General features: G+C 63.7%; 51 protein-coding genes and 1 pseudogene (2 of these 52 cut by a window edge). 15 read left to right on the top strand and 37 right to left on the bottom strand.

Annotation, left to right across the window (positions count from 1 at the left end; genetic code table 11):
• The 5 genes from DT069_RS02765 to DT069_RS02785 all read right to left on the bottom strand — a co-directional run.
• Nucleotides 1-800 carry the 5' portion of a zinc metalloprotease HtpX gene (locus tag DT069_RS02765; protein ID WP_119458715.1) on the bottom strand. 163 nt of this gene lie to the left of the window's left edge, so the window shows 800 of its 963 coding nt (coding positions 1-800); the start codon lies at nucleotides 798-800; its stop codon lies off the left edge, out of view.
• A gap of 210 nt (nucleotides 801-1,010) precedes the next feature.
• Nucleotides 1,011-2,573: a potassium/proton antiporter gene (locus DT069_RS02770; RefSeq protein ID WP_119458716.1), complete on the bottom strand. Its 1,563-nt coding sequence runs from the start codon at nucleotides 2,571-2,573 to the stop codon at nucleotides 1,011-1,013.
• A 161-nt stretch (nucleotides 2,574-2,734) separates the two neighbouring features.
• The gene (locus tag DT069_RS02775; RefSeq protein WP_119458717.1) at nucleotides 2,735-3,007 is read right to left on the bottom strand and encodes a hypothetical protein; all 273 of its coding nucleotides are present in this window, start codon (nucleotides 3,005-3,007) and stop codon (nucleotides 2,735-2,737) included.
• A gap of 654 nt (nucleotides 3,008-3,661) precedes the next feature.
• Nucleotides 3,662-4,102: an ABC transporter permease subunit gene (locus DT069_RS02780; RefSeq protein ID WP_119458718.1), complete on the bottom strand. Its 441-nt coding sequence runs from the start codon at nucleotides 4,100-4,102 to the stop codon at nucleotides 3,662-3,664.
• 470 nt (nucleotides 4,103-4,572) lie between these two features.
• The gene (locus DT069_RS02785) at nucleotides 4,573-7,131 is read right to left on the bottom strand and encodes an AI-2E family transporter (RefSeq protein WP_425449950.1); all 2,559 of its coding nucleotides are present in this window, start codon (nucleotides 7,129-7,131) and stop codon (nucleotides 4,573-4,575) included.
• A gap of 235 nt (nucleotides 7,132-7,366) precedes the next feature.
• Between DT069_RS02785 and DT069_RS02790 the strand changes: the two genes are divergently transcribed.
• Both DT069_RS02790 and DT069_RS02795 read left to right on the top strand, forming a co-directional pair.
• A complete protein-coding gene (locus DT069_RS02790) occupies nucleotides 7,367-8,449 on the top strand; it encodes an endonuclease/exonuclease/phosphatase family protein (protein ID WP_162912937.1) in 1,083 nt (360 codons plus the stop codon).
• Nucleotides 8,450-9,121: 672 nt separating this feature from the next.
• Complete coding sequence (locus DT069_RS02795) at nucleotides 9,122-10,498, top strand: PAS domain S-box protein (protein WP_162912938.1); 1,377 nt, start codon at nucleotides 9,122-9,124, stop codon at nucleotides 10,496-10,498.
• Nucleotides 10,499-10,599: 101 nt separating this feature from the next.
• On the opposite strand, the gene hypB is transcribed toward DT069_RS02795, so the two are convergent.
• The 15 genes from hypB to DT069_RS02870 all read right to left on the bottom strand — a co-directional run bounded on the left by hypB (nucleotide 10,600) and on the right by DT069_RS02870 (nucleotide 24,411).
• On the bottom strand, nucleotides 10,600-11,535 hold the full coding sequence (hypB, locus tag DT069_RS02800) for a hydrogenase nickel incorporation protein HypB (protein ID WP_425449951.1): 936 nt from the start codon (nucleotides 11,533-11,535) through the stop codon (nucleotides 10,600-10,602).
• Nucleotides 11,532-11,870: a hydrogenase maturation nickel metallochaperone HypA/HybF gene (locus tag DT069_RS02805; RefSeq protein WP_119458722.1), complete on the bottom strand. Its 339-nt coding sequence runs from the start codon at nucleotides 11,868-11,870 to the stop codon at nucleotides 11,532-11,534. The genes hypB and DT069_RS02805 overlap by 4 nt, the downstream gene beginning before the upstream one ends.
• Before the next feature lie 12 nt (nucleotides 11,871-11,882).
• Entirely contained in the window at nucleotides 11,883-12,950 is a 1,068-nt protein-coding gene (gene hypE / locus DT069_RS02810; protein WP_119458723.1) for a hydrogenase expression/formation protein HypE, read from the bottom strand.
• Nucleotides 12,947-14,077 (bottom strand): hydrogenase formation protein HypD, encoded by a 1,131-nt coding sequence (gene hypD, locus DT069_RS02815; RefSeq protein ID WP_119458724.1) that lies wholly within the window; start codon nucleotides 14,075-14,077, stop codon nucleotides 12,947-12,949. Before hypD ends, hypE begins: the two co-directional genes overlap by 4 nt.
• Complete coding sequence (locus tag DT069_RS02820; RefSeq protein ID WP_119458725.1) at nucleotides 14,074-14,766, bottom strand: D-sedoheptulose-7-phosphate isomerase; 693 nt, start codon at nucleotides 14,764-14,766, stop codon at nucleotides 14,074-14,076. The genes hypD and DT069_RS02820 overlap by 4 nt, the downstream gene beginning before the upstream one ends.
• A gap of 9 nt (nucleotides 14,767-14,775) precedes the next feature.
• Complete coding sequence (locus DT069_RS02825; protein WP_119458726.1) at nucleotides 14,776-15,057, bottom strand: HypC/HybG/HupF family hydrogenase formation chaperone; 282 nt, start codon at nucleotides 15,055-15,057, stop codon at nucleotides 14,776-14,778.
• A 14-nt stretch (nucleotides 15,058-15,071) separates the two neighbouring features.
• Nucleotides 15,072-17,567, bottom strand: coding sequence for a carbamoyltransferase HypF (gene hypF / locus DT069_RS02830; protein WP_425449952.1), 2,496 nt, complete (start codon nucleotides 17,565-17,567; stop codon nucleotides 15,072-15,074).
• Entirely contained in the window at nucleotides 17,477-18,670 is a 1,194-nt protein-coding gene (locus tag DT069_RS02835; RefSeq protein ID WP_119458728.1) for an NHL repeat-containing protein, read from the bottom strand. Before DT069_RS02835 ends, hypF begins: the two co-directional genes overlap by 91 nt.
• A 2-nt stretch (nucleotides 18,671-18,672) precedes the next feature.
• Nucleotides 18,673-19,536, bottom strand: coding sequence for a NifU family protein (locus DT069_RS02840; protein ID WP_119458729.1), 864 nt, complete (start codon nucleotides 19,534-19,536; stop codon nucleotides 18,673-18,675).
• 21 nt (nucleotides 19,537-19,557) lie between these two features.
• Nucleotides 19,558-20,613 carry a tetratricopeptide repeat protein gene (locus tag DT069_RS02845; protein ID WP_425449953.1) on the bottom strand — a complete coding sequence of 352 codons (1,056 nt, stop codon included), beginning with the start codon at nucleotides 20,611-20,613 and terminating at the stop codon, nucleotides 19,558-19,560.
• Between the two features lie 11 nt (nucleotides 20,614-20,624).
• Complete coding sequence (locus DT069_RS02850) at nucleotides 20,625-20,933, bottom strand: hypothetical protein (RefSeq protein ID WP_119458730.1); 309 nt, start codon at nucleotides 20,931-20,933, stop codon at nucleotides 20,625-20,627.
• Nucleotides 20,930-21,415: a hydrogenase maturation protease gene (locus DT069_RS02855; RefSeq protein WP_119458731.1), complete on the bottom strand. Its 486-nt coding sequence runs from the start codon at nucleotides 21,413-21,415 to the stop codon at nucleotides 20,930-20,932. The genes DT069_RS02850 and DT069_RS02855 overlap by 4 nt, the downstream gene beginning before the upstream one ends.
• A 74-nt stretch (nucleotides 21,416-21,489) precedes the next feature.
• Nucleotides 21,490-21,804 carry a hypothetical protein gene (locus DT069_RS02860; protein ID WP_119458732.1) on the bottom strand — a complete coding sequence of 105 codons (315 nt, stop codon included), beginning with the start codon at nucleotides 21,802-21,804 and terminating at the stop codon, nucleotides 21,490-21,492.
• Between the two features lie 18 nt (nucleotides 21,805-21,822).
• Entirely contained in the window at nucleotides 21,823-23,421 is a 1,599-nt protein-coding gene (locus DT069_RS02865; protein WP_119458733.1) for a nickel-dependent hydrogenase large subunit, read from the bottom strand.
• A gap of 27 nt (nucleotides 23,422-23,448) precedes the next feature.
• Complete coding sequence (locus tag DT069_RS02870) at nucleotides 23,449-24,411, bottom strand: NADH-quinone oxidoreductase subunit B family protein (protein ID WP_119458734.1); 963 nt, start codon at nucleotides 24,409-24,411, stop codon at nucleotides 23,449-23,451.
• Between the two features lie 176 nt (nucleotides 24,412-24,587).
• Here DT069_RS02870 and DT069_RS24510 point away from each other — a divergent pair, with 176 nt between their 5' ends.
• The 3 genes and pseudogenes from DT069_RS24510 to DT069_RS02885 all read left to right on the top strand — a co-directional run bounded on the left by DT069_RS24510 (nucleotide 24,588) and on the right by DT069_RS02885 (nucleotide 29,164).
• The gene (locus tag DT069_RS24510; protein ID WP_425449954.1) at nucleotides 24,588-24,998 is read left to right on the top strand and encodes a response regulator; all 411 of its coding nucleotides are present in this window, start codon (nucleotides 24,588-24,590) and stop codon (nucleotides 24,996-24,998) included.
• 6 nt (nucleotides 24,999-25,004) lie between these two features.
• A pseudogene (locus DT069_RS24860) lies at nucleotides 25,005-25,622 on the top strand (IS3 family transposase); the annotation flags it as partial.
• A gap of 1,241 nt (nucleotides 25,623-26,863) precedes the next feature.
• On the top strand, nucleotides 26,864-29,164 hold the full coding sequence (locus DT069_RS02885) for a histidine kinase dimerization/phosphoacceptor domain -containing protein (RefSeq protein WP_425449955.1): 2,301 nt from the start codon (nucleotides 26,864-26,866) through the stop codon (nucleotides 29,162-29,164).
• 295 nt (nucleotides 29,165-29,459) lie between these two features.
• On the opposite strand, the gene DT069_RS02890 is transcribed toward DT069_RS02885, so the two are convergent.
• On the bottom strand, nucleotides 29,460-30,749 hold the full coding sequence (locus DT069_RS02890; protein ID WP_162912941.1) for a pentapeptide repeat-containing protein: 1,290 nt from the start codon (nucleotides 30,747-30,749) through the stop codon (nucleotides 29,460-29,462).
• A 2,049-nt stretch (nucleotides 30,750-32,798) separates the two neighbouring features.
• Complete coding sequence (locus DT069_RS24520; RefSeq protein ID WP_162912942.1) at nucleotides 32,799-32,942, bottom strand: hypothetical protein; 144 nt, start codon at nucleotides 32,940-32,942, stop codon at nucleotides 32,799-32,801.
• A 209-nt stretch (nucleotides 32,943-33,151) separates the two neighbouring features.
• Between DT069_RS24520 and DT069_RS02895 the strand changes: the two genes are divergently transcribed.
• The 3 genes from DT069_RS02895 (at nucleotide 33,152) to DT069_RS02905 (ending at nucleotide 35,848) form a co-directional block, all read left to right on the top strand.
• Entirely contained in the window at nucleotides 33,152-34,312 is a 1,161-nt protein-coding gene (locus DT069_RS02895) for a baeRF3 domain-containing protein (RefSeq protein WP_119458739.1), read from the top strand.
• 108 nt (nucleotides 34,313-34,420) lie between these two features.
• Nucleotides 34,421-34,672 (top strand): hypothetical protein, encoded by a 252-nt coding sequence (locus DT069_RS02900; protein WP_162912943.1) that lies wholly within the window; start codon nucleotides 34,421-34,423, stop codon nucleotides 34,670-34,672.
• Between the two features lie 411 nt (nucleotides 34,673-35,083).
• Nucleotides 35,084-35,848 (top strand): SPOR domain-containing protein, encoded by a 765-nt coding sequence (locus tag DT069_RS02905; RefSeq protein WP_162912944.1) that lies wholly within the window; start codon nucleotides 35,084-35,086, stop codon nucleotides 35,846-35,848.
• A gap of 17 nt (nucleotides 35,849-35,865) precedes the next feature.
• On the opposite strand, the gene DT069_RS02910 is transcribed toward DT069_RS02905, so the two are convergent.
• Nucleotides 35,866-37,620 carry an ABC transporter ATP-binding protein gene (locus DT069_RS02910; protein ID WP_119458742.1) on the bottom strand — a complete coding sequence of 585 codons (1,755 nt, stop codon included), beginning with the start codon at nucleotides 37,618-37,620 and terminating at the stop codon, nucleotides 35,866-35,868.
• Nucleotides 37,621-37,994: 374 nt separating this feature from the next.
• Between DT069_RS02910 and DT069_RS02915 the strand changes: the two genes are divergently transcribed.
• Nucleotides 37,995-39,557, top strand: coding sequence for an ABC transporter substrate-binding protein (locus tag DT069_RS02915; RefSeq protein ID WP_119458743.1), 1,563 nt, complete (start codon nucleotides 37,995-37,997; stop codon nucleotides 39,555-39,557).
• A 47-nt stretch (nucleotides 39,558-39,604) separates the two neighbouring features.
• On the opposite strand, the gene DT069_RS02920 is transcribed toward DT069_RS02915, so the two are convergent.
• The 7 genes from DT069_RS02920 to DT069_RS02950 form a co-directional block, all read right to left on the bottom strand.
• A complete protein-coding gene (locus DT069_RS02920) occupies nucleotides 39,605-40,045 on the bottom strand; it encodes a DUF6285 domain-containing protein (RefSeq protein WP_119458888.1) in 441 nt (146 codons plus the stop codon).
• A complete protein-coding gene (locus DT069_RS02925; protein WP_162912945.1) occupies nucleotides 40,042-41,121 on the bottom strand; it encodes a phosphotransferase family protein in 1,080 nt (359 codons plus the stop codon). Before DT069_RS02925 ends, DT069_RS02920 begins: the two co-directional genes overlap by 4 nt.
• Nucleotides 41,112-42,311 (bottom strand): acyl-CoA dehydrogenase family protein, encoded by a 1,200-nt coding sequence (locus tag DT069_RS02930; RefSeq protein ID WP_119458744.1) that lies wholly within the window; start codon nucleotides 42,309-42,311, stop codon nucleotides 41,112-41,114. Before DT069_RS02930 ends, DT069_RS02925 begins: the two co-directional genes overlap by 10 nt.
• An 18-nt stretch (nucleotides 42,312-42,329) precedes the next feature.
• A complete protein-coding gene (locus DT069_RS02935) occupies nucleotides 42,330-43,097 on the bottom strand; it encodes an SDR family NAD(P)-dependent oxidoreductase (protein ID WP_425449956.1) in 768 nt (255 codons plus the stop codon).
• A gap of 19 nt (nucleotides 43,098-43,116) precedes the next feature.
• Nucleotides 43,117-43,401, bottom strand: a complete 285-nt coding sequence (locus DT069_RS02940) for a chorismate mutase (RefSeq protein ID WP_119458746.1) — start codon at nucleotides 43,399-43,401, stop codon at nucleotides 43,117-43,119.
• A gap of 106 nt (nucleotides 43,402-43,507) precedes the next feature.
• Nucleotides 43,508-43,822, bottom strand: coding sequence for a hypothetical protein (locus DT069_RS02945; protein ID WP_119458747.1), 315 nt, complete (start codon nucleotides 43,820-43,822; stop codon nucleotides 43,508-43,510).
• A 19-nt stretch (nucleotides 43,823-43,841) separates the two neighbouring features.
• Complete coding sequence (locus DT069_RS02950; protein ID WP_119458890.1) at nucleotides 43,842-45,542, bottom strand: acyl-CoA synthetase; 1,701 nt, start codon at nucleotides 45,540-45,542, stop codon at nucleotides 43,842-43,844.
• 135 nt (nucleotides 45,543-45,677) lie between these two features.
• Between DT069_RS02950 and DT069_RS02955 the strand changes: the two genes are divergently transcribed.
• The gene (locus tag DT069_RS02955; protein ID WP_119458748.1) at nucleotides 45,678-46,349 is read left to right on the top strand and encodes a DsbA family oxidoreductase; all 672 of its coding nucleotides are present in this window, start codon (nucleotides 45,678-45,680) and stop codon (nucleotides 46,347-46,349) included.
• 33 nt (nucleotides 46,350-46,382) lie between these two features.
• Here DT069_RS02955 and mfd read toward each other — a convergent pair whose 3' ends face one another.
• Both mfd and DT069_RS02965 read right to left on the bottom strand, forming a co-directional pair.
• The gene (gene mfd / locus DT069_RS02960; protein ID WP_119458749.1) at nucleotides 46,383-49,910 is read right to left on the bottom strand and encodes a transcription-repair coupling factor; all 3,528 of its coding nucleotides are present in this window, start codon (nucleotides 49,908-49,910) and stop codon (nucleotides 46,383-46,385) included.
• Complete coding sequence (locus DT069_RS02965; protein ID WP_119458750.1) at nucleotides 49,907-50,179, bottom strand: FAD assembly factor SdhE; 273 nt, start codon at nucleotides 50,177-50,179, stop codon at nucleotides 49,907-49,909. Before DT069_RS02965 ends, mfd begins: the two co-directional genes overlap by 4 nt.
• A gap of 86 nt (nucleotides 50,180-50,265) precedes the next feature.
• Between DT069_RS02965 and recG the strand changes: the two genes are divergently transcribed.
• Nucleotides 50,266-52,347 carry an ATP-dependent DNA helicase RecG gene (gene recG / locus DT069_RS02970; protein ID WP_119458751.1) on the top strand — a complete coding sequence of 694 codons (2,082 nt, stop codon included), beginning with the start codon at nucleotides 50,266-50,268 and terminating at the stop codon, nucleotides 52,345-52,347.
• Here recG and DT069_RS02975 read toward each other — a convergent pair whose 3' ends face one another.
• Complete coding sequence (locus tag DT069_RS02975) at nucleotides 52,348-53,130, bottom strand: DUF502 domain-containing protein (RefSeq protein ID WP_119458752.1); 783 nt, start codon at nucleotides 53,128-53,130, stop codon at nucleotides 52,348-52,350.
• Nucleotides 53,131-53,312: 182 nt separating this feature from the next.
• On the opposite strand from DT069_RS02975, the gene DT069_RS02980 reads away from it, so the two are divergent.
• A complete protein-coding gene (locus DT069_RS02980) occupies nucleotides 53,313-54,368 on the top strand; it encodes a type III polyketide synthase (RefSeq protein ID WP_119458753.1) in 1,056 nt (351 codons plus the stop codon).
• Nucleotides 54,365-54,889 (top strand): isoprenylcysteine carboxyl methyltransferase family protein, encoded by a 525-nt coding sequence (locus tag DT069_RS02985; RefSeq protein ID WP_119458754.1) that lies wholly within the window; start codon nucleotides 54,365-54,367, stop codon nucleotides 54,887-54,889. Before DT069_RS02980 ends, DT069_RS02985 begins: the two co-directional genes overlap by 4 nt.
• On the opposite strand, the gene DT069_RS02990 is transcribed toward DT069_RS02985, so the two are convergent.
• From DT069_RS02990 to DT069_RS03005, 4 genes are all read right to left on the bottom strand, one after another.
• Nucleotides 54,877-55,476 (bottom strand): CC0125/CC1285 family lipoprotein, encoded by a 600-nt coding sequence (locus tag DT069_RS02990; protein WP_119458755.1) that lies wholly within the window; start codon nucleotides 55,474-55,476, stop codon nucleotides 54,877-54,879. The two genes, DT069_RS02985 and DT069_RS02990, sit on opposite strands and share 13 nt — an antisense overlap.
• 98 nt (nucleotides 55,477-55,574) lie before the next feature.
• Nucleotides 55,575-56,054, bottom strand: coding sequence for a hypothetical protein (locus DT069_RS02995; protein ID WP_119458756.1), 480 nt, complete (start codon nucleotides 56,052-56,054; stop codon nucleotides 55,575-55,577).
• Between the two features lie 154 nt (nucleotides 56,055-56,208).
• Complete coding sequence (locus DT069_RS03000; RefSeq protein WP_119458757.1) at nucleotides 56,209-56,475, bottom strand: hypothetical protein; 267 nt, start codon at nucleotides 56,473-56,475, stop codon at nucleotides 56,209-56,211.
• A gap of 25 nt (nucleotides 56,476-56,500) precedes the next feature.
• Nucleotides 56,501-56,719, bottom strand: coding sequence for a dodecin (locus DT069_RS03005; RefSeq protein WP_119458758.1), 219 nt, complete (start codon nucleotides 56,717-56,719; stop codon nucleotides 56,501-56,503).
• A 261-nt stretch (nucleotides 56,720-56,980) separates the two neighbouring features.
• Between DT069_RS03005 and DT069_RS03010 the strand changes: the two genes are divergently transcribed.
• Both DT069_RS03010 and DT069_RS03015 read left to right on the top strand, forming a co-directional pair.
• Nucleotides 56,981-57,361 carry a response regulator gene (locus tag DT069_RS03010; RefSeq protein ID WP_119458759.1) on the top strand — a complete coding sequence of 127 codons (381 nt, stop codon included), beginning with the start codon at nucleotides 56,981-56,983 and terminating at the stop codon, nucleotides 57,359-57,361.
• Nucleotides 57,362-57,484: 123 nt separating this feature from the next.
• Nucleotides 57,485-57,671, top strand: partial view of a rhomboid family intramembrane serine protease gene (locus tag DT069_RS03015; RefSeq protein WP_119458760.1) — the 5' end (the start) only. The gene runs 521 nt beyond the window's last position; only the first 187 of its 708 coding nucleotides appear in the window; the start codon lies at nucleotides 57,485-57,487; its stop codon lies beyond the right edge, outside the window.

A 57,671-nucleotide genomic window follows, 5' to 3' on the forward strand; every position in this document is an offset into this window, starting at 1 on the left:
AGCGACGGATCGGGGACGCGGCGCCCCGGCAGAAGCAGGCGTTCCATCAGACCGCCCTGGAATCGCTCCAGTTTGGCGAGCGCGGCGGCCAAGCCGCGTGGGTCGCCGGTGATACCGGCGGCATCGATGTCCGCATCAAACTCTCGCGTGCGCGATAGCGCGAGTTGGAGGAGATTGCCGATCGTGGGGGCAATCATCAACAGGGCGACCAGCAGCCACGGCACCTGCACGGCGCTGGTGAGCAGGAGCGGCAAGCTCACCAGGAGAAGCATAATGCCAAAGATGGACATCATGCCCGTCAGCCGGCTGACCGCGTCGGCAAGGCCCATGATCCAGAGATCGTTGTTGCGGATGTGGCTCACCTCGTGGGCCAGCACACCGGCGAGCTCGCGCCTATTGAGGTAGCGCAGCAGCCCGTCCGTAACCGCGATGGCAGCCGCATCGCGGCTGCCCACCGCGAAAGCATTCAACATCGGGCTTGGAACATAATGGAGCTCGGGCGGTCGCTGCAGCCCGGCACGTTCGCTGATTCTGGCGAGCAGATCGAACAGGACCGGCAGCTCGTGAGGGCTGATCGGCCGGGCACCGTACAGGCGCAAGATCAGGCGGGGCGAGATGCTCTGACTTAAGGCCAGGCTGAGGCCGCTCGCCAGCGCGGCCCACAGAACCCCCTCGACACCCGCCACGATCCAGCCGCAAGCCGACAGAAGCGCGATCATGCCACCGAGCAGGACAGCCGACTGGGCGAGATTGCGCCGCCTGTGACGGCGGCGCTCCGCCTCGTTCAACGGTCGCGTCATTTTATCCTTCCTCACCTCCTGAAGCTCCGGCCCCCAGGCGGTATATAGCCCTCAACGACGCGTTGTCGCCGGTGCTCGCCAACGCTTTAGTGCAACGCGAGGTCGACGAGCGCTGGAGCCGGTAGACGCCGCAACTGAATGGCCGCGACCGGCTCGCCACCATCCGCGCGCCATACGGCACCGCCGAGCGAGCCGATTGGGGAAGCCCCATCAGCTAACCTCGGCATCATGTGACTGCGCGCTGCTTTGCACCGACAGCCCCGTGGCATCGAGGTGCCGCAGCCCGGCTCGCGGTCGAACCTCGGGCACAGCCACGTCGGAAGGCGCGCTCATGGAGAACAGATGGTCGAGCGTCGTCAGATTGGCGGTCGAGACGAGAACATAGACGTAGTCGCCCGCGGCAAGGGCGCCCGCTTCCGCCGGCAGAAGAATGCGATCGCCACGCAGGACGAGCGCGAACCTCGCCCCGTCTGGGAGAGTCTGTCCCTCGAGAATCGGCGCACCCTCGACCACCGGATAGCCGACCATTTCTTCCGGCAGGTCGATCGGCGGATCGAGATCGACGCGCCGCGGCTCTGCCGCCGCCGGGCGGACGAGCCCGAGCCAGCGAGCGATCGGTGTGGCAGTCCAGCCCTGCAGCAACAGCGAGATCAGCACGACGAAGAAGGCGACATTGAAGTAGGCCTCGCCCCGAGGAGCGCCTGCGAGGATCGGAAGCGAGGCCAGGAAGATCCCGATCGCACCGCGTAGGCCCATGGCCGACGTGAAGGCCCATTCCCGCCAATGAAAGCCGAAGGGTGCCAGACACAGCCAAACGGCAACGGGTCGCGCCAGCAGCATGAGGCTGCCGGCTACAGCAAGAGCCGGCACAAATTGGCCTATCAGGTGCGAGGGTGTGACGAGGAGCCCCAGGACGAGGAACATTGCCACCTGGGCGAACCAAGCCATCGCCTCATGGAAGATGATAATCCGCGTGCCCGCCGGCATCGGCCGATTGCCCACGACTAGGCCAGCGAGGTAGACCGCGAGAAAGCCGCTGCCGCCGAGGACCGCGGCGGTCCCGTAGAGGGCGACCGCACTCACGAGCGCGAAGGGCGGGAGCAAACCGTTCGGCAGCCTCAACCGGTTGAGCGCCCACGAGGTCACAAAGCCGCCGGCGACACCCACGGCCGTCCCGAGCACGGCTTGGAGAAGGAGGTCAAGCAGGAAAGTTTCGGGGCCGACCGGCTGTGCTGCCAGCAGCAGCTCGATCAATGCGAGAGTCAGGAACACGGCGATCGGATCGTTCGTCGCCGACTCGATCTCGAGCACGGCCTCGACCCTCCTTGCCACCCGTAGCCCATGCCCGCGTAAGAGGAAGAAAACAGCCGCGGCATCGGTCGATGCCACGGTCGCACCGAGCAGGAGGCCTTCGAGAATCGACAGGCCGAGGACAGCTGCCGCGATGAACCCGACGATCCCGGCCGTCGCCATGACGCCTGCGGTGGCGAGCAGGACCGATGGCCAGAGTGCCAGCCGGAAGGTGGCGAGCCGCGTCCGCAGCCCGCCATCGAACAGAATGACGACGAGCGCGAGGGAGCCGACGAGGAATGTCAGCCGGTGATCGGTCACGGCAAGTCCCAACCCCTCTCGCCCGGCCAGCATTCCGACAGCGAGAACCGCAATGAGGACTGGTGCGCCGATACGAAACGCCACCACGCTCGAGAGCATGCCGGCCAGCGTCAGGACGGCACCCAGAAGGATCAGGCTATTGATGAAGCCGATGCCCGCCATGGGCCGCTACTCCGGTGGCCTTGCATTCGCTTTGCTTCCAATGATTGGGTTGGCGCCACCGGCATAACGCTCACTGGTGGGCCGTCGACGGCGATGTGCGTCTTTATCGATAATGTTGCAAGATGGCGATCGCTGGTGGTTCCGGAACAGTGAATCTGGCGTCAGGATCTCCGGGAGCGGCGGGTGGCGAGACGAACGACGAGGCCCCCCCCGCCGAGCCAAGCCGGCGGGGCAAATCTCGAGGCCAATTGGCCGCAGGCCGGACAGTCCTCTTCGTCGAGATCGATTGCGGGTGCCAGAATATCGTAGATCTGTGCGGCGCGCCCCGATAGCGGCCGCTGGGCTTCGGCCATCACATCGTCGTTGCCGTGCAGGCAGGCGAAGGCCTCTTCTAGCTCCTGTGCCGTCGCGCCTGTCTCAACGATCTCGGTCACTTTGATTTCTCGATATCGCCGCAAAGCCGCCGAACATCCGCGACGCCGATCTGTGCGTGCGCATCTTTCGTCCCTCCCCTTGCAAGAATATTCACCGGACGATTATCCGGAGCCCTCACCAAGCTAGTTGCGCTCCAGCCCGTCTTTCAGGCGGTCACCTTCGAGGTTCTGCTCGTGGTCGGCGCGGCCAAAGCCAACGCGCGATTAGCGGGAATCGCGCTCCACACCCAGCCCCTTGACGCAGAGGGGACCCGCGCCGTCCTCACGGCGGACTGCAGGGGAATCCGCTCGGAACGGGCGCGGCGGCCGGTCTATCTGCTCTCCGGGCTCCTCAAATGCAGGGGCGGCGGCGGCTTCTCCAAGATCAGCCGCGATCATTACGGCTGCTCGAATGCCCGTAACCCGACGACCTGCTGCTCCTCTACGCGCCCGAAATTCCACCGATCTCTGTTAAGGCCCGGCATCCGTTTCACTACTCCCGGCACCTTGGGCGACGCCCGGTATTTCGCTCCGGCGAGCGGTTGCCACTCCGTTCAGGCCAGTACCCAGAGCAGCACTCGTCAGGAATGCCCCCATCCCGGTCAAGAAGCTTTCGACGACGCCAAAGCACAACAGCGCGAAAGAGCGTTGCCTTCAGCCAGAAGACCGAAAATCTCATCGGTTGACGACACCGGCGTCAGCCACGCCGCCCGGCCGATTGTTCGGATTTTGCGGCTCCCGGCCTGCATCGCTCCAGCGGGATCGGGCAGGTATGATCCGGTGGACGAGGCGCTCGCAGGCTGCGATGAGCTCTTCGCGGAAGAACAGAACGACGAAAAGGGTAAGCGCCGCAATCGTGACAAGCGTGTATTCGGCGCCGAAGCCGCGGATCACGTGTTCGATGAGACGGATCGCGATAACGCCGACGAGCGCGCCGTAGCGATGGCCGAGACCGCCGACAACGGCCATCGCTACGATGAGCCCCATCTCGTTCATGGAGAGCATGGAGGGGGCGAGGACGCCGACATAGTTGGCATAGAAGGCCCCGGCCAGGCCCGCGACGGCGGCGGTGATCATGAAGGCTATGATCTTGACGCGGAAGATATTGACGCCCATGCCGTGGGCAACGTCCTCTCCGTCGCGCACTGCCGCCAAGGGCCATGCAGGCACCACTCAGCCGGCCGGCCCGCTCTTCCGGGACGGTTCGTCGCCATCGTGAACGTCGATCAGCGGCAGGCCGAGCAGATCGCGGAAGAAGCCGACGCTTCCTTCAACGTCCCAGATCGGAAACACGAGATGATTGAATTGCAGCGCGGCCGCTCTCTCCCGCTGCGTGCAGCCTCAACCTGCTGCGCCGCCGGATAGGCTTTTTAATGGAGCCAAATGATGCGCGATTGGGGAACCACCGGCGTCGGCACCATCACTGAAGGTCTCGACGCCTCGACACTTGGATCGTCCGACAGAAGGGCGAGGCCGTTTGACCCGCTTTGGCGGCGACATCGAGCAGACTCATCGAACGCTCCCTTCCGGCCTCGAGATCAGCAGAGGCTCCAGGTACCCCGAACTACCAAGTAACAAGAGGCCGTCTACATCGAATCCACCTGGTGTGCCGGGCGACCGATCCAGGCCGGCGGTATCGCCTCTCCGCCTCCGGCGCAGGTCCGCGCGGCTTCGGGCGCCGCCTCGGGAGACCCGCCACCGGCCGATGGTTCCGTGCCACCGGGGCCGCCCTCCCCGCTCGCATCGAAGACCGTCCGGCGCTTCTCGATTTCCGCCATCACCTCGTCGGCGATCATCTGCAGCAGGGCCCGTTCGCGGTCCGTGATGGTCCGTGGCTCGATGTCGATGACGCACAGCGAACCAATGGCGCGGCCGCAGGAGGTCCGCAACGGCGCTCCGGCATAGAATCGGATGCCCCGCTCGCGCAGGAAGGGATTGTTGGCGAACCGCTTGTCCTTGAGCGTGTCCTCGATCACGAGGAGATCGTTGAGGCCAACCACATGGCCGCACATCGACGTCTCCCGCGGTGCCTGGCGCGCCACGGCCAGATCCTCGGGAAGACCGGTCGCGGATTTCCAGAACTGCCGATAGTCGTCCACTAGGGTCAGCAGTGCGATCGGCGCATGGAAGGCTTTGGCAAGGCGCCGTGTCACGCGGTCGAACGCCTCCTCCGGGTCGGTATCGAGCAAGTTCAGGCTCCTGAGTTCCGCCAGGCGTTCCTCCTCCTGTATCGGGATCGGCGACGGCACCATCGGGGCCTCGATCGGGGTTGCCGCGTACTCGACGATCCGATCGACGGCCTGGACGAGCGAGGTAACAAGGACATCCGCCGGAACTTCGTCCGTCCCGGCGTCTCTCCGGTGGTCCTGGGCCGCTACGTTCCACAGCCCGACCATAATTCCCGCCTCGGGAAACTGCCGTCGCAGGCGGCGGCATGCCTGACGCGCATGCAGTACGGCCGACGCGCTTAGATAGGAGACGCAAACCAACGCGACGCCCTCGGACTCCAGGCTCGCCGCCCCCTCGGGACTGACCGCCTCCGCCGGCAGCGGGCGGGCACCGATCCCGCGCCGCTCTAGCAGTTGGGCCAGCATCGCCGCCGCGACCCAATCCAGCCCCGTTCGTCCGGCGATGCAGAGAACTGGCCTTCCCGTCGACGGGACGGCCGGCGTCGGCGGCGCCTCCACGGGAGGCGCGCCCTGATGCGATACCGCCGCGAGCCGTGCCTCCTCCGGGTCCTCCCGATCCGCGAGCTCACGCACCACCCGCTGGAAGCTCTCCGTCACCACCGCGCGACGCTCGCCCACCAGCACCCCGCGCTGACGATCCCGCTCGGCCAGTCGCAGGGCCGGCAGCGCCACCTCGTCGTAGAAGGCGGACAGCGGTCGAGTCTTGAGGAAGGTCTCGGCAATCTCCTCGCCTTCCTCCGGGTCGCCCGCCAGCATCCGCTGATAGAAGCCCTCCTCCGGCGCGAGCACCGGATCGCTGCCGAGCATGACGTCGAAGAACCGGAGCGGCTGGACGTAACGGCCCATGACCGCAAGGCACACCGTCAGCGGCGTCGCCAGGAGCAGGCCGACCGGGCCCCAGAGCGTCGTCCAGAAGATCGCGGCCAGAATGACGGCGATCGCGGACATACCCGTGCTCGATCCGTACAGCCAGGGTTCGACGACATTGTTGCTGATCAGCTCGGCGGTCAGGAACAGGGCCACGGTCAAGAACAGCAAGCTCCACCCGGGATCGACGGCGATCGAGAGGGCCATCGGGAAGAGCGCGGCGATGAAGGGACCGATATAGGGAACGAAACGCAGCACGGTCGCCAGCACGCCCCAGAGCAGCGCATTCGGCACCCCGATGAGATAGAGGCCGACCCCGATCGGCACCCCATAGGTGACATTGACGATGAGCTGCATCAGCAGATAGCGGCTGACCCGGCGCGCCGCCTCGTCCAGCGCCTCCGTGGTCAGATGCAGATCGCCGCCGCCGACAAGCCTGATGAGGCGGTTTCGCAGATCCTCGCGCTCGAGCAGCATGAAGACGACGAAGACGACGACAAGGCCGGCGGTGCCGATCGGGGCGAGAATCGGCCCGGCGATGTTCTCGATGACCTCGAAGGGCGTCGGCGCCGTCTCCTCGATGCGGACGGCCATTGCCTCCCGGCCGGCTTCTCCGTCGACCGGCGCTCCGGCCGCCGCACCCGCTCCGCTGGACAGCTCGCTGCCGAGCTCTTCGAGCATGGTGGAGGCGCGATCGATGATGCCCCCGCTCGGCGCCGCCGACTGCAAGGATCGGATCTTCGCCAGGATGTTGTGCTGATAGGTGGGCAGGTTGTCGGCCAGTTGAATGAGTTGACTGCCGACTAGAGCCGCGAAGCCGGCGATCGCGGCGAAGGCGACCAGGACCACGATCAGCACGGACGGCACCCGGCCCAGTCCCCACCGCCTGAGACGGGTGGCGATCGGCCCCAGCGCGAAGCTGAGGAGAACTGCTAGCGCGAATGGGATGATGATGTCGCGCCCGAAGTACAGCGCGGCGATGGCAATGACGACGACGACCGCCGTCGTGACCGCCGAGCCGGCCTGACCGGGCGCCGCCGCATCACGCTCCGGCGGCATGGACGGCCCGAACCCGGGCAGTGTTGCCATCGATATCTCCCATGTGGTGATCGATCCGGGCGCGCGGTTTTTCGACGTGCCGTGGCCGATCGGTTCCGACCCGGGCCGGTGCGCGCCTGCTGGTGGATTAACACGGGACGTACATTTGCGTTGCATCCCGCGCCATCCAGGACGCCGGGCGAACGCAACGCGGCGGCGCGATCCGGTGTTCAGCTCATTGACCGGACAAGATCATCCGCAGGCCCGCCGTCACCGGAGGTGTCTAATGGCCGCCGTTGCCGCCACGATGTGGACCGTCTCCCTGCTCCTGGTGGGACTCACGCTCCTTGCCGTCCTGAAGAGCCCGAAATGGTGGATTCGGATCTGGGAATTTCCACGGCTACAGATGGCTGTCGGGCTGGCCTTGGCCGCGGCGTCGCAGGGCGCTCTCCTCGATCTCGCCGAGGCGGAGAACGTCGCCCTCTTCCTGGCCACCCTTGCCTGTCTCGGCTGGCAGCTCTACCGCATCCGTCCCTACACACGCTTTCACCGTGTGCAGTCGCTCCCAGCCCGAGACGCCGCTCCGGCCCACGGATTGCGCCTTTTCATCGCCAACGTGCTCCAGGACAACCGCGACAGCGCGGCGTTTCTACGCGTCGTACGGACGGCGGATCCCGATCTGGTGCTGGCAGTCGAAACCAACGAATGGTGGGACCGGCAGATCGCAGCGCTCGCGGATCGCTACCCTTATGCGGTCCGCCACCCCCTCGAGAACACCTATGGCATGCATCTGTTCTCCCGGCTGGAGCTAACCGAGACGGAGATCCGTGAGTTGGTCTCCCCGGGCATCCCCTCGATCTTCGCCCGCGCCCGGCTGCGTTCCGGTGCGCTGGTCGACCTCTACTGCGTGCATCCGGAGCCGCCGCGGCCGGCCAACGACGTCGAGGAACGCGACGCCGAGCTGCTGACGGTCGCCAAGACCGTCCGGCGCGAGAGGCGTCCGGCCATCGTCATCGGCGACCTCAACGACGTTGCCTGGTCGCACACGACCAAGCTCTTCCAGCGGATCAGCGGCCTGCTCGACCCGCGCGTCGGCCGCGGGCTCTACGCGACCTTCAATGCCAACTACCCGCTGGCGCGCTGGCCGCTGGATCATATCTTCCACGATGCGAGCTTCCGGCTGAAGCGCTTGGCGGTACTCGACTCCTTCGGCTCGGATCACTTCCCGATCTTCGCCGAGCTCGTCCATGATCCGGGCGCCGACGGGGCCCGGCCCGCCGCTCCGCATGTCGAAGCCGGCGACCTCGAGGAAGCGGCCGGGAAGATCTCCGAGGGCGAGCATGCGGCCGCCGCGCGACGGCACAAATGAAAAGAGAGATTTGGTTGTGGGGGCCCAATTCCCCCTTTACCGAAAAACGCCCTGGCTGCGCCGAGGTCGGCTGATAGCCGAGTAGATCGACCTGCTATGCAGGTTCAAATCCGGGAGTGCAACCACCAATACCGAACAAGTATACGGTGGCCGTGAGGGCCGGACGTGAGACATGCCGGAGCCGTCAATCTGGATTCCGCCGCTTCGAGGGCGTGCTCCATCCGGCAAGCGGATAGTGGCCTCATACCACACCCCCGTCGAGCTTTCCCACGCGATCAGCGAGCGGGCGCAGTGGCCGGAGCGGCGATCCGGCTATCCCACCGTGCACTTGCCTTTCGGCGCCAAGCGCCTCTGTCCTTTTCACCTCAGGGGGAGCCTGCACGATGGTCCATGGTCTCGACCATTACGCGCAGGTAATCCGCGTCCGAAGACAGCAGCGCTTTCAATCGATCGGCTCGGATTTATCTCTCCCGCTTGATCATGATGCGCTTCCTTTCGACAGGATCGGTGACGTCCAACATTACCCGCATACCATGACCACTGGCCCTCAGCCGATTTACTGGACTCTCAGTACACCATCGCAAAGAACGAGTTCCAAAGCTGCCGCTTGACGCTGTGGGCTACAGGGGACTTAGTTATGTGATTTGGTTGAATAAGGCAGGAATTGGCGAGGTGAGCGCTACATTGCGGGAACGCCTAGATCTGGCCGAAATCTTAGATCGGGCGGCTGTCGGAGTTACGCAATTGGACATGACTGGTCGTTACCTGCTGGTCAATGACCCCTATTGCGAAATACTCGGGCGCACGCGTCAGGAACTGCTTGACGCTCGAATAGAGAATTTCACCCATCCTGACGATCTTCCGAAAGTCCTTGATGCGTTTATTCAAGTGATTGAAACGGGAACGTCTCTGACGATCGACCAGCGTTACAATCGTGCCGACGGTTCTTGTGTGTGGGTCAATAACAGCGTGTCCGTGGGGCGAGATGCGGAAGGAAAACCCCAATATGTCCTTGCGATCACCCAGGACATCACTGCCTGGAAGGAAACTGAACGGGCGCTGAATCGGACCCAGGCCGATCTCCGCTTACTGCTGGACTCGGCCGCCGACGGCTTCTATTGCGTCGATCGCGACGGGAAGACAATCCTCTGCAATCCGGCCTTCTTGCGTATGCTCGGCTTTGCGCGGGAGGAAGATGTGATCGGCAGGGATCTGCACGATACCATCCACCATTCTCGCGCGGATGGTTCCCCCTACCCAAAGATGGAATGCCCCATCTACAGGGCGGCACAATACGGAATCCATGCGCACGTCACCGACGAGGTCTTCTTTCGCCTCGATGGTAAAGGCTTTCCTGTCGAGTATCGGGTGCGTCCAATTGTGCGCAACGGGGAGATCACCGGCGCGGTTTGTACTTTTGTCGATGTAACGGAGCGTAAGAACGCCAACGTACACCAGGAGCTGTTAAACCGTGAGCTGGGGCATCGGGTAAAGAATACCTTGGCCATCGCGCAGGCGATCGTCGGCCAAACGCTTCGCAACTCCTCAACGCCCCAGGAGGCCATCCAGTCGGTCAGTGCGCGCCTATTTGCTTTGAGCCATGCCCATAGCCTCCTGACACACACGCGCTGGGGCAACGCGTCCATTGTGGACGTGATTGAGGGCGCGACAGCCATACATAGCTCGGACACTCGGCGCATACAGCGCAACGGGCCACGAATCGATCTTGGCACGAAGAGCGCCCTCGCAATCACGATGGCGCTGCACGAGCTCTGCACCAACGCGGCCAAATATGGTGCGCTATCCAACGATGTCGGTACCGTCTCGATCGCTTGGACTGTGACGGGTGGCGCCGCGGACGCACGCTTTCGGTTAAGTTGGAAGGAGTGCAACGGTCCGCCCGTGGCGCCACCAAGTCGTAAAGGGTTTGGCTCACGGGTGATCGCCGAAAGTTTCGGCCCCGAGTTTGGAGGCGAAGCCAAGCTGATCTTCAACCCTGGCGGTGTCCTTTGGACACTCGATGTGCCGTTGATGTCCATGAAAATGTAGTTCGGAACCGAACTATTTTCATTTATTCTTTGCCGTTGGCCGGTTTTATCGGAAACTGTAGCCAAAATCTTTCGCGCTGTTCGCTGCTCCAACTTTTAACCCTAGACAGCTGCCGCTTCGCAGGCAGCCGACTTTTCCTGGCGAAGCCACGCGTACCAGGCATCCAAGCCCTCTCCCGTTCGGGCAGATACGCCCAGTACCGAGATGTCCGGATTGACCGACAGTGCATTGGCGGTGGCACGCGAGACGTCGAACTCGACGTACGGCAGGAGATCTATCTTATTCACGAGCATCAGATCAGCGGCACGAAACATGTGCGGGTATTTGAGCGGCTTATCATCACCTTCCGTTGTCGAAAGAATCACGATCCGGCGGCGCTCGCCCAAATCGAAAAGTGCAGGGCAGACCAGGTTACCTACGTTTTCGACTACGACGACCGAGTTTGCGCTCGGGTTCAGCTCCAGCAGACCGCGCGCCACCATGTCGGCATCGAGGTGACAGCCGGTGCCGGTATTTATCTGCACCACAGCTGCGCCGGCGGCGCGGATGCGTTCGCCATCATTCGCCGTCGCCTGATCGCCCTCAAGAACGAACAGAGATGCTCCGGTTTTCATGTCGCGGATGGTGCGCTCGAGCAAAGTCGTCTTTCCCGCGCCAGGGGCGCTCATCAGGTTGAGCGCCAGAATTCCGCGATCCGCAAGCCAAGTGCGATTGCGGGCCGCGAGCGCGTCATTCTTTGCAAGAACACGGATGCCGAGATCGACCAGCGGAGCTGATGTGTGTTGATGCTCATGATCGTGATCATGCGCTGGAGCGCGATCACGGTCCGGACCATCGGCACGGGCATGAGTATGGACGTGATGTGTGCCATGAGAATGCGAGTGGCTGTGGCGTGTGCCATCAGCATGAACATGCTCACGCCCATGGCCCTGGCCAGAAGCGTGGCGCTCGCCGTCCAAGGCGGTCACCTTCCCGGTCTGAAGGTTGACAGCGACCGTCTTCGCTCCGCTATCGCAGCCGCAATCTTCGCACATCATGCCACCTCTTCGAGTTCCATCGTCTTGATGTTCAGCTCCTCGCCCGCAAGGTGCGTCAGCCGTCGCGATCCGCAAGCACAGGCCGTGAGAAATGTCGGAACGGCGAATTCGGCGCCGCACGTCATACAGCGAGCGCGGCCCTCGATCTCGCGGATCTCAAGGGTGGCGCCATCAAGAACCGTACCGTGCGCCGCGACGTCGAAACAGAAGAGGATGGCGTCGGTCATCACGCCCGACAGCTTGCCGATCTCGAGCGTCACACGGCGCACACGGCGGCCTTTGGCGGCGTCGCTGACAATAGCCACGATGTTGCGGCTGATCCCGAGTTCGTGCACGACATCGGCCTTTCAACAGATCCGCGGCAACTGCTCGCCGACTAACATATCGACGATACGTTGGCCGCCCAATACGGTGCGCATTACGACCCGGCCAGGCTCGCCGTCGGTAATCCAGCCGATAATGGTGGCTCGCTCTCCCAGGTGATGCGCACGCATTGCTGCCAACGCCGCTTCCGATTCCTCCGGCGGGATAACTGCGACGATCTTGCCCTCATTGGCCAAATAGAGAGGATCGAGCCCCAGGATTTCACAGAATCCCCTGACTTCCTCGCGAACCGGGAGGTGTTCCTCATCGATCTCGATGCCAACGTCAGAGGCTTCCGCAATTTCGTTGAGGACCGTCGCCACCCCGCCTCGTGTCGCATCTCGCAGGCAGCGCGCACCCGGCGCCGCGGCCAGGAGTGTTGCGATCAGATCGTGCAGCGGGGCGCAATCGCTCGCAATGGGAGTTTCGAGCGCCATCTCGCCACGTGCCTCCAGGATCGCTGCTCCATGATCGCCGAAGAGCCCATTTACGAGCACCGCATCACCCGGGTGCGCTAAATCCACGCCGAGGCGAATATCCTCGCGGATAATCCCGACGCCTGATGTCGTAATGAAGAGCTTGTCGCAGGCCCCCTTGTGCACGACCTTGGTGTCGCCAGTGACGATGCGGACGCCGGCGCCTTTCGCTGTTTCCGCCATCGACCGTGCGATCCGGCGCAGCATGTCGATGGAAACCCCCTCTTCGACGATCGCCGCACAGGAGAGATAGAGCGGAATGGCGCCGCCGACAGCGAGATCATTGACAGTGCCACAGACGGCGAGCTTGCCGATGTCGCCGCCGGGAAAAAACAACGGGTCGACCACGTAGGAATCCGTGGTGAAAGCGAGCCGGTCACCGTAGACGGCGAGTTCCGCGAGATCGAAGCGTGCCTGATCCTCCAACGGTGCAAGAAAGCTGCTATCGAACGCGACGATAAAAACGTCGTCGATCAAATCTTTCATCGCTCTTCCGCCACCGCCATGGGCAAGCGTCACCGCGGGCACATTCACTTTCCCGAGCGAGCGCGCACGACGGAACGGCATTTCGTTCATGCCGCCCCCGCCTGTTTCTTGAAGCCGCCATATTGATGATATGCGGCGCAGGCGCCTTCGGACGACACCATCAATGCGCCAAGCGGAGTCTCCGGTGTGCAAGCGGAGCCGAACAGCTTGCACTGCCACGGCTTGATGACGCCCTTGAGCACCTCACCGCATTGGCAAGACTTGGGATCGGCAATCCTGACATTGGGTATCGCAAATTTCCTTTCGGTATCGAAGCGCGCGTACTCGTCACGGATCCTTACACCGGAGTGATCGATCGATCCGAGACCACGCCATTCGAAGAACGGCCGCAGTTCGTAAACGCGTGAGATCGCCTGAAGGGCCGCCACATTGCCGGTACCCTGCACGACGCGCGCATATTGGTTTTCGACGTCTGCACGCTGCTCTCTAATCTGTTTGAGCACCATCCAGATCGATTGCAGAACATCGAGCGGCTCGAAGCCGGCGACGACTAATGGTTTGCGGTAATATTGCGCTATGAATTCGTAGGGCGCCGTGCCGATCACCATCGAGACGTGGCCCGGACCCAGGAAGCCGTCGATATGCACATCAGGACTGTCGAGGATGGCCTTGATGGTGGGCACGATCGTGATGTGATTGCAGAAGACAGAGAAGTTCGCGATGCCTTCGCTCTCGGCCTGCAGCACCGTCAGCGCCGTTGATGGCATTGTCGTTTCGAAGCCCAATCCGAAGAACACGACCTCCCGATCTGGGTTATTGCGAGCGAGCGTCAGTGCATCCATGGGTGAATAGACCATTCGCACATCAGCGCCGTCGGCCCTCGCCTGCGATAGACTCTTGCGAGAGCCCGGTACGCGCATGGCATCGCCAAAAGTCGTGAAAATGACATTCGCGTGTTCGGCGATGGCGATACAATCATCGACGCGCCCCATGGGAAGAACGCAAACGGGACAGCCTGGCCCGTGGATCAACTGGATTTCCTTGGGCAGCATGCCTTCGACGCCATAACGGAAGATCGAATGGGTATGCCCGCCGCATACCTCCATGATATGGATCGGCCGGCGTGCGGCGATATCGATGGTCGAGACGAGCTTGTCGATCTCGGCGACAAGAGCGTCGGCCTTCCCACGGTCACGAAATTCGTCGACGTACTTCACCCCAGCGCTTCCTTGGTCGTCGCCGAGCCGCGGTCGTCGGCGAGCAGCGTGTGCACGAGATCCCATAGGATATGGTAGGCGGCGACATGGCATTCCTGGATGCGATGGATCGACGTCGTCGGCACGACGAGGCAATGGTCCACCACGCCAGACGTCTTCATCCTGCCGCCATCGCCGCCGGCAAGGCCGATCGTCGTCAACCCTATCTCCTTGGCCTTGGCGAAGGCCGCGATGAGGTTTGCCGAATTGCCACTTGTTGAGATGCCGATCAGGCCATCCGCGGCCCGGGCCTGGGCGACAAGCTGACGGACAAACACGTGCTCGAAGCCAACATCGTTTCCGACTGCCGAAATCATCGCCATATCGGCCACGAGGTTGACGGCCGCAAGCGCCGGACGTCCCGCCGTGGCAGGATGGAGGAATTCGACGGCAACATGAGATGCATCGCAGCTCGATCCGCCATTCCCCATCGAGAACAGGCGGCCGCCGCAACGATAAACCGCCGCAAGCGCCTTTGCCGCCGCGACGAGGATCGGCGCCTGTTCTGAAAAGAAGCGGTCGTTGGCTTCACGCGAGTCGCGGGCCTTCTGCATGATCGATTGCAGAAGGGCCGCGTCGAGCTTCACCGGCTCCTGCGACTGGCCGTGCAGAAAAGGATAGAGGCTTCTGAGATGGTCTTCGCTTGCCATGACGACCGCCTATCCGGCTGCTGAAAGCCGCATCGCCTCCAGCTGCTCCTGTGCTTCGCCGAGCTCCTTCAGAATCCTGAGTGTCTCCTCCGCCTGTTGCTCATCGATCCGGGCCATGGCGAATCCAACATGAACCAGCACCCAATCGCCCACACAGGCATCGATAGGGTGCGCATCGTTCACGATGCAAGCAATGTTTATCTGGCGCTTCACGCCGGCGACATCGACGGTGGCAAGCTTCCGCGATGCGTCGTCGATCTTCACGATACGGCCGGGGATTCCAAGGCACATCGGCGCTGGTTCCTCTATCGTTGGCTGCCGCTGATGAGACGAGCAGCGGCCACCGCGGCCTGCCCGAGCGCAAGGCCCCCGTCGTTGGCGGGAACCCGGGTGTGAGACAGCACGGTGACAGCATCAGCCTTCAGACGGCGGACGACCTCACCGAACAGGACCTCATTCTGGAAGCATCCCCCCGACAGCGCGACGGTATCGAATCGAGGGCCGCGCCCCGGCTCGCCGCATGCGAGCTTCCGTGTCATCGTGACGATCGCCCGGGCAAGCCCTTTGTGGAAGCGCGCGGCCATGACAGGAGCCGGCGTGCGCAGTATCAAATCTCCCAGCATGGCCCTCCACACCGCAAGGGGCTCAATATAGGGAAGCCCCAAGCCACGCAGATTCGGGATCGTGAACGGGTACGCGAGGTCGTCGCTTTCTTCTCGCATCGTGCGTTCATCGACGATGGACTCGAGCCGAGTTGCTGCTTCACCCTCGTAAGCCTGTCGCTCGCGGCAGATGTCAAGGGCGGCAGCCACCGCGTCGAAGAGCCTGCCGCATGACGACGCCTTCGGGGCGTTGACCGCATTGCGGATCATCGCGTCGAGGATTGGGCGGGGCTTTTCCGCCAGATAACCGTAGAGTTCGAGCTCCGCGAAGTTCATTGCGAACTCCGCCCAACCTATCTCGGCCATCAGATGAGCGTAGAGATTGCGCCACGGTTCGCGAACCGCCTGAGCGCCCCCTAACATCGCAACGGGTTTGAACGTCCCAAGCCGCTCCGCGCGCCGGTAGTCGACAAGCAGGAACTCGCCGCCCCAGACCGTCCCGTCGACACCCCATCCCAATCCATCGAGAACGATGCCGAGCACGGGCGGCGCAACGAACGGCCGGTCGTTGTCGGCAAGACAGGCGGCAACGTGAGCGTGATGGTGCTGAACCTCTATCAGCGGCAAGCCTTCGCCGCGCGCGCGATCGCGCGCGAGCTTCGCGGAGAGATACTCCGGATGCAGGTCAGCGACGAGCGCCCTCGGGGCATGGTCGAAGAGTTCGGCGTAGAGCGAAAGATTGCGCCGGAAATCATCAAAAGTCTCTGCATCTTCCAGATCGCCCTGATGCTGCGAAAGAACCGCTTCTCCATTTTTGACCAGGCAGAACGCCGATTTCAGCTCGCCGCCCATCGCCAGCAGATCGGGTGCGGCATCAAAGCCATCGGGCAGCTTGATGGGCGTAGGCGCGAAGCCGCGAGCACGGCGCAGCACGCGCGATACGCCCTCCATCACCCGTACGACCGAATCATCGACGCGCGTCGCGATCTTCCGGTCATGGACGAGCGCGAAGTCCGCGATACCGGCAAGCCGCGTGCAAGCCTCGTCATCGTCGATGATCTGCGGCTCCTCCGATCTGTTGCCGCTCGTCATCACGATCGGCCGATCCATGCGGCGAAGCGCAATCAGATGAAGCGGCGTCGTCGGCAGCATGAAGCCGAGCGTCCGAATTCCGGGCGCCACCGCATCCGGGAGACGATCCGGCCCGGTGGCGCGCATGAGGACGATCGGGCTCTCGGAACTCGTGAGCTGACGTTCCTCCTCGGCATTCGGCGTGCAATAACGCCGGACGATATCGAGGTCGCGCGCCATGAGCGCGAAGGGCTTCGCCGCGCGCATTTTGGCCTTCCGCAAGCGCAAGACCGCATCCGTGTTGGTCGCATCACAGGCAAGCTGATATCCGCCGAGGCCCTTCACCGCGACAATCTGCCCTTTCTGAAGAAGGCTGCAGATCGCATCGACATCGTCGAGCATGGAATGCTGGTCGAAGCTGATGGCGCGCCCGTCGAAACGTACAAGCCTCGCTTTCGGGCCGCAGGCAGAACAGGCGATAGCTTCTGCGTGGAACCGTCGGTCCGCCGGGTTGTGATACTCGCTGAGGCAAGCGTCGCACATGACAAAGGCGGCCATCGTTGTCCCGGAGCGGTCATAAGGGATACCCTTGATGATGCTGAGGCGCGGCCCGCAATGAGTACAGTTCGCGAAGGCGTAGCGATAACGGCGTTGGAACGGATCGAATACCTCCTGTGCGCAGGCCGGGCAGGTTGCGGTATCCGGGGCGACCTCCGTGCGCGCAGCACCACCGACCGTCTCGGAGATGCGAAATCCACTTATCGGCATTTCGGAAATGGGTCGGCTCTCAATCTGCTCGATCCGCGCAAGTGGCGGAGGCTCTCTCCGCAAGCGCTCGACCAGAAGGGAAATCGCGTCGCCATTCCCCGTGACACGAATCACCACGCCCTCCGGATCATTCAGTACTTCGCCGGAAAGCCCCAACTCCTGGGCGAAACGCCAAACCGTCGGCCGGAAACCCACGCCTTGCACGCGGCCTCTCACGCGAATCTCGACACTGATCGCTTGCTCCCGCGGTTCGGTGTGGGAATGCAAGTTCATGCCGTCTCCCACAGAAGAACCCGATTGTTGCCTGAATCTGCAACAACAAGGGTGTTGTCGCGAGCGGCAACGGCGTAGGGCCAGCACAGGCTGTCGCGCGACGGCACATTCCAGCGATTATCCCCTTTATCGTCGAAGCCGCTTTGACCAGCCAAGCGAGTCGCGGCCGCTCCCATCGCGAGGCGAGCGGTGTCGAAGCCGAGAAGGCGCGAATTCGCGGTATCGGCGACCACGAGATAGCCCGATTGCACCGTGAGACCATAGGGCATGTTCATGGCGGAGGCCGTCGGATAATAAGCCGCGCAATTGTGGTCGAGCCCGGTGAAGCCAGCCTGGCCGAGGACAAAATCGCACGGAACGCCGTTTCGGTCCGGCAACGTCTTCCAAACCATCACGCGGTTGTTTCCCGCGTCCGCGACAAAAAGCATGCCCGCGGCGGCGATGCTGTGCGGCCAGCGCATTCCGACGGCACCCGCCCCCTCCCCTGCGCTTTCGTCGCGCGTCGTGAAGTCGCGTTGACCTAGGACGAGATCGGCCGGCGCGCCATTCACCGCCGGGATCTCATCCCAGACGAGCACGCGACGATTGCCGGCATCGGCGACAAACAGGCGTCCGTCATGGATCGCGACGCCATAGCACCAATTCAGCGTGTCGGCACGAGCCGCGGCCAGTCCGCGATTGGCCTCGCCGGACCTGAAATCTGCCTGACCCAGAACGATGTCGGCCGGCTGATTGGAGCTCCGCGGAAGGTCGTGCCAGAGAAGCACACGATGGTTCCAGGCATCGGCGACGGCGAGAACGTCGGGCCCCACAGCGATGCCCGTAGGCACGTTGAGTGAGGCAGGGCCGATCTCGCCTTTGGCATTGCGGCCTTCGGTTCTGAAGTCCGGCTGTCCGATCACGAGGTCCGCGGGCCCGTTGTCCATGTCGGGCACCCGCTGCCAGACGAGAAGCCGATGATGACCGGTATCGCAAATGATAAGAGGACCGCCACGCCCGGCGAGACAGGCGCCGCGCGGGCCAAAGAGTGTGTGCGCCGCCGGAGAGATGGCTGCCACCGGCGCGCCGGTTTCGGACAGAGCCCCAAGCAAGATGCGCGCGCCGCGCGGATCCAGGAGCGGTTGTGGCGCGGCATCGGACGGATCGGATGCACGTGCCCGCGGATAGGCCGGTGCAAGAGACACGCGCATCGTCACGTTGTGAGCCTCACCTCGACCCAGTCGCCGATGACCCGCACGGCATGTGGCTGCAACTGGACCTCCGGTGCGGTCAGGCACTCGCCGCTCGTAAGATCATAGCGGAAGCCATGGTGGGGACAGGTGATTATCCCGTTCTCCACTTCGCCATCGTGGATCGCTAGGCCGAGATGCGCACACGCATCCTGGAAACAGGTGACAGCCGTGTCGCGGCGGAAAAGCGCCACTCTTTGGCCACCAATCTCCATGGCGCGAATACCGCCTTCGGGGATCTCGCTCAAGACACAAACCGGACGCCAAGTGCCGTTTTGCCCCAGCGCAAACGGACTCACGAACCGGACACCATTGTCTGGCGCCAAACCCTTGACCTGGACAATGTCAGTTATCTCGGGACAAACCTCCTGGACCGCTTTCTTGATACCCGCATGGAAGGTAAGAGCGGACGCTGCGCAGCCGTCGCAAGCGCCGGTAAGTTGTACCTCGATCGCCGGGGGTGCCACCCTCGCGAGCCGGACGTCACCGCCATGAGATGCGAGCATGGGGCGGACGCTCGCAAGCGCCGCTTCAACACGTTCGTTCAGGCTCGGCTTAATGAGTTCGTGGTGGCGAAGCACGGCATAGACCACGTCGTCGGCGACCGCTTCCTTCATCGCAGCAAGCGCGGCCGGGTTAGTCCTCAGCGTGCGGATCAGCCGCCTCAATGCCTCGCCATGTAGCGCGTCGATCGCGCGCCGGTACGCCTCTACAGCGCTGCGCGGGACCTCGTCCCAGGTCGCGAAGATTGTCTCGAGACGCTCAAGGTCTCCGAGAAGACCCGCGAGGTCATCTCGGCGTGTCGCGGCGGGATCGCTGGCGGCCATGGCGCTTCCCAACGGTGCGGTTCAATTCTCCGGTGTGTGCGCAAGAATCTCTTGCGCAAGCTGGCCGATCGCCTCGGTGACAATCCGCGCCTTCTCGACCTCGCCATGATTGAAGAAGATCTCAAGCGCTTCCTCGTAGTAGCCCTTCGCCTTTGTCAAATTGGCACGATTGCCGTCGTCGGGGCGTTCCGAATCGTCCGGCAGGTTCCACAAACAGTTGGCCTTGTTAGCGATAGTGTTGGCGTATTCGAGAGGCGCGTTTGCGCGTGTACGAACTCTTAGTGCTTCGTCATAGGCCGCGATCGCCCGAAGGTTGTTTTCTATGATGTGGCTCGATGACGCGTATTGCAACGCGTTCCCGAGATTGTTTTGCAGCATCGCATATTCTGCTGGGTGGTCGATCAGGTTGACGACCTTCAGGCCCTCCTCGAAACACTGCACCGCGAGCGCCTCACGGATTCTCGCGCGCTCGTCGGTGAATGGTATAGAGAGGAACGCCGCCGCAAGGTTGTTTTGAAGGATGGCGAATTCGACCGGATAGCGTTTCACATCGAATGTGCGGAGGGCCCGCTGATAGGACGCGATGGCGTCGGAAATACGGGCGCGGCCGCAGCCCGCCAGATGCTGTAGCACGAGACCAAGGTTCATCTCGGCTTCGGCCACCTCCTCGGCACGTCCGAGAAGAGCGAGACAGGGAATGGCCGCCTCGTATAATGCTCGCGCCTGCTCGATCAGTTCGGTTCCGGGCTCAGGTACAGCCTGAAGCGCAGTTCCTTTGCGCGCGGAAATACGGGCGGCCAGGAGCCGCTCATTCGCGGGGCAGATGGCCAGTGCTTCGTCGTAAAGCTTGACGGCCGCGGTCAGGTAGTCGGGCGTCTTGGGCTTCTGCTGCAAGCCCACTGCCAATTCCATCAGCATCTCCGCACGCTCGACGGGGCTCGCACGTCCATCATGTGCAGCGGCGAGTGCAGCCCGCATCAAATCTTCGACCCGGCCGGCTGCCGTCGTCGCGCGTCCTCCCTGGTCGGCACGCGACGCGATCCTTTCGGCTGCGGATTGGTTGGCGAAGGTAGGCATGTTCATCCGTTCTAATGGCGAAACAGACCGCCCGCGAGAAGCGCGGACGCCGCCGCATCCCACTGGATCGTGGAATCGATTTCCCGGTCGTCGTCGACGCCTTGGGAGCGGAAGAACTCGGGCGCGCTAACGACCCGGTCGCCCCGTGCGTTGCGGCGCTTGAGGAGATAGCCACCCGCTGGGGCATGCCGGACGGGCAGGACCATGAGATCCTCGCTGCGGCGCTGCAGGACGACAGCCTCAACGCCTGCGAAGTAGCGATCATACACTTCCTTGGGAAGGTAGAGGCTGCCCCGGGTCACGGTCACGCCTGATGTCATTGCACGGGCCTCGCTTCCTGCAGACGCAAGCGCACAAGCGCCTCGACGCGATCGACGATCTTCTCAGCGGCATCGGCCACGCAGGGCGATAGGCCAATCCCAAATGCCACTGTGCCTGCTTCGATCAGGAGGACAGTCACATCCGTCGGGAAAGTCTCGCCAAAGATCTTGCGTCCGGCGAACAGGGCGTGGTCCCAACGAAAATCGTGCAGGGTCAGCGACGGCTGATGACGCTGCTCGAGCTCGGTTCCCGGAATCTCGAACACGGCTCCCGGTACTGAACCCGATTGACAGGCATCGATGATGATCAAAGTCCGGCATCCGCGCGCCGCGAACATGACAGCCATTCCATCAGTGCCGGCATCCAAAAGCCGCACCCGCGAGTCCTCGGAGACGCCGCGCGCTGCCAGCGCACGTACGACGTCCGGCCCAGCTCCATCATCGCTACGATTGGGATTGCCACAGCCGACTACAGCGATCATCAATCCTCCTCCCCTCGCGATGTCGATCTGTCGTGCTATCGGCCCATCCATTCGTACGGAGGAAGCCGGTTGGCTCACATGCGCCAAAGCCTGCAATACCAGTCGGGCTCCACGGGGACGGCCAGTTCAGGGAGATCGCACCATTTCCGATGTGCCAGATAGTAGATGCACTCCATGCACCTCCAACTCTCAGGGCCATAGGGATGATCCATGAACCCGCTAAGGACCAGTTTTCCCTTGATGTCCTTGGGGTCCAGCGTTCGAAGCTCGGCAGCGATCTCAATAAATTCCTTCTCGGTTTTGGGGAAGGGCTCGACCTTCGTCTCGAGCCCCGAGGCCAGCAAATCGGTGATTGTCTTACGCAGCGCGGGGTCGTCACCTTCGCTCATAAGCCGGCTTCCTCGCGATCAGGCGGTTCGAAACCGCGCAAGTTCCTCTCCCGTCCGGGAGTCATGCGCGTGGACGGTGCAGACGAGGCACGAATCGTACGAACGGCAGACGTGACCTACCTCAACGGGATCGCGCGCGTCGGCGACAGGCGTGCCGATCAGCGCTTCCTCTATGGGGCCGCGCTCGCCGCTCGCCGCTCGCGGGCCGATATTCCAGGTCGTCGGCGCAATGATCTGATAGTTCTTGATCTTGCCGCCTTGCACCTCAATCCAGTGGCCAAGCGCACCACGGATCGCCTCGGTTGCCCCCCAGCCACGGCCATCGCGCTCCGTTGGCTTGACGTACCAAAGATCCTTCAGGCGGAATTCACGTAATATGCGCTCGGCCTCGCGATAGAGTCTAACGACTTCATGCATCCGGGCAAAGTGCCTCAGCGTCACGCTCGCCCCGCCCATTTTCCGATACATGTCGAGCAAGAGAGGGTCGAAATTCTGCCACGCTTCACCGTGGTCGCCGCCGGCGATGACCTGCCGGGCGAGTGGCCCGGTCTCAAGCCTCCCGACATCCGCATGCGTCACCGCAGTTGACCAAGAATACTTGCCGCTGAAGTCGGTCGACGTTCTTTGCGTTGGCGTGGTCGTGCGTTCGAACGGGTGGAGGCCGCCCGGCTCGTCATACCATGCGTGGATCGTATCTTCCCTCGTGAAGGCTTGATCCATCACGCTGTGGACGTCGGTGCGGCCGTCATAAACACCGCCTTTCATGATCACTGCTGCACTGCGCCCCTCGATGGTGGGCTTGTTATATTTGTCCTCATGCGGCAGGTAACCCCAGGAGAAATATCTGCCATGCCCGTGCCCGTAGTTGCTGAGGCCGATGTCGTTGCTCATGCGCCAAAAGAGGCCGAGATCCGAGTTGGCGTGTTCGGGCTTCTCATCGAGCCACGCCAAAAAATCGTCGTACGACCTAATCTGCTCATAGCGCTCCATAGAGCTGCCAAGCCAGACCGGCTCGACCCAACTGCGACGGAACTGCTCGAGGATGGACCAAGCGCGCGTGACGTCCGTCAGGGTCGGCGCGCACATCACGCCGCCAGGCACCATGTAGCTCGAGTGCGGCCACTGGCCACCAAACAATGCATAGATCTCGACAGGCCGGCCCGAAATCGTGATGCCAATCTCATAGTTTCTTCCCGTGAAGGGCGCCCAGCGCCTAACGGCCTCCTCATAGAACTGCGATTTCGCATAGTTCTTGTTCGTGTAATCGACTATGAAAAGCCCATAATGATGGCGGGAGATGCTCTGAAGAGACTCGGCGATCTGTCCCAGATTGCGGGCCAGAATGGCGTTGCGGGGAACCTCCGTCTGCCACGCCGTATCGAGAGCCCACGCAGCGCATGTTAAGTGCGACGCACCGCAGATGCCGCACGCGCGCGGCGTGACGACTAGTCCTGCTTGGGCATCTTTGTCGCGCAGGATGACTTCGAAGCCGCGAAACAGCGCCGCCTGAGTCCAGGCATTGACGACAACACCGTCTTGAATGTCAACGCGAACGTCGAGGTCTCCTTCAACACGGCCGACTGGCGAAATGTCCAGCGTTTGCACTTCGGTGGACATCGACGTTATCCCGCGTAGCGCAGGCAGTTAAACAACGAAGATGTCATCTTCAGCCCACCGGGGAGCTGTGGCTTTTGCCGTCGCCATCAGCTTGATATAGCCCTTCCTGTCGATACCCGCGGGTAACGCGTTGGGTATCCCCATGAGGGTTTGGGTCTTGAAGACGGTTCCGGGCGCCAGATCGAAAAACGGAAACTCGGGTTCTGTGCACCCCAGACACGGCATCCCGGCACGCGTCTTGGACGATTGGCGGTTCCACAGAATGCGATTGCAGGGCGAGTGCGTCATCGGTCCGCGACAGCCAAGATCGTAAAAGAGACAACCTTTGCGTTGGCCGAATTCTGTCGCCGAAACCTTATAAGCGAAATGCATGTTCCGGGTGCAGCCCGTCTGCGTGAAGCTGCTAAAGAACGTCTTCGGACGTTGCAAATCGTCGAGCGAGAGTTCGGCGCCGCGGCCGGTCGCGATGGCTACAATGATCTGAGTGATCCAATCCGGATGCGCTGGACATCCCGGAACATTGATTACCGGCAGGTCCGCTTTGGACCGATAGTTCTTCCCTAAAAAGCCGCCGTGATCACGCTTGAGAAACTGAAGGCCAACGCTTTCCGTGGGATTCGGCGCGGTTGCAGGGATGCCACCCCAGCTTGCGCAATCCCCAATGGCGACGGTGTAATTGGCAACCTGGGCCAGCTCCTGGACCCAATCCTTCATCGGACGGCCGGCGAAGCGATTCCATTCACCCGTGCCGTCTGGCGCTCTGATCACCGTTCCTTCGAACACAAAGACATCCAACGACAATTTGCCGGAAACGAGGGTCCGTAACATCTTCTGCAGGTTGTCGCCAAGCTCCATGCCGAGCGAGGGGTGCCAGAGCACGTTGATGCCGAAGTCGGTGACGAGGTCACAAACGCTGGGTTCCTCGGCATTGAGGAACGACATGGTGTTGCCGGAACAGGCTCCGCCCTGGAGCCAAAGGAGATTGGTCATTGCAACCTTCTTTTCGTCACGCGAAGTGGATAGAGTTCCTCCTGCGGATCACCCACATCGGAGCGAACGAACATAGCGAAAGCTGCGCGTCTATGCTACAGGTCAAGTGCTCCGCTTCCTTGTATATGGGAATAAAATCCCCGCACCGCTTCGGGACCACAAGCATTTCCTCTTGTATGTCTACAACTCCGCTATCCCCATCCCCAGAGCTGACAGAGCGAAAGCCGACGATCCTTGTCGTTGAGGATGAGCTTCTTATTCGGATGTACATATCGGACTCTCTCCGGGATTGCGGGTTCGAGATCCTGGAAGCCAGCGACGGGCCAGAGGCTCTCACGATGCTAAATGCGGAGATGCCTATCGATCTGGTGTTCACTGACATAACTCTGCCCGGACAGCCGGACGGGTTCGGTTTGGCGCAATGGGTTCGCGCCCAGAAACCCGCAACCCCAGTCATTTTGACGTCCGGCCGTTACGACGTGAATGCCGCGCGCAAACTATGTAAAGACGAGCCATTCTTCGTAAAGCCCTATGATATCTCAGAATTGGCCGCGTGCATCCGCACGCTGCTGGCTGGTGATTCCTGAGACCAGATGGCAAAGACCGGACGAGGAGTTCACGTCCGAGTTCAAGCGCAAGACAGTTGCCCTGCCGCAGAACAGAAACTAACGGCTGATCCAGATCGCGGCCGAGCTGGACATCCAGCCCTCGATGCCGCGCAACCCGCGGGCGGTGATCAACGGCGCGCCGCCGCAGTCGCGCGCGGTGCCAACGGCAACCTCAACGATACGGCAGCCCTGACGCCGATCGCATCATCGGCGGATCAGGCGGCGGAGATCGCACCGCCGCGCCGTGAGCTCGATCGCTTTCGCGCCGAGCCGTACATTCTAGAAAGGCCATCGGCATCTTCTCGGAGACGCCACGATGAAGTTCCGCTTCATCGACCAAGCACAGCGATGCGTGGCCGATCCGCGCCATGTGCCGCGTGCTCGAGGTGTCGCCGAGCGGCTATTGTGCTTGGCGCGGCCGGCCCGAGAGCCCCCGTGCAGCCGAGCCCCGTCAACAGCTGCGACGTCCGTCGCATCCATTCTCGCCACCAGGGCCGCTATGGCAGCCCGCGCATGCACGCGGCGCTTCGGGCAGAGGGCCGAGACGTGAGCCGCGGGCGCGTCGAGCGGCTGATGCGGCGCCACGGGATCAGGGCCGTTGCGATTGGCGATCTGCTGGTCTTGCGCCGCGATGACTGTATGCGCGGGGACGTCGTCGAGCCCACCCAAATCGACGCTCGGCACCTTGCGGTTGGAGCTGTGCGAGCCGTCCTCATAGCGGACGGCGAACAGCATGAACGCGATGCGCGGGCTCGGCTTCTTGGGGACCATGTCTCTCTCCTTGCTTCCGCGGTGCTTCCAGGCACAGCAGAAAGCTCTCGATCCGAAAGGATCGGGGCTGTGTATGGTATTGATGTGTAGAGGCTAGATTTGGTTGCGGGGCCCCGCCCCCCTTTACTGAAAAACGCTTTGGCTGCGCCGAGGTCAGTTGATACTCGATTAGATCGACCCGGTAGGCAGGTTTAAATCCCAGGCCTGGAACGACCGACAGTTGACCTTGCCGACATAGGCCTAAGCTCGATTTCAGCCACTCCGGACCTGAGGGTTTTCAGGTTGTCCACCAGAACGGTGGGTCTCTGGCGATGTCATCGAGAGCCTTGTCGAGAGGCATGGCAAGGCCGCCGAAGTCGCCGATGCCCCCATCGACCGCGGCGCCACCAGAGGATCTCGACTTCGTCACTCGTTCCAGTAGGGCGCAGGCGCGCGATGGAGACGCCGGTTTCGGCGCTGAACAGCGAGTAACCCTTGTTGACGCGCGCGATGCCCCCCTTCGCACGATCGAACGTCCGGATGCGCTTCAGCACCGGGTTGCCCTTCGCCAGTGGGGGCCCTTCCACCCATTGCTGTGTTGCGCCGGTCAAGGATACTATGGGCGAGCCCGGACGATGGCCACAGAAGCACCTGCAATTCTGCGCCAGTGGAGGGTGGAAAGGCTGATACTTTCTCGCCGCCCACCCACAGTCATGTTCCGACCCTCGTCGTCGGCGCCGTCCTGGTGTCCGGAGTTATGGGCGTGAGCGCAAGGCTACGAACCATGTCGTCCGGCACCTCCTGCTGTTTCAGGAGATAGAAAGCTGGGGGAAGCCCTCACCGTGGGCAGGATGTGTGCCGAGGGGCTCAGTCGCCAATAAATATGCTTGGCTTTGTCGCCTAAGGCACAGCGTCATGCGGAATTATGCTCCTGAAGGCGCCCGGTTCCGGCTCTGCGGATAGAGAAGAGCACAGCAGTTCGCAGACCGATTCAGCCTTGCGCTTGAATTCCTGCCGCTGCGACTTTGGTCGACAGACCACACCGAGCCTCGTTACTAATGGTCTGCCATGCCACGACCGTCGGGACGCCCGTGTTGAACCAGGAACGCCTCTCCACGTCTCCCTTGGACCGGCCTCGTGCCGTGGCGCCCTACCTGCTGCGGATCTGCCTCGCCTTTATCCTGCTGATGGCGGCCCTCTTCGGAGCGGGGGCATGGTGGAGCCGAAACGAGGCCATCGAGGACAGGGCTGTTGCGGCTGCTGATCTCGCGCGTGCGGGCGCACATCAAATGGGGCGCGTGATCGATATGGCGGACATCATGCTGATCCAATTGCGCGACACGGCGGTCTCGACCGACTGGCGCGATCCCGATGCGGTGGCCACAGCGCAGGCCCGTCTGGAGCGGATCGTCGACCGGTTGCCTTACGTTTTCCGCCTCTTCATCATCGATGCGGGCGGGCGCGTCCGCGCGTCCAGCATGAAGGACTTCCCGTCCGACGTCACGGCGGCTGATCGGGATTATTTTATCACGCAACGCGATGCGGATGCCGGGCTGGTCATCAGCACCCGCCTGCGCAGCAAGGCGACCGGCGAGCCGATCTTCGTCCTCAGCCGCCGCGTTTCGGCCGAAGACGACAGCTTCCTGGGGATCGTCTCCATTTCCTTCGAGATCAGTGCGTTCGGCAGCTTCTACGAGACAATCGGCGGCGACATCGAGCCGGCCTTCCAATTGATCGGACCGGACATGACCATCCTGGTCAGTCAGCCGCCCCTCCCCCTCGGGGCCGAAGCCGCGGTTCGTGCGGAGCTCAGATCGCGGATGCTCGAGGCCGGGTCAGGCTCGCTCACCTACACCTCCAAGGACGGCGTTGAGCGAGTCTGGTCGTATCGGAAGGTGGGCGAGCATCCGCTCTATGTGAGCGCGGGCTTTGCGACGGATGCGATTCTGGCCGCCTGGTCAAGCGAAGCATTGCTCTTCTTCATACTCGGGATTGCGGCGCTGACCGGCTTGTCTCTCCTAAGCTTCGTTGCCGTGCAGCGCGCCCGCGGCGAGGACTCGGCGCGCCTTCAGCTGATGGATGCCAACAAGCAGCTCGAGCGGCGGGTTCGGCAGCGCACGGCGGCGCTCGAAGAGACGAATAACCGATTGCAAAGCGCCGTGGACTCGCTTGAAGCGCAAACCGAACGGCTGAACATTCTCAACCGAAGCGCCACCTCCCTGGCCGCCGAGCTCGATCTCGAGAGACTCGTGCAGGCCGTTACCGACGCAGGCGTCACGCTCACCGGCGCCGCATTCGGCGCCTTCTTCTACAACCTGCGGGACGAGCGCGGAGAATCCTATACGCTCTATACCCTGTCTGGGGCACCTCGGGAGGCCTTCGCCAAGTTCCCCATGCCGCGCAACACCGCGGTGTTCGGGCCGACGTTCCGGGGCGACGCCGTTGTTCGGTCAGGCGACATCACGAAGGATCCGCGCTACGGCAAGAAAGCACCGTACCGCGGCATGCCCGAAGGCCACCTTCCGGTCCGCAGCTATCTGGCCGTACCGGTGGTCTCACGCTCCGGCGAGGTCCTGGGGGGCCTCTTCTTCGGTCATTCGAAGCCAGACATGTTCACCGAAGCGACCGAGCATCTCATGACCGGGATCGCCGCGCAGGCCGCGATCGGCATCGACAATGCGCGGCTCTACCAGGCCGCGCAACGCGAGATCACCGACCGCACGCAGACCGAACAGCGGCTGGCGGCCCTCCTCGGCGAAAAGACCGAGATGCTGAAGGAGATCCATCATCGAGTCAGGAACAACCTGCAGGTGATCGCAAGTCTTCTGAACCTCGAGATCGGCAGGATTGCGGATCGGGACGCCCGTGCGCAGCTGGCGACCGTCGGGCAGCGCATCGACGCCATCGCCCGCGTCCACGAGCAGCTCTATACGTCCGACAGCTTCTCGCGGATCGACCTCCGCGCGCACCTCGAGCAAATGGCCGCCGGCTTGAGGGAGCTTTACAAAGGCGCGGTTTCCGCCACGATCACAGTCGATGCCGAGCCGCTGCGCTGCGACCTCGAAACGGCGATTCCCCTGGGTTTGATTGTAAACGAGCTCATAATCAACAGCCTGAAGCACGCCTTTCCGGAGGGCCAAACCGGGACGATCCGCGTCGGACTGCAGCGGTCGGAAGCGGATGAGGACGTCCACCTTACCGTCGGGGACGACGGGGTCGGTATGAGCCAAACGGCAACCGGCGAGAGCGGCAGTCCCGACGGCGGCCGCGGCGGCGGTCTTGGGCAAACCATGATCGCGGCGCTAGTTCAGCAGATCGACGCCGAGATGGAGATCATGGAGGGGCCAGGAACCAAGGTCCTCATCCGCATGCCCCAGGGGCGTTTCAAGGCCTAGCCGCCAGCCGGCGTCCGGAACACCACCGCGATAGTTCACCCGTTTACCGGTCCGACACCCTCGACCCTCTGCAGATCCTTCGGCTCCGCCGGCGCGACCGCCCGCAGCGAACCGAAGTGCTGGAGCAGGACTCTGTCGGGAATCAGACGTGCGGCAAAGTAGCGGTACGGGGGCAAGGTCCCGCAAGCGCGGCGGAATCCCTGTGATCCTGAGGATGCGGCGGATGGCCAAGCGGCGCCTAGGATCCGCTGGCGGAGGCGGTCGAGTTTGGCGCGGCCGTACGTCGTCCGCCTCGTCAGCTTGAGACGGGGGATTTACCGCCCGGGAAATTGGCGCCGTCCAGCTTGGCGTTCCCAAGATTGGCACCCGTGAGATTGGCGTCGCGCAGATCCGCCTCACGGAGGTCGGCATCCCGCAGATCGGCACCGTCGAAATCCGCGCCGATCAGCCGAGCTTGGCACAAGACGGTCCTGGTCAGGACCGCACCCATCAGCTTCGCGCGTTCCAGATTGGCCGGGAACAGCCGCGGGCTTGGCGTGAGGTGCTCCACCGGACTCAGATTGGCAGCCGATAGAGTAGCGCCAGCGAGGTTGGCGCGCGGCAACCGTGCGCCCCGCAGGTCTGCCTGGGTCAGATTCGCCCGCCGGAGATCCGCAAAGGCCATGTGGGCCATCGCAAGCTTCGCGTTCGACAGATCAGCCCCAATCATAATGCACCGCTCCAGCACCGCGGCGGACAAGTTCGCACCGGCCAAAGAGGCGCCGCTCAGATCTGCTTCCGTCAAATCGGCACACCGGCCCTCCTTGCCCAACGAGTTCACCCAGAGCGCATGCGCGGCCAGAATCCCGGGCAGGCGCGACCGGATATCGGCCGGCTGTGTCGGCCGGATCGCCGATCTAAACTGGTCGGACAGCATCATCGCGGGTTCGAGAACAGCGCCCCGCAGGTCCGCGTCCATGAAATCGGCCCCGGTGAGCTCGGCTCCGGTCAGGGTCGCTCCCGTCAGGGTGGCGCCACGGAGATTGGCGCCGGCGAGATCGGCGCTGTCCAAGCGCGTGCCGATCAGGATCGCATTCCGCAGGTCCGTCCGCTGTAAGCGGGCCCGGGACAGGTTCGCGTCGGTGAGGTCGGCTTGCAGCAGGACGCCGCCCGCCATCTGCGTGCCAGAGAAATCGGCCCGGTGCGCCATGATCGCGACAAGCTCCACGGGTAACGCGTCGAAGGTGACGAACTGCGGATTGCCGCCCTCGCCATGCAGGGCGAGGCTGGCCTCACGGAGATCGGCATCGGCGAAGATCGCCTCAGTCAGCTCTGCGCCCCGCAGGCAGACCCCGCGCAGGTCTGCACGCGACAAATCGGCGCCCCGAAGGTCTGCCACCGCCAGATCGGCGCCGAACAGGGTGGCCATGCGCAGTCGCACGCCGACCAAGCTGGCGTGCCTGAGCTTCGCGCCCGTCAGATCGGCCTCCGAGAGATCCTGTCGATCGAGGGCGAGGCCAGAGAGATCGTGAAACTTCAGAAGCGCCCGGCGTCCTCCCGGCGCACGGGCGAGAAACCGCCGATGGAGGGCGATGATTTCGTTCAACTCCGTCTGCGTCAGCTTTGTCCAAGCCGGAGCCGAGTCGGGCGAAGATAGCAAATGATGTCTCCCCTCCGAACGGCGCTGTCCACAGTTGCAATTGGCCGGCGTGGAGCCGCAACCACCTCAGGGGCATAATCTGTAGCAGGGTCCCGCAATTCCGTGGCACCTGCCAGAGAAGCTCTCGCTGACGCCAGCTGTAGGCCGGTATCCCTTGCAATTTTGTTAAGCGCCACGGAAAGCTTCGCCAGGCTGCTCAGCGTGTGAATCGGCGTGCAGCATTGGTTCTTCCGCATTTTCGGTGCAATCAGTTCCCTCCGAGGCAGGCTCATCGGTCCGAACGTCTGGCCAAGCTGACGAGCTATCGGCGAATCAAGAAACGCCCGCCCCCGGCTTCCCAGGGCGGGCGTTTGTGCGTCTGATGTCAGATATCGGTGGTTGCGGGGACCCGCAACTGCTTTTATTTGCTCCTGTGCGCACCCAGCATTCCAGTCGTTTCTCGTTAAGACCGCGGGCTCGAATGCGTTGACGCAGCGCTATTGGGCCAGCGCCACATTCGGGTGCCGGTTAGCACTGCCTTGGACAACGGCACCATATGCGCCTTGTCTGCCTTCATCCGCGCTGCCGGGACCGCGCGCCCGTCGGCTTCACCAGCAAGATCAAGCCGTCACTGTCCTGGTAGCGGCCCGGCTTCGTTGCCGCCTTGACCCCAAGTGCCGCCAGCTTGCCCACGCCTCACGTCCTCCCGTTCCCCCACTCATTCCCACGCTATGAGCCGGTTGTATGGGAACGTCAATGAACGTTGGCGTACATAACCTTCGTTATCTACATGTCATTAAACACTTTTAGAGGCGTCGGCATCTTGTCTGGAACATGGGTTGTCGGACATCCTGTCCGCCATAAGCACGCCCGAGAGCGGCGGATTGCCGGTGAATTGCGCTTCGCCTCCGGAACATGACGCGCGAGCGTGTTGTTTATCGTTCGTCGGTTCCGTCGAGCATGAGGCAGATGCTACGCCATTAATCTCCGCAAGCCGGACAATCGAAATCGACCTCGCTTCGGGCTGTCGCGATAGGCGCGACCGCCGTCGGTGCGCTCGCTGTTGGCGCACTGGCTTTCGGCGCGTTGGCGATCGGCCATCTTGCAATCCGGAAAGCGCGGATACGGTCTCTAGCGATTGACGAGTTGACCGTACAGAGGCTGCGCATCGCCGAACAGCCAATCTCGCAGGCGGCGCATTCCGCTGCTGGAAGGAACCAGACGGAGCTGGACGACGCATCGCCCATGCCGTGACCGATGGACGTGTGCGGGGTCGCGGACGGTCGTCCAAGTTGCTAACAAAAACGGTGGATAAATTTGTGGGGAGCGTAGTTGAGCCGGCCTTTTCCCACGGCTTGGTTAATATGCCCATTTTTTGGGCAGTCATTGACGGGCTTGATAATTAATAATTTTTTAAGGCAGCGATCAACATTTTGCAAACGCTCGTCAATTTTGTCGATTTTGTGACTGCGGTGGAAAACATTACAGTGCTCTGCCGCTTCTTTAGTGTCGAGCGTTTGGATAGAGTCAATGGGGCGGCTCACTTGGAAGACCGAGTCTTGACCAGAAATAGGCGAGAATTTCCGTCACACTTTACCTCTCCTGCCTCCACAAACTTGGCCTCTTCTTTCTCTTAGCTCATCGCGCGGATTGAAAGAGGCCCGACTTAGGACGGCTCTGGAATCGGGCTCGGCGGTGGCCTCGATGGAGTGCTCGGAAAAGGTGGCTCCAGCGGTGGCTTGTCCGGTGGATCGGCGGGCGGAACCGGCCCCGGCGGCGGTGTCGGCGGCATCGGGATGGGCCGCTCGTCCGGTGCCTCGTCGGGTGGCGGACCGGGTGGTTTTGGCTGCTGAAAATCCATGACTCTCTCCCTCGCGAAACCGTTTTATGGCTATTCGAGATAGTGAGGTCGAGATAGTGAGGTTTGGACCTCCTGCCGACGGCCATCCGTGCGATGGCCGCAAAACGCGCCCGAGGCGGCATCTCGCCGCCTCGGGCTTGTGGTCGGGTTGTCTTTCAGCTTGCGCGGACGGCGGCGAGGAAGTTGTCGACCCCGCTCTGCAGGCTGGCGGACTGCTGGGCGAGCGCGCCGGCGGCGTCGAGCAACTCGTGCCTTGATGCCAGCACGGGATAGGATGGAAAACCAAAACGTTGCGCCAACCCAGTTCTCCGCAATCCATATCACGCCCAAAATGGGCGAGCCGGAGAATGCGCCTTAAATATTTTCTTCTCTATTAACTTCGTTTCTTAACAAGAAACAACGTCAGAAGACCGTCTTCGGGCGCATGCATCTCTCTTTCGGAACCATCCACAGATCGCGGGGGTTTAGAAACGAAAACAGCAACACCCAAATTTCGCGGGATCAAGCCATGCTCACCAAAGACGATCTCGGCCGGCTAATGACCGCCGATGCTACTCCCGCCGTTTCGATCTTTCTGCCGACCCACATCGCGGGTCGCGAGGTTCGGCAGGATCCGATTCGATTGAAGGATCTGCTGGGAGAGGCCGCGCGACAGCTAACCGAAACGGGTCTACGCGGGCCCGAGGCCGACCAGATCTTGGCCCCGGCCCTCGAACTCGTCGAGGACTACACCTTCTGGCGTCATCAGGATCGCGGCCTGGCCCTGTTTCTGGCGCCGGGCATCTTCCACCGCTACCGGGTCCCGATCGATCTTCCGGAACTGGTCGTCGTCGCCAAGCGGTTCCACGTCAAGCCGTTGTTGACGCTGCTCGCCGCCGACGGCCTGTTCTTTGTCCTCGCCGTCACCGCGGGCAAGGTGAGGTTGTTCGAGGCCTCACGTTTCGGCATGGCGGAGTGCGACGACGTGGATCTGCCGGACAGCGTCGCCGCCATTTCAGGTGAGACGGACTACCAAAACATGCTGCATGCGAGCCCCGTCGCCCGGCCACGCACCGCAGCACCGGTCGGTATCCCAAAAACCCACAACTTCGGCGAGGATCCGGAAGAGCAGCGTAAGGCGCAACTGGTCGAGTTCATCCGTCGCGTTTCACGTGGCGTGGAGGATTATCTCGACGACACCCAGGCATCTTTGGTGCTCGCCGCCGAACCGGAGATCGAGGGCCATTTCCGAAAAATCTACAAGCCCAAGCACCTCCTGCCGAAGGGGGTGGAGATCAATCCTGACGCCCTCGACATGGACGATCTGCACCGGCGCGCCTACGCGCTCGTCCGGCCAGAGTTCACCAAGGCGCGGGAGGAGGCCGTCGGCCAGTTCCAAACCCTGTGCGGTAACGGGGACTCGCGGGCCGAGACGCGGGTCGACGAGATCGTGAAGGCGGCGCGCTTCGGCCGGGTGGATACTCTGTTCGTCGCGGCCGACGCACGATGCTGGGGCCGGTTCGACGAGACCGCGAACCAGGTCGCCCTCCAGGACAGCGCGACAGCCGACAACGAGGACCTGCTGGATTACGCCGCCGTTCAGACCCTGGTGCAGGGCGGGCAGGTCAATGTGATGGACAAGGGCGACCTGCCGCGCGGCGATCTCGCCGCGGCCATCCTCCGCTACTGACGCCCAGCAACGGACCCGGTAGCCGATATGACGCTCTGGAGAATTCGACCGGTGGCCCAGCCTCACGACTCCCGCTGGCTGAATTATCCCATCTGGAGGGAAGTCATCGTGCGCGCGGATACGGCGGCGCTCGCCCGCCTGGTCGCCGCCCGGCTGGAATACGACCCCGATGAGCCGCCGACCGGGAACGAGAGTTCCACCTTCCGAAGCGCCTTCGAGGACGAGAAACTGTATTGGGTGGTGGAACTCGGCCCCGATGAAGCGGCGGCCATCGGCGACGCGGCAGGCGGGAGCGGCATCGTTCTCGCCCTACCCTTTCCTGAAGCCGAACGGGAGCGGGACGCCGAGGGATACGACTAAGAGTGTCCGACAGAACCTGGCCTTGAGTCGCCGGAATGGCGGCGATACCGTTAAACTCCCGATCAATAACTGAGATATAAAGAAAAAATTATCTGGTATTATAATACTATTTCTTTCCCGATAACATTCGCAACGATCCGGTCAATAGCACATTAACTGCGCGCTAATAAGTTGCGCGTTAGTGTCGCCTCATAAATAGGCCGCGTATTTCGAATTCTCGTGCGAATCAGTTCCCAACATTTGGCGTACAAACGCCGGAACCGTCACACGAGGCTCGGCCGCTTCCCTCGCGGACATGAGGCGGAGAGATCAATGTCGGATTGTCAGCATCGCCGGTGGATCGGCTTCGTAGCGCTTGCACTGCCCCTGTACCTCGCCGGCTGCGCCAGCACCACGCCGCCGCCCTTCCCCTTGGCGGAAGAAGAGAACGATATCGTGCGCGCACTCGGTATCGAGCGGAGCGGCTCGCGTTACAGTGGCACGCTTTATCTGGCCGGTCTGCCATCGACGGCCACCGACTTTCCCACCGCAGCTCAGGATCGATCAAGCCCGCAGCCGCAATCTCCGGTTTCGACAGCGGCCGGCGATGTTCGGTTGTCTCAATCCGAATCCGCTGTCGCTCAAGACAGCGCCCTGAGCGAAGCATCGCTGCCGCCACAGCCAAGCCGTTCGGCAGTCAATCGGTCCCGTTGGCAAGCCATCCCCCTGCCGACACCGTCAACAGCGCAGAGCGCAGCCCGCCCCGTCGTGAAAGAGGCGGCCGCTCCGAATGCCGGGGACACGCCTGCCGCGCCCGCGGTTGCTGTCCCGCCGATCCTGACGATGGAGGTCGAGAGCGGCCCTGGTACGCCGATCTATCACGTCCAGCTTGCCGCCTACCGCAGGAAGGATCAGGCCGAGGCCGGATGGGAGCGCCTGACGGCCGCCGCGGCGAGTCTGCTCGGCGATCTCAAGCCGCTCATTCGACGGGTCGATCTGGGACCTGACAAAGGGGTTTTCTTCCGCCTTCAGACCGGCCTCTTCACCGAGCATACTGACGCCACGAGCCTGTGCCGGAACCTGCTGGCGCGCGGCATCGACTGCTTGGTGGTGAAGGTGCTGCACCCGGAGGTGCCTCGCGAGAGCGCTATGCAGCGACGATACGCTACCGAGAGGGTAGCGTCGTCGCCTGCCTGATCGCCTTCTAGGCGACCTTATTCCCCGTCGTTGCGGATGAGGCCGCGAGTCTGCCGCTCGACGAGCCCCGCATAGTAGCCCCCGCTCCGCATCAGCGCCCTATGAGTCCCGGATTCGGCGATCCGGCCTTCCTTGAGAACGATGATCCGGTCGGCATGCACGACCGTCGATAGCCGGTGGGCGATCACGAAGCTGGTCCGGCCCTTCAGTAGCCGGTCCAGCGCGTCTTGGACGAACGCTTCCGACTCGGCGTCGAGCGACGATGTCGCTTCATCGAGAATCACGATCGGCGGGTTCTTGATGAGGGCGCGGGCAATCGCAATCCGCTGCCGCTCGCCGACGGACAGGCGACCGCCCCGCTCGCCGACATAGGTGTCATAACCCTGCGGAAGCTGCATGACGAAGTCGTGCGCGTTGGCCGCGCGGGCCGCCGCCTCAATCTCCGCAGTGGATGCCTCCGGCCGGCCATAGGCGATGTTGCTGCGCACCGTATCGTTGAAGAGCAGCGGGTCCTGAAGGACGACGCCGATCTGGCGCCGCAGGGAGTCCTGCTTCAGCAACCGCAGATCCGTTCCGTCGAGCCGGATGGTGCCGCTGAGCGGATCGTGAAGCCGCATCAGCAAAGCCATCAGCGTCGTCTTGCCCGATCCGCTGGGACCGACGATCGCCAGGGTCTCGCCGGGGTGAACCGTGAGATCGATCCCCTGCAGCAGCGACCGCGCGCGCTCCTCGTAGGAGAAGGACACATTCTCGAACGCGACGGCACCGTGTACCTTCGTGATGTCCTGCGCGTCCGGGCGGTCGGGAACCTGCTCCCGGACGTCGAGCATCGCGAAGATCTCGTCGAGCGAGACCGAGGCGCGGTGCAGCGTTTGATAGATGCCGCTCAAGCCCTGGACCGGGCCGAACAGGCCGCCGACATAGCCGATGAAGGCGACGACCGTGCCGACGGTGATGTCGCCCCGGAGCACCAGCACGCCACCGAAGGCGATCGCCGCGATCCGCGCCGCGGCGATCACCATGTTGGTGACGGCGCTGAAGCCGGTGTCGACGCCGACGCCGCGGATCACGACCCGATTCGCCATGTTCACGTCTCGCAGGAATCGCTGCCGCTCCGAGTCCTCCATCGCGAAGCTGCGGACGGTAATGATCCCTGACAGCACCTCGTTGAAGCGCGAATAGATGCGCGCCCAGCTGTCGAGCAGCGTCCGTTCCCGCCGGGTCTGCTCGGGTGCGGCGAAGGCCGCGATCAGTGCCGGCATCGGCGCGAAGCAGGTCACCAGCAGCGCCAGACGCCAGTCCAGCCGGATCATGATCGCCAGAGCGATGACGAGATAGACGACGGCCGGAAACAGGTTGAACAGGATCTGCATCACCGCGCCGATGAAGCCTTGGATGCTGCGATCCAGCCGAGTGATGATCGCGCCCACCCCTTCGCCCTGCTGCAGGCGCAGCGGAGCACGGTGAAGCCGCTCGACGGTCGCCTCAAGCAATGCGTACTGAACGCCGATTCGGCTTTTCCAGCTCAGCCAGTTGGAGAGGCCGCCGATCCCTTCCCGGACAATGCCCAGAAGCAGAAGGCCGACGACGCCGACGATCAACGGCCGCACGCCCTGACCGGCGGTGAGCTCGTCGAAGATGTATTTCAGGACCAGCGGCTCCGCGGCGTTTATGCTGGCCAGCGCCAGAGTCAGAAGAAAGATCGCGCCGATCGAACGCCGAAACGGGGCGGCATATCGTAGAGCGCGGCGCAGACGCTGCAGGCGATGCATGAGGGCCGTCGATCGCCGGGCAGGACGGCGACGCCTCGCCGCGGCGAGCGCGGGAGGGAGGGGGTCGTGAAGAGCCGAGTCGCTCATTGCGGTGATCGATCGTTGGCGCCGGTCGCTCCGGCGCGGTGATGGGATGTGAGAGAGTCCGCCGAACGTGGTTAAAAAGCCGTAAAACGCCCCTCGACGTTTCCCAGTCCGAATCGGCCGACCGACCATATGCGCGCTAGTACCGGTGCTTTGGAAAACGTCCGCGGCGACGCGATGTCATGAGTTCACGACCCGACGGATTGCCGCTAAGATCGGCCGACCTCCAGCGATAACCGCTGGCATGATCCAAATAAGATTCCACTTCGACAGACAAACGGGAGGCGTTGATGCGCTTTGATGATTTTTCCCGCCGCCGCTTTTTACAGGGCGCGTCGGCAGCCGGGCTGACGGTGCTGGCGGCGCCGCGGCTCGGTTGGTCGGCACCTGCGGGGACCCTCACCCTATCGACCTACGGCGATCTGCAAGTCCTTGATCCGGCGTTCCACGTTTCGGCGCCGGACACGATCATGTGCGACATGATCTTCCAGCATTTGATCCAGTTCAAAGGCGGCGAGACCACCGACTGGGAACTCGAGGCCGCAGAATCGATCGAGCAGATCGACGACACGCATATCGCGTTCACCCTCAAGCCGGGCATCATGTGGAACGACGATCTCGGCGAGGTGACTGCGGAGGACGTCAAATACTCATTTGAACGAATCATCGATCCGGCGATCGATTCGCCCTATGCCGGGAACTGGGCTACGCTCGACCATGTCGAGGTGACGGACAAGTATTCCGGCGTCATCGTGCTCAAGGAGTATGCGGCGACGATCTGGACGGTCGCCTTGCCGTCGAACAGCGGCATGATCATCAGCAAGAAGGCGATGGAGGCGCTTGGCGAGAAGCAGTTCACCACCGATCCGCCCTGCTACAACGGACCCTATCGCATCAAGGAGTGGATCCCAAAGCAACGGGTCACGTTCGAACGCAATCCGTTCTGGAAGGGTGAGGCTCAGCATTGGAACGAGATCGTGATCGTTCCGATCGAGGATCCGGCCGCGTCGGAGCTCGCCTACGAGGCTGGCGAGCTTGATTTCTCCAGGATCACACTCGCCACGCTCTCCCGCTATCGAGAGGAAGGCCCGCCGTCCGGATCAAAGGTCGTCGACATTCCGTCGCTGGCCTACGTCTGGATGGGCATGAACGTCGAAAACCCTGCCCTGCAGGACATCCGGGTACGCAAGGCGATCCAGCGGGCGGTAGACGTCGACAGCGCAGTCGCGGCGGCCTATTTCGACGTGGCCGAGCGCTCGACCGGGATCGTCGCGCCGAGCCTGATCGGGCATCGCGACATCCAGCCGATGCAGCGGAACCTGGACGAGGCGCGCGCCCTGCTGAAGGAGGCCGGCGTGGACCGCCTCGCCCTGACGCTCGATACGCAGATCCAGACCGAGTATCTGACGATGGCGCAGGTCGTACAGGCCTCGCTCACGGAGGTCGGGATCGACGTGACCATCAATCAGCGGGATTCCGGCGTCTTCTGGACCCTCGGCGACGAGTCGGTCGGCGACCAGTGGAAGGATATCCAACTCATCATCGGCCGGTTCTCCATGGACCCGGATCCCTCCTACGCGACGGAATGGTTCACCTGCGATCAGGTCGGCATCTGGAACTGGGAACGCTTCTGCAACAAGGAGTTCGACGAGTTGCATGCGAAGGCGAAAGGCGAGAAGGACTTGGCCAAGCGTGACGCAATGTACAAGCGCATGCAGGATCTGATGGAGGATTCCGGCGCCTATGTCTTCCTGACGCATGAGCGTGTCGCCTATATCCACAAGGACACGATCGAAGCCGTCATCAAGCCCGAGGGCGATCCCCTGCATCTCAAGTTCAAACCGGTCGCGTGACGCCTCTCCCGCTCCTCCCGGTTGAACCGCGGGGGAGCGGGACCGCGTCAGCGGGAGGATGTAGGGGAGGATATAGGGTCGGAATAGGGTAGAGCCTTCGGATTGCTGATCCTGAGCCGTGCCAGGACGCTCGCGCGGAGATAGGCCTGTACGGCATCGCGACGGGCATCGGCGGCATCGAACCGGCCGCCGCGGATATCCTCGGCCAATCGATGCTCGAGATCGGCGAGCCTCTGCTGCAGCACGGCCGCCACAGCTCCAAGGTCGACCGGCTCGTCATAGAGGGCGGCCAGGTCGTTCAGAGCGGTGCGGACCGGTTCATCGCCGGCCTCCAACTCGCGCGCGGCGATCGCCATGGCATTGGCGATCATGCGCGCGTCATATCGCCGCTCGGGCGGCAGCAAAGAGAGCAGGTTGTCGATCAGCAGCCGGCGCGCCTCGGCAAGAAGCTCGGCGCCGGTCGGCCGATCCGTCGGATCCGCTATCATGCGGCCCACCCTTGCGCTTTCTCGATCAAGTCGAGGATCTCCAGCTCAAGCTCCGGAAGGATCCGGCCGGTGAGAGCGAGTTCGAGGGACGGCTCGCCCCCCGCGATATGACGCTCCGCCTGCTGCAGCGCGATCACCGCCCAGCGGACATGCGCCATCACCTCCCAGTAATGAACGGCAACTGGATCGATCCGGCGACCGGACGCGGCCTCATAGCCACGATAGAACGGCGCCCGGGGCGCAATCCCGCCGGCTTCCTTGTCGATTGCGCCGAAGCGCCAGCATTTGGCGCAGAACCAGCCGATGTCGGCCATCGGGTCGCCCCAGGCGCAGAACTCCCAATCGAGGATGGCCGTCAGTCCAGTCTCGTCCACAAGATAATTGCCGGTTCGGAAGTCCTGATGGACCAGCACGATCTCCCCAGCCGGCGGCGCATTCAGCTCCAGCCAGCGCAACCCCCATTCCAGAACCGGATAAGACGCGTCCTGCTCGTCGAGATAGCGACGGTAGCGGGCGACATGATCGAATGCCGGGCTGAGCCGCGGCAGGGCGAGGAACTTCGGAGCGTTGGCCGATTCGGGCGTGATCGAATGAATGCGCGCCAGCTCTCTCCCGAGCCGCTCGGCCAGCCGGTCGCGCGATCCGCCCAGCCCGGGCTCGCGCACGATCCGATGCCCCGCCGCCACTCCGGGCACCCGTCGCATCATGTAGAAGTCGCGGCCGAGGATGGCCTTGTCGGTGCAGAGCCACAGCGGCTCGGGCACGGTCACGCCCGCGTCCCGCGCCAGCCGCAGCAGCCGGAACTCCTCGGCCCGGCCATGACTGACGGCGACCCGCGACGGTGCATCGGTCCGCAGGACAAGCGTCTCACGGCTGCCGAGTGAACTGTAGGACGGAAGGCCGGACAGCTCGACATCGACGGCCCAGTTTTCCTGGATTGCGCCGCCGCGCAGCGGCGTCATGTTGAGAACGCGCGCCGTCGTGGCGCCGCTCGCGGAGATGATGAGGCGGGCCAGCCGTTCCCGCCTGCCGCCGTCCGCACCCCCATTCCCTACGGCCCCACTGGCTACGACCATATCCAGAAATCCCGCCCCTCGCCCATATAGGTTCGCGCGAGCACCATCTTGTGCACTTCGGAGGCGCCATCCACGAGCCGCGCCTGGCGCGCATAGCGGTACATCCATTCGAGCGGCGTATCCTTCGAATAGCCGCGGGCGCCGCAGAGCTGGATCGCGGTGTCGACCGCCTTCTGCAGCGTGTCGGCGACCTGGATCTTCGCCATCGACACCTCCTTGCGGGCCCGCTCGCCCCGGTCGAGCTTCCAGGCCGCCTTCATCGTCAGCAGCCGGCCGACCTCGATCGCCATGGCCGCCTCCCCCAGCATCCATTGAACGCCTTCATGGTCCTGCAGCTTGGCGCCGAAGCTGTTTCTGTCGCGGATGTAATCACCGGCGATCTCCAGCGCACGCTCGGCCATGCCGAGCCAGCGCATGCAATGGGTGAGGCGCGCCGTGCCGAGCCGGATCTGCGTCAGCTTCAGTCCGTCGCCCACCTCCATCAGCCGGTTCTCATCGGGAATTTCCAAGCCGTCGAACCGCAGCTCGCAATGGCCGCCATGCTCTTCCGGGCCCATGATCGGAATGCGGCGCAGGATCTCCCAGCCCGGCTGGTCGCGGTCGAACAGAAAGGCGGTGAGGCCCTTGCGGGAATCGTCCGAGGTGCGCGCGACCAGGATGAAATGCTGCGCGACGCCGGCGCCGGTGATGAACCATTTATGGCCGTTCACGACCCAGCGGTCGCCCCGCCTCTCAGCCTGCGTCCGCATCATCCCGGCCGGGTCCGATCCCGCGCCGGGGCTGGGTTCGGTCATGGCGAAGGCCGAGCGGACGCGACCGTCGACGATCGGTTGCAGCCAACGCTCCTTCTGCGCTTCGGTCGCTACCTTCTCGAGCACCATCATATTGCCGTCATCCGGTGCGGCGCAGTTGAAGACGATCGGGCCGAAGATCGACCGTCCCATCTCCTCGTAGCAGGCCGCCATGCCGACGACGGACAGCCCCTGCCCGCCCCGCGCCTTCGGGATCTGCAAGGCCCACAGCCCCTCCGCCTTGGACCGTTCCTGGAGCGGCGCCAGCAACGCCGGGGCGATGTTCTCATGCCCGTCATAGCTCGCCGGGTCGGCTTCCAGAGGCAGGATATGCTCGCCCACGAAGGCGCGGACCCGCCGTCGGTAGTCGTCGATCTCAGGCGCCAGGCGGAAATCCACGGGTCCTATCTCACGGTTTCAGAGGCCGACACTGTGTCCGCCATCCACGGTAATCACGCCGCCGGTCATATAGGCGGAAGCGTCGGAGGCGAGCAAGAGCAGCGCACCGTCGAGATCTTCCGGCCGGCCGAAGCGGCGCTGCGGAATGCTTTTCAGCATCGCCTGACCGGCTGTGCTCGACAAGAACTCGTGGTTCAGCTCGGTGTCGAAATAGCCGGGCGCGATGGCGTTGACGCGGATGTCGTGCCGCGCCAGCTCCACCGCCATCGACCGGGTCAGATGGATCAGCCCGGCTTTCGAGGCGCCGTAGGCCGCGACCTGACTCGCCGCCCGCAGCCCCAGAATCGATGCGATATTGACGATGCTGCCGCCATGGCCGAGGCGGATCATGTGGCGCGCCACCTCCTGGGCGACGAGCCAAGCCCCCTTCAGGTTCGTATCGATGACGCGGTCCCAATCCGCCTCGTCCTGTTCGAGCATCGGCTTGGCGCCGGCGACCCCGGCATTATTCACCAGGATGGTAATCGCCCCGAGTTCGGTTTCCGCAGCGGCGACCGCATCGCGGACGCTGACCGGATCGGTCACATTCAGGATCACCGGGAACGCCCGGCCGTCGAACGCCTCGATCTCGCGGGCGACATCCGCCAGCCGGTCGCCGCGCCGCGCCGCCAGCGCGACCTTGGCGCCGGCGCGGGCCAGCGTGAGGGCGAAGCGGCGGCCGAGCCCGCTCGACGCCCCCGTCACGAGCGCCGCGTGGCCCGAAAGATCAAAGGGGTTCTCCGCCAACAGACTGTCTCCCGGCCGCTCAGGCGGCATCCGCCTCGATAATCTCCTCCTCGAGCCGGCAGGCCGCCTTGATGATCAGGTCATAGAGGGCGCGGACAAGCTCCGGGTCGAGATCCTGCGTCGCCGCAAGCGCCGCGCAGCGGGACTTCACGACGTCGATGCGCTCCGGCAGGACCGCGGGAATGCCGTGCTTTCCCTTATAGGCGGCAACCTTGCGAACGACCGCGAACCGTCGCGCCAATTGGGCGACCACCACCTCGTCGATCGCATCGATCTCCTGCCGAAGGTTATCCAACTCCGTCATGCCCGCTCTTCTCCTTGGTCCTTCAATCCGGGTCCTACCGATCCCGCTCCGTCGCCGCAAGGTCTAGCACATCGATCCGGGCTCCCGCAGTACCGGAACAGCGCCATCAGGCCAGCAGCCGCTTGCGCGTGCGAAACAAATAGAGCGACCCGGCCGCCGTGGCCGCGAACACGCTGACCGACTCCCACCAATAGGTGTAAGCAAGCAGGCCTGTCAGCGTCCAGGACAACAGGACGCCGACCGAGACGACCTGGTTGACCAGGAAGCAGATCAGGCGCAGCCAGGGAATCCCGCTCCGCCAAACCGCTATTCCGGTAAAGGTGAAGATGATCAGCCAGGCGAAGTAGAGGATCAGATTGCCGAGACTGAAGGGATTGAGCTGATCCAGGACTCCGGTGGCGGCAATTCCAAGACTGGTCATGGGCGGCAACTTTCGGCCATCATTGTCGATTAGTCCCCTTGGCGGGCACCTTGGCGCCCGCCGCCGAGAGCGTGCGCGCCTGCTCCCGGAGGAGGTATTTCTGGATCTTGCCGGTCGAGGTCTTCGGCAGCGGGCCGAAGATCACGGTCCTCGGCACCTTGAAGTGCGCCATGTTGTCGCGACACCAGGCGATCAGCGCGTCGGCGCCGACGCCGTGCGTCCCTTCCTTCAGCGTGACGAAGGCGCAGGGACTCTCCCCCCAGATCTCGTCGGGGCGGGCGACCACGGCGGCCTCCGACACCTGCGGATGGCGATACAGGACCTCCTCGACCTCGAGACTCGAGATATTCTCGCCGCCGGAGATGATGATGTCCTTGGAGCGATCCTTGATCTCGACATAGCCGTCCGGATGCCGCGTCGCCAGGTCGCCGGTGTGGAACCATCCGCCGCGCAGCGCGGCCTCGGTGGCCTGCGGGTTCTTCAGATAGCCCTTCATCACCGAGTTGCCGCGGAGCATCAGCTCGCCGACCGTCTGCCCGTCGCGCGGCAGTTCCGCCATCGTCTCGGGGTCGGCGACCATCAGCGTCTCGAAGGTCGGATAGGTGACGCCCTGGCGCGCCATCATCCGCGCCCGCTCGTCGGCGGAGAACCCGTCCCAAGGTTCCTGCCAGGCGCAGATCGTCGACGGCCCGTAGGTCTCGGTCAGCCCGTAGAGATGGGTGACGCGAAAGCCGTTGCGCTCCATCGCGGCGATCACCGCGCTCGGCGGCGCGGCGCCGCCGGTCGCCACCTCCACGCTGTGATCGAACCGGACCTTGGCCGAATCCGGCGCGTGGGCCAGCATGTTGAGCACGATCGGCGCCCCGCAGAGATGGGTGACGCCGTGCCGCGCGATCATCCGGTAGACAGCCGCGGGCTCGACACGCCGCAAGCAGACATGGGTCGCCGCCGCCGCCGTCACCCCCCAGGTGAAGGACCAGCCGTTGCAATGGAACATCGGCAGGGTCCAGAGATAAACGGACCGGTCGGTCAGGCCGAAGGCCAGGACGTCGCCGATCGCGTTCAGATAGGCGCCGCGATGATGGTAGACCACGCCCTTGGGGTTGCCGGTCGTGCCCGAGGTGTAGTTCAGCGAGATCGCCTGCCATTCGTCGATGGGCGGTGTCCCCACATGGTCCGGGTCGCCGGAGGCGAGGAACTCTTCATACTCGATCTCGCCGAGCCGCCGTCCGCCGCTCTGAGAATAGTCAGCTACGGGATCGTCGATATCGACCAGCAAGGGCGGATGGTCCAGCGTCTCCAGCGCCTGCGCCGTGACGTCGGAGAACTCGCAGTCGGCGATCAGCACCTTGGCCTCGCCATGATCCAGGCAGAAGGCGACGGTGCCGGCATCGAGCCGGATATTGAGCGCGTTCAGCACAGCTCCCAGCATCGGCACCGCGTAATGGGCTTCCAGCGTCGCCGGAATATTGCCCGCCAGCAGCGCGACAGTATCGCCCTTGCCGACGCCGCGACGTGCCAGGGCACTCGCCAACCGGCGGCATCGTTCGCGGAACGTCGCATAGCTGAAGACCCGGTCGCCGTGGATCACGGCCGGCTTGTTAGGATAGATGGTCGCGGCACGGTTCAGGAAACTGAGCGGCGTCAGCGGCACATAGTTGGCCGGCGTCTTCTCCAAATCCCGATCGAAGAGTCCCCCGGCCCGGCCCGGATCAGCCATCATCCCGTCCCTCCCCTGCGCCCACACCATAATGTGGGCCTTGGCCCTTCCACGGTATGGTCCCGTGCCCTACTCTAAAGGTCAAGATTGTCTGATCGAGGAACCTCAGCCTATGACGGCGGAGGTGAGCGAAACGTGAAGCTGGATATCTTCTCCGATACGATCTGCCCATGGTGCTTCATCGGCAAACGACGCCTGGAGCGGGCGCTTGCCGCGCGACCGCAGCCGGGTCTGACGATCCGCTGGCGGGCCTTCCAGCTCAACCCGACTATGCCGCTGGAAGGCATGGACCGGCGGCACTATTTCGATGCCAAGTTCGGCAGCGCCGAGCGGGCGTCGCGGATCTATGACGCGATGCGGGCCGCCGGCGCGGCGGAGGGGATCGCTTTCGCGTTCGAGCGAATCGAACGAACGCCGAACACCCTCAAGTCCCACCGTCTGCTCCGGCTCGCGGCGACGCATGGGCGGCAGGAGCAGTTGCTCGAGGCCCTGTTCCGCGTCTATTTTCTCGAAGGTCGCGATATCAGCGACACGGCGGTTCTGCTCCATGTCGCGGCAGATGCCGGGCTAGAGAGTGCGTACGTCGCCGACTGGCTCGACGGCGACGCCGAAGCGGAGGCCGCACTGGCCGAGGACATGCTGGCCCGCCGCCATGGCATCAATGGGGTCCCCTGCTTCGTCTTCAACGGCCGCTTCGCGCTCTCCGGCGCCCAGGAACCCGAGGCGCTGTTCCAGCTCTTCGACCTCGCCCGCGAGGACGACGCCCGGCAGCGCGAGGAAGAGCTAGCCGCCGCGCAGGTCTCCTAATCTCCCTCTCCCACAAGGGGGAGAGGGATTTTCTCACGCCGCGATGTTGGCCAGATTCTGCATCAGCCGATGCACTCCGGCGACGCGGCTGCGGGAATTGTCCCAGGGCTGACGGTAGACCAGCTTGTGGTCCGGGCGGAGGCTGATCTCGTTGCGGCTCCGGTTGATGAACTCGACGAGCTGCGCCGGCTTGGCGAACCGGTTGTTGCGGAAGGAGAGGACGGCGCCCTTCGGCCCGGCCTCCACCCGATCGATGCCGGCATCCCGGCACAGGCGCTTGATCGCGATGATCTCGAGCAGGTTCTCGACCTCGGGCGGCAGCGGACCGAAGCGGTCGATCATTTCGGCCGCGAAAGCATCGATCTCGGCGCGGTCGACCAGCGTCGCGATCCGTCGATAGAGCCCAAGCCGGACGCCGAGATCGGCGACATAGCCCTCCGGAATCAAGACGGAGGTGCCGATACTGATCTGCGGTGTCCATTCCTCGGCCGGCGCCGCCGCGCCCGGTGTCCCGCGCGCTTCCGCAATCGCCTCCTCGAGCATGTGCTGATAAAGCTCGATTCCGACCTCGCGGATATGGCCCGACTGCTCGTCGCCCAACAGATTGCCGGCGCCGCGGATGTCGAGATCGTGGCTCGCCAGCGTGAAGCCGGCACCCAGCGTGTCGAGCGTCTGCATCACCTGTAGGCGTTTCTGCGCGGTTTCCGAGAGCACCCGGTTCGGGGGCAGCGTCAAATAGGCATAGCCGCGCTGCTTCGAACGACCGATCCGGCCGCGCAACTGATAGAGCTGCGCAAGGCCGAACATATCCGATCGATGAATGATCATCGTGTTGGCGGTCGGGATATCGAGGCCCGATTCGATGATGTTCGTCGACAGCAGCAGGTCGTAGGCGCCGTCATAGAAGGCCGTCATCGCCTTCTCGAGCTGCGTTGCCGACATGCGGCCATGCGCGGTGATGACCTTGATTTCGGGTACCAGTTTGCGCAGGCGCTCGGCGACCCTGTCGAGATCCTCGATCCGCGGACAGACATAGAAGACCTGCCCGCCACGGTAATGCTCGCGCAGGATTGCCTCACGCACGACGACCGGATCGTAGGGCAGGACGAAGGTCCGCACCGCCAAACGGTCGACCGGGGGCGTCGCGATCAGGCTCATCTCACGCACCCCCGAAAGGGCGAGCTGCAGCGTGCGCGGAATCGGCGTCGCCGTCAGGGTGAGAACATGGACGTCGGCGCGCAGCTCCTTCAGCCGCTCCTTCTGGCCGACGCCGAAATGTTGCTCCTCGTCGACGATCAGCAGGCCGAGATTGGCAAACTCGACGGATTTGGCGAGGATCGCATGGGTGCCGATGACGATGTTCACCGTTCCGGCCTTCAGTTCCTCGCGGATCTCCGCCGCTTCGCGCGCCGTCACCATCCGGGACAATTGCCGGATGCGAACCGGCAGGCCGGCGAAGCGCTCGGTGAAGGTGCGGAAATGCTGCCGGCACAGCAGGGTCGTGGGCGTGACGACGGCGACCTGATAGCCCGCCATTGCCGCGACGAAGGCGGCGCGCAGACCGACCTCGGTCTTGCCGAACCCGACATCGCCGCAGATCAGGCGGTCCATCGGCCGGCCCGAGGCGAGATCGGCCAGCACCTCGTCGATCGCGCGCTGCTGATCCTCGGTTTCTGGATAGGGGAAGCGCGCGGAAAACTCGCCATACAGTCCTTCCGCCGGCTGCATCGCGTCGCCGGGCTTGACGGCCCGCAGGGCGGCGGTCCGGATCAGCTGGTCGGCGATCTCCATGATGCGCTTCTTGACGCGCGCCTTCCGGGCCTGCCAAGCGGTGCCGCCCAGCCGGTCCAGCACGACAATCGCGTCCTCCGCGCGATAGCGGGACAGCACTTCGATGTTCTCGACCGGGACGAACAGCTTGTCGCCGCCGTCATAGAGGACGCGCAGGCAGTCATGCGGGGCGCCGCCGACCTCCAGCGTCTCCAGCCCGTCATAGCGGCCGATCCCATGCTCGACATGAACGACGTAGTCGCCCTCGCCGAAGTTCGAGAGCTCGGCAAGGAACTGGTCGGTCTGCCGGCGTTTCTTTGCGGGACGGGTGAGCCGGTCGCCGAGGATATCCTGCTCGCCGAGGACCACGACGTCCTCGGCCGCGAATCCGTTCTCAAGCCCGAGAACGGCGAAGGCCACCATATGGATGGGGAGCGCGCTCGCCTCGCGCCAGTCCGCCGCCTTCTGCTGCCGCTCAAGCCCGTGTTCGCGCAGCAGGTGCGAGAGCCGGTCGAGCGAGCCGGCGCTGTAGCAGGCGATCGCGACCCGGCGTCCAGCCTGCTGCTCGGCCTCGACGGTGGATCGAACCGCGTCGTACAGATTGACGTCTTGCTGGGCGCGTGCTTCGGCGAAGTCGCGCCCGGGCCGGCCGCCGGCGTCGATGATGTTCGGCACGTCGTCCGGTGCGGCGAAAGGCGACAGCGCCCCCACTGGACGCCGGGACAGCATGTCGTCCCATTCGGCCGGCGTCAGATAGAGCCGGTTGGGCGGGAGCGGCTTATAGACCGCGGACCCGCTGGCCGCCTCCGCTCTCTGGAGCTGCGCCCGGGCCTCATAGAAATCGGCGATCATCTCGAAGCGCGCTCCGCACGCCTCGTCGGCCTGATAATCCAGGGTGACCGTCGCTTCCGGAACGTAGTCCAGCACGGTTTCCAGCCCGGTGTGGAAAAGCGGGAGCCAGTGCTCCATCCCGGCGAAAGGCCGGCCGGCGCTGACCGCTTCATACAGCGGGTCCTCGCCGCTGACGACTCCGAACTCGCCGCGGTAACCGGAGCGGAACCGCTCGATCGACTCCGGATCGAGGCGAGCCTCGTTGATGGGCTTGAGGGCGAAGCCGTCGATCTTTCCCGCGCTGCGCTGGGTCAGCGGATCGAAGCTGCGGATCTCCTCAATTTCATCGCCGAAGAAGTCGAGGCGCAGCGGTGCCTCCGTGCCCACCGGGAAGAGGTCGACGATGCCGCCACGCACGGCATACTCGCCGGCCTCGCTCACCGTCTCGGCGCGCAGATAGCCGTTCCGGGCAAGGAACGCGACGAGGTTGTCGGGGCCGATGGTCGCGCCGACCGCAACCGCCAGGACCGCCCCCTCGAAGCTCGCCCGCGCCGGCACCCGCTGCAGAACGGCGGCGACGGTGGCGAGCAGGATCCGGGGGCGGCGTCCGGCCCCCACCTCCTGCTCCGCTTCGCCTCGCGGCGCGATCAGCCGCGTCAGCGTGTCGATTCGTCGGCTGACGATGTCGCGGTGCGGCGAAACCCGGTCATAGGGCAGGCAATCCCAGGCCGGAAAGGTGAGAACCTCGACCTCCGGCGCGAAGAATGCGAGCGCCTCCGCCAACCGCGCCATGCGCACATCGTCGCGCGCGACGTGCAGCAAGTCGGCGGCCCGCCCATCCTGCGCGGCTCCCCGGATCGACTGGACCAGTCGGCCGAGGAACAGGGCGTCATACCCCTCCGGGGCTCCTGCGACCAGCGTACGGCCGGGAGAGGACAGTTTCGGAATACGTGAACTCAAGATCGTGCTTCGTGAACCTTGAAGCTTTTCAACAGCTTCATGACATCATGGTCGAATGCCGTGGGCACCGGCGCGCGCCCGGCGATCCAGTTATAGAGATCAGGGTCGCTGTTTTCCAACAGCGCGGCGTACCGGTCAAGCTGTTCCGCCGACATGGCGCCGAGATGGGCATCGGCGAAGCGGCCGAAGATGAGATCGGTCTCCCGGGTGCCGCGATGCCAGCTACGATAGCGCAGCCGCTTGCGGCGCCGCTCCAGAACGTCTTCCATCGCTCAGCTTAGATCTTCCTCGGACACCGGGGTAAGATATAGAAGCGAACTCCGTTCTGTCAGCACCCACGATCGAGAACCTGCCCTTGCGCCCCGAAATTCTCTATCCGCTCTTTGCTCCGGTAACCACGCTGCCTGGCGTCGGCCCGCGCTTTGGCAAGCTTATCGAGCGGCTGGCCGGTCCGGAGGTGGTGTCCCTGTGCTGGCACCTGCCGAGCGGGCTGATCGATCGCCGTTTCGCGCCGACGCTGGCCGAGGCGCCAGCCGGGGCGATCGTGACCCTGACCCTGCGGGTCGACGCCCACCTCGCCCCCGCGAGCCGGCGCCATCCCTACAAGGTCCGGTGTCATGACAAGACAGGGTTCATTCATCTCGTCTTCTTCCATGCCCGGCCCGAATATCTGGGCCGGATGCTGCCGGAAGGCGAGGTCCGGGTCGTCAGCGGCAAGCTGGAACGGTTCGGGGCGGAGTGGCAGATGACCCACCCCGACTATATCGTGGCGCCCGCCGACGGCGAGAAGCTGCGGGCGATCGAGCCGGTCTATCCGATGACCGCCGGGCTACCCTCGAAGGCTCTCCAGAAGGCCGTCGAGGGCGCTCTCGACCGGATTCCGGATCTGCCCGAATGGCTCGAGCCGAGCTACCTGAAGCGACAGGGCTGGCCGGCATGGCGGCAGGCCCTCCTGGCCGCGCATCGGCCGCAGGGCGAGGCCGATCTTTCGCCGGAGACGCCGGCGCGCCAGCGCTTGGCCTTCGATGAGCTTCTGGCCAACCAGCTTGCGCTCGCCCTGGTGCGTGCCCAGCAACGCAAGCTGCCCGGACGCCCCGTTTCCGGTGACGGCCGCCTTCAGGAGAAGGCGCTGGCCGCCCTTCCCTTCGCCCTCACCGGTTCGCAGCGGCTGGCGCTCGCCGAGATCGCCGGGGACATGGCTTCGGGCAGCCGGATGCTGCGCCTGCTGCAGGGTGACGTCGGCAGCGGCAAGACGATCGTTGCGCTTCTGGCGATGCTGATTGCGGTCGAATCCGGCGCGCAGGCCGCCCTGCTGGCTCCGACCGAGATCCTCGCTCGCCAGCATTTCAACACCATCGCCCCACTGGCGGAGGCCGCCGGCGTCGGGATCGCGCTACTGACCGGACGCGACAAGGGCAAGGCCAGAACCCGGATACTGGCCGGCCTGGCGAGCGGCGAGACGGCCCTGGCGGTCGGCACGCACGCCTTGTTCCAGGAGGATGTCGATTTCCGCGATCTCGCCCTCGCCGTGATCGACGAGCAGCATCGGTTCGGCGTGCATCAGCGCCTGTCGCTCGCCGGCAAGGGGCGCGCGGCCGACGTTCTGGTTATGACCGCGACACCGATTCCGCGGACGCTGATGCTGACATCCTATGGCGATCTCGACGTGTCGCGCCTGACCGAAAAGCCGGCCGGCCGGAAACCGATCGACACGCGGACGCTGCCCCTCGACCGGCTTGACGACGTGGTGGATGCGGTCGATCGGGCCGTGCGGCAGGGGGCGCGGGTCTATTGGGTTTGTCCCCTGGTCGAGGAGTCGGAATCCATCGATATCGCCGCCGTCGCGGAGCGGCATGCGCATCTCGTCGGGCGCTTCGGCGCGCGTGTCGGCCTCGTCCATGGCCGCCTGAAAGGGCCGGAGAAGGATGCCGTCATGGCTGCCTTCGCCGAGGGGCGCCTCGATATTCTGGTCGCTACGACAGTGATCGAAGTGGGTGTCGACGTCCCGGCAGCGACCGTGATGGTCATCGAGCATGCCGAGCGGTTCGGTCTTTCGCAGCTCCATCAACTGCGCGGCCGCATCGGGCGCGGCGGCGAACGCTCGACCTGCCTGCTGCTCTATCAGGGACCGCTGGGCGCCGCGGCGAAGGCGCGCCTCAAGATCATGCGGGAAACCGAGGATGGCTTCCGGATCGCGGAGGAGGACCTCAAGCTGCGTGGCGCCGGCGAGCTGCTCGGCACCCGCCAAAGCGGCCTGCCCGTCTTCAAGATGGCGGACTTGGCGATCCATGGCGAGCTTCTCGCCGCCGCGCGGGACGATGCCCGCCTGATCCTCGACCGCGACCCAACGCTCACCGGCGCCCGCGGCCAGGCGCTTCGGACCCTGCTCTATCTCTTCGAGCGCGACGCCGTGGTCAAGACGGTGCGCTCTGGATGACTATTCGCTTGCCGCGCGAATCTCGGGTTCGAGCACGGGCGGCGGCATCCGCGAAGGAATCCGCTTGCCGCGCTTAGACGGCGGCCGCATGTCGGGCGGCGTGACGATTCCGCCGGACACGACCATCTTGATGCCCTCCTCGATCGTCATGCTGAGATAGACGAGATCGCGCCGCGGCACGAACAGCAGGAACCCGGAGGTGGGATTGGGCGTCGTCGGCAGGAACACATTTATGACCTCGTCCTCGGTCAGTTCCTGCACCTCCCCTTCGGTCGTGCCGGTGATGAATCCGACCGCCCAGATGCCGCGGCGCGGATATTCGACGAGAACGACTTCGCGGAACGCCTGTGACTGATTCGCCAGCACCGTCTCGAAGATCTGCTTCGTCGCGCCGTAGATGCTGCGGATCACGGGCATGCGAGCCAGAGCCCGCTCGCTCAACCGGACGAACATCCGTCCGACATATCCAGCCGTCGTCGCCCCAATCAGGGTCAGGGTGACGATCGCGATGACCAGGCCGATGCCGGGAATGCTGAACGGCAGATAGGTCTCCGGATTATAGACGGGCGGGATGAGCGGCCGGACGCGGCTGTCCACGAACGAGATGAAGAGCCATGCCAGATAGAAGGTGATCGCCATCGGCGCGGTGATCAGGACGCCGGCCAGGAAGTAGGCCCGCAGCCGCGCGGCGAACCCGGGGCGAATCGGCGGCTTCGGCTTCTCTCGTCCGCTCCGGTCGCCGCCTTCCGAGTCCGGTCTGTCTCGCTGCTTCTTTTTCGTCATTGCGCGATATGAGCCTCCTTGCCTGTTTCGCCCGATACTAAAGAAGCCGAAGGCGGAACGGAATGCAGCCTTTTGCACTATTTATAGTTAGCGGTTCCTGAACGTGCCGTGATCCGCTTTCGACGAAAGTTCGTAGAAGGGCTGCGTCGTCCTGAACGGCACCAGCACTCTTGGACGTATTCATGAATACCCCGCGTCTTCTGTCGCTTGCCACGGCGGTGCCACCTTTTGTCCTGCGTCAGCAGGAAGTGATGCAGTTATCGGAGCGGCTGTTCGATCGGCGGCGATCCGAAATCAATCGCCTGTTGCCGGTTTACAGCCATGCGGGAATCGAGACCCGCTACTCCTGCGTTCCAGTAGAATGGTATTTTGAGCCCCATGGCTGGCGGGAACGGGCGCAAATCTATGTCGAGAATGCCACCGCCCTCCTTGCCGAGGCGACGGGGCGCTGTTTGAAGCGCGCCGGCTGCGACCCCGCGGACGTGACTGGCCTGGTCGTCGCGTCCACCACGGGCATCGCCACCCCGAGCGTTGATGCCCTGCTGATGGAGCGGTTGGCGATGCGTCGCGACATGCGGCGGCTGCCGATCTTCGGCCTTGGCTGCGCCGGCGGAGTCATCGGCCTGTCGCACGCCGCGAACATGGCAAGGACAGCCGGATCGGGCAAGATTCTCTTCCTCGTCGTCGAACTCTGTGGCCTGACGTTCCGTTATGGCGATCACTCGAACAGCAATATCATCGCCACCGCGCTGTTCGGCGATGGCGCCGCCGCGGTGCTGATCGACAGCGCGGGAAATGATGCCGCTCCCGGCGTCGCTTTTGGTCCAGGGGGATCCCACACCTGGTCCGACTCTCTCGATGTCATGGGCTGGCGCATCGAGGAGGACGGCTTCGGCGTCTTGTTCTCGCGCGATATTCCCACGCTGGTCCATCGCGATCTCCGCGCAGCAACCGAAGGCTTTCTGCAAGCCCACGGACTTGGCATCGACGATCTCGACGGCCTCGTCTGCCACCCGGGCGGCGCCAAGGTGATCGATGCTATCGAGGCCGCTTTCGACCTCCCGTCGGACCGATTGGCGGAGGCACGCTCCGTGCTCCGAGACTACGGCAACATGTCGGCCGTGACCGTGCTCTTCGTGCTCGAGCGCATGCTCAGAAAGGGCATGGCTGGCCGCTACATGATGACGGCGCTGGGACCTGGATTCACGGCCGGCTTTCAACTGCTGGACATCCCGTGACGCTCGTCCAATGGATCGTCGCCCTGGTCGCCCTGCAGCGCGTCGCCGAACTGGTCCACGCCCGGCGCAACGCGGCCTGGCTGATCGCGCAAGGCGGGGTCGAGGCCGGCGCCGGCCATTATCCGATCATGGTGCTGCTTCACGCCGCTTGGCTTGCGGCGCTTTTCTTTTTCGTCCCGGCCGACGCGCCGATCATCTGGTGGCTGCTGGCGCTCTTTGTCCTTCTGCAGGCGGGCCGCGTCTGGGTGCTGATCACCCTGGGCCGGTTCTGGACCACGCGGATCATCACCCTGCCCGACGCACCGCTGATTTCCGGCGGCCCATATCGGTTCTGCCGTCATCCGAACTACGCGATCGTCGCGGCCGAGATTGCAATCCTGCCGCTCGCCTTCGGCGCCTGGGAGATCGCACTCCTGTTTTCGCTGCTGAACGGCCTGCTGCTGCTCTACCGGATCCGTATGGAGGATGCGGTCCTGTCACCGCGGCGCGCCGAAGGGGGCCGTCGAGGTCACCCCGGATAGGTCGCGTCGCCATAGGCTTCCCTGAGCCGGGCCGCCGTCGCCGCGGCGTCATAGCTGTCGCCGGTCTGCTCCTCTAGCATCTGAACCTTGAGAACCGCCGTCGCCTGGACCGAGGCACGGGACCGATAGCCGGTGCTGTAGGGATAGGGATAGTACGGGAAGCCGGGGTAATAGCGGCCGAACCGGTCATAGCCATAAAAGGGGTGATACGGCCAGAAGGGGGAAACCATCGGCTCGGTCCGTACGGTTACGGCAACGTTCCGATTGTCCTGCTCGACGGTAAAGGCCGGGAATCCCTCACGCATCGCCAGTTCCGCGGCGCGCCATAGGGCCAGGTCGAAGCTGCGCTGCCGCTGGGCTTCGATCTCTCCTGAGTCCTCCGGGGCGATGCTCGAGGTGCGCAGGCGGGGGCTGACATACCGGACCTCGTACCGGTCCGGCGCAAGCTGGGCTTCGGAGAAACCATAGCTACCGGTCTCCGCAAACGGCACCATCGCCGGCCGCGGCGGCGCTGTCGCGCAACCACCGGCCATGAACAGTGCCAGGAACGCCAGGCCCGTCGCCAACGTCCGGATGCTCTTGCGCATGTCAATAAGATTGGATGCGGCACCGCATTCCGCAATATGGCTGCAGACGAGACCTCCGTTAAGAGGCCGGAGATAAGGGGTGTGTTTGAAACCCGCCCCTACCTGCCGAAATAGCTCCGAAGCGACGCTGCCGTGGCATCGGACACATAATAGACGCCATCGAGCAGCGTCTTATGGTCCGCATCCCATGTCTCCGACCCATAATCCCACATGATCAGCGAGATGATCTTGTCCTCATCGCCGACGAGCCGCCGCAGCTTTCGCGTCACATTGCCTTCGAAGGTCGAGAGGGCACGCCAGTCCTCGTCGCCCGTGACCGCCAGAAGATCGCTCACGGTGACCCGACCGCTGTTGCCGGCGAAGAGCTCGAGGCGCTTCTTCGACTCCTTGCTCAGGCCCCGCATCAGCTTTCTTGTCAGATCGGGCGTCAGATCGTAAGGCGCGCGCCAGCGAAAGCCTTTCTTCGCGCGTTCGTCGCGCTTTGGCGGCGCATGCTCGCGCTGAATCAGGGCCCACAGCTCGGCCCGGGCCGATGAAGACAAGCGGTGCAGATCGGATTGGTCGATGATGAATTGCATGGTGGAGCGCCTCCCACAAAATTCGGCAATCCGCCAAGCTGGCGCGATACGTTCGAGATAGCCTGACCGAGCAAGTATGCTGCCGGGCGTTTCTCGACGCAATCGCCTTTGCACCGATCGCCTCCTCCCGCGCGCGCCCCCGATAGATCAGCTGTCAGCGGCGCCAAAGCGGCCGGCCGAGATTGAGAGTCTCCTGGTCCGTCGCGGCGCCGACCCCACCACCCACGGCTCCGCCGATGAGGGCGCCCGGGATCACGCCGAGCCCGCCGGCCAGCGCCCCGATTCCGGCGCCGGTCGCCGCGCCCGCCCCTGCTCCGCTCAAAGCACGGTCCTGCGTCGTGCTTCCGCAGGCTGCGAGGGACACGGCGCCGACCAGGAAGAGAGTGGCGCGAACGAGATTAACGAGCTTGTTTTCTTTCATTCATTCCCCCTAAATCGCATCCATCTCAGGTCATCGATTGCTCGATGGTGAATCCGATTTTCACGATGACCTGGTAGTGGGCGACACCGTCCTCCTTGATATGCCCTCTGATCTCCTTGACCTCGAACCAGCGAAGATGCTCGATCGATTGCGCCGTCTGGCTGATCGCGTTCTGGATGGCACCCTCGATCCCCTCGCTCGACGATCCGGACAGCTCGATGATCTTGTATGTATGGTCATGCATCGCAGCGCTCCAGAGTAATATTCGGAACAAGAACACGAACACGCTGCAACGTGGAACGTTCCGTGATAGATCTTGCGCTTGCGGTTACAGAATCGTCGGGGTGATAAGCGGCCGCTCGATCAAAGGGAACATGGCCTTCTGCCAGGCGTTGTCGAAACGTAGACAGGCCCTTATCGAAAGTCGCATCATGTTCGACCTTGACCGAATGCGCCGCATGAGACGGCGCACCATGATTTGGCACCGAAGCAATCGGCAGGATCGATGACCGCGGCCGCTCCCCGAATCCTCATCGTCGAGGATGACGCCCTGCAAGCCGAGAGTCTTCGGGCATCCTTGACCAACGCCGGCTTCGTCGTGATCGGCGTTGCCGACGATTGCGCTACGGCATTGTCGTTCGCGAATCAGGCGGAACCGGATCTCGCCCCGGATCTCGCCCTTGTCGATGTGCGGCTGACCGGCAACATCGACGGCATCACCACGGGGCGGCAGCTATTCGAGGAGCACGGCATCCCGATCGTCTTCCTGACGGCGTTCCTGGACGACGCCGTTCAGCAAGGGCGAGCGTTCGCCAAAGGCTTCGTGAACAAGCCCTATTCCACCGATGACGTCATCGCAACCATCCGTCGAGCGCTGACGGGCTGACGCGGCGGCGGAAGGTCATCCGCCGTCCTGCGGCTGTTCCCACCTGGAGTTGCCGCGACGATCGGCGGTTCTTCGAAGACATCGCTAATCTTCGGGGCCGATCTTCGACAGGGAGTGATCTGCATGATTCCGCTGCATGACGACACTCCCACGACCATTCGCCCGATGGTGACCATCGGCCTGATCGTCGCCTGTGTCCTTGCCTTTCTCTGGCAACTGGCGTTACCGCCCCTTGCTCAGCAACGGGCCATCTTTGCGCTGGGGTTCATTCCCGGCGTTTTTTTTGGCGATCAGAGATTACCGGCGGAGA

The organism is Virgifigura deserti, assembly GCA_003576685.1.
GTDB lineage: Bacteria > Pseudomonadota > Alphaproteobacteria > Dongiales > Dongiaceae > Virgifigura > Virgifigura deserti.

Bases quoted from the DNA above. Each gene is read 5' to 3' on its own strand.
- DT069_RS02770 (WP_119458716.1), bottom strand. From the start codon at position 2,573: ATGGCGGGCATCGGCTTCATCAATAGCCTGATCCTTCTGGGTGCCGTC.
- DT069_RS02780 (WP_119458718.1), bottom strand. From the start codon at position 4,102: ATGGGCGTCAATATCTTCCGCGTCAAGATCATAGCCTTCATGATCACC.
- DT069_RS02785 (WP_425449950.1), bottom strand. From the start codon at position 7,131: ATGGCAACACTGCCCGGGTTCGGGCCGTCCATGCCGCCGGAGCGTGAT.
- DT069_RS02790 (WP_162912937.1), top strand. From the start codon at position 7,367: ATGGCCGCCGTTGCCGCCACGATGTGGACCGTCTCCCTGCTCCTGGTG.
- hypB (WP_425449951.1), bottom strand. From the start codon at position 11,535: ATGATGTGCGAAGATTGCGGCTGCGATAGCGGAGCGAAGACGGTCGCT.
- hypE (WP_119458723.1), bottom strand. From the start codon at position 12,950: ATGAACGAAATGCCGTTCCGTCGTGCGCGCTCGCTCGGGAAAGTGAAT.
- DT069_RS02820 (WP_119458725.1), bottom strand. From the start codon at position 14,766: ATGGCAAGCGAAGACCATCTCAGAAGCCTCTATCCTTTTCTGCACGGC.
- DT069_RS02825 (WP_119458726.1), bottom strand. From the start codon at position 15,057: ATGTGCCTTGGAATCCCCGGCCGTATCGTGAAGATCGACGACGCATCG.
- DT069_RS02835 (WP_119458728.1), bottom strand. From the start codon at position 18,670: ATGCGCGTGTCTCTTGCACCGGCCTATCCGCGGGCACGTGCATCCGAT.
- DT069_RS02840 (WP_119458729.1), bottom strand. From the start codon at position 19,536: ATGGCCGCCAGCGATCCCGCCGCGACACGCCGAGATGACCTCGCGGGT.
- DT069_RS02845 (WP_425449953.1), bottom strand. From the start codon at position 20,613: ATGCCTACCTTCGCCAACCAATCCGCAGCCGAAAGGATCGCGTCGCGT.
- DT069_RS02850 (WP_119458730.1), bottom strand. From the start codon at position 20,933: ATGACATCAGGCGTGACCGTGACCCGGGGCAGCCTCTACCTTCCCAAG.
- DT069_RS02855 (WP_119458731.1), bottom strand. From the start codon at position 21,415: ATGATCGCTGTAGTCGGCTGTGGCAATCCCAATCGTAGCGATGATGGA.
- DT069_RS02860 (WP_119458732.1), bottom strand. From the start codon at position 21,804: ATGAGCGAAGGTGACGACCCCGCGCTGCGTAAGACAATCACCGATTTG.
- DT069_RS02865 (WP_119458733.1), bottom strand. From the start codon at position 23,421: ATGTCCACCGAAGTGCAAACGCTGGACATTTCGCCAGTCGGCCGTGTT.
- DT069_RS02870 (WP_119458734.1), bottom strand. From the start codon at position 24,411: ATGACCAATCTCCTTTGGCTCCAGGGCGGAGCCTGTTCCGGCAACACC.
- DT069_RS24510 (WP_425449954.1), top strand. From the start codon at position 24,588: ATGTCTACAACTCCGCTATCCCCATCCCCAGAGCTGACAGAGCGAAAG.
- DT069_RS02895 (WP_119458739.1), top strand. From the start codon at position 33,152: ATGCTCACCAAAGACGATCTCGGCCGGCTAATGACCGCCGATGCTACT.
- DT069_RS02910 (WP_119458742.1), bottom strand. From the start codon at position 37,620: ATGCATCGCCTGCAGCGTCTGCGCCGCGCTCTACGATATGCCGCCCCG.
- DT069_RS02915 (WP_119458743.1), top strand. From the start codon at position 37,995: ATGCGCTTTGATGATTTTTCCCGCCGCCGCTTTTTACAGGGCGCGTCG.
- DT069_RS02920 (WP_119458888.1), bottom strand. From the start codon at position 40,045: ATGATAGCGGATCCGACGGATCGGCCGACCGGCGCCGAGCTTCTTGCC.
- DT069_RS02925 (WP_162912945.1), bottom strand. From the start codon at position 41,121: ATGGTCGTAGCCAGTGGGGCCGTAGGGAATGGGGGTGCGGACGGCGGC.
- DT069_RS02940 (WP_119458746.1), bottom strand. From the start codon at position 43,401: ATGACGGAGTTGGATAACCTTCGGCAGGAGATCGATGCGATCGACGAG.
- DT069_RS02945 (WP_119458747.1), bottom strand. From the start codon at position 43,822: ATGACCAGTCTTGGAATTGCCGCCACCGGAGTCCTGGATCAGCTCAAT.
- DT069_RS02950 (WP_119458890.1), bottom strand. From the start codon at position 45,542: ATGGCTGATCCGGGCCGGGCCGGGGGACTCTTCGATCGGGATTTGGAG.
- DT069_RS02965 (WP_119458750.1), bottom strand. From the start codon at position 50,179: ATGGAAGACGTTCTGGAGCGGCGCCGCAAGCGGCTGCGCTATCGTAGC.
- DT069_RS02975 (WP_119458752.1), bottom strand. From the start codon at position 53,130: ATGACGAAAAAGAAGCAGCGAGACAGACCGGACTCGGAAGGCGGCGAC.
- DT069_RS02980 (WP_119458753.1), top strand. From the start codon at position 53,313: ATGAATACCCCGCGTCTTCTGTCGCTTGCCACGGCGGTGCCACCTTTT.
- DT069_RS02990 (WP_119458755.1), bottom strand. From the start codon at position 55,476: ATGCGCAAGAGCATCCGGACGTTGGCGACGGGCCTGGCGTTCCTGGCA.
- DT069_RS02995 (WP_119458756.1), bottom strand. From the start codon at position 56,054: ATGCAATTCATCATCGACCAATCCGATCTGCACCGCTTGTCTTCATCG.
- DT069_RS03000 (WP_119458757.1), bottom strand. From the start codon at position 56,475: ATGAAAGAAAACAAGCTCGTTAATCTCGTTCGCGCCACTCTCTTCCTG.
- DT069_RS03005 (WP_119458758.1), bottom strand. From the start codon at position 56,719: ATGCATGACCATACATACAAGATCATCGAGCTGTCCGGATCGTCGAGC.
- DT069_RS03010 (WP_119458759.1), top strand. From the start codon at position 56,981: ATGACCGCGGCCGCTCCCCGAATCCTCATCGTCGAGGATGACGCCCTG.